The sequence below is a fragment of the Streptomyces sp. NPDC050423 genome (assembly GCF_040655445.1).
In the GTDB taxonomy this organism is placed as follows: domain Bacteria; phylum Actinomycetota; class Actinomycetes; order Streptomycetales; family Streptomycetaceae; genus Streptomyces.
Window position 1 is genome coordinate 1 of the sequence record NZ_JBFAJY010000032.1, and the last position, 56658, is coordinate 56658.

A 56658-nucleotide genomic window follows, 5' to 3' on the forward strand; every position below is an offset into this window, starting at 1 on the left:
TTGTTGTGTGTTTTTGTGGTGTTTGTATTCGGCGTCTGCTAGGCCCAGACAGACTATTTGTCGTCGGTCGCGCGCGTGGGAGTCGGTGGACCGTCACGAAACTTCGAGGTTAAGGATCGTGGCCAAGTAAATCCAGATCACCTTCGCGGTGGAGTCCCCTACACGGGACAACAACTCCGCCTTGAAGGTGTGTAGCACCGAGGCGTCGATGTCTCGAAGTGCCATGTCTCCCATGAGAGGAACGATGTGGTTCCAGATTCGGCTGCGCATTGGAGCCGCCGTGGACGGTTCATCCATTCGGCTGGGCCACCAGTGACATTCGATGTAGTCGCCCAGGGTGATCTCGCCGGCGCGCGGATCGACGAACTCTCCGCGACTCGTGTCGGTCTTGGCGGAGGAAAGCCACTGCTTAGCATCCTCGCTCGTCCCGAAGGGGCGGTCCTGGACGCCAGGTATCCCCTTGACTCGGTAGCGCTGGCCCTTCCCCCGGAGATTTGTCCGTTCACGCTTGCCGGTCTGCTTGTTCGGTCGCTTCTTGAGCCATCGGTCCTCTATATAGCCAGCCATGTGGTGGTCCTCTCGGAGGATGCTTTGGTGGTGGTGCTCGAGTTGGTTATGAGAACGCCGCTCGGATCGGGTTCTTGTCCCGGATCGAGCTGCTTCTCTGCTCGAATTCCCCTCAAACCCGGGGAACCGCCTACCTGGAGCCCCTCACCCGGCGCTGAGGCTTTTGTGCCAGGGGGTTCAGGGCGGCGTTGGACCGCGAGTCGGACACCTCTTGGTCGCGCACCCACTTGTCCAGGGCCGAGACGCGGTACATGACTCGCCGCCCATACGGAAGCTTGGGCGGCCTTGGCGGCGGTGTCGCCAGACGTAGAGGGTGTTCGGAGAGAGCCCCAGCTACATGGCGGCCTTTTGGAGATCGAGGAAGGAGGCCGCCTCCTGCCGAGGCGGGTGGTAGTGCTGGGGAATACTGATAGGGCGTCCGGCGGAGCGCATGCTCACCGTTGGGATCGGTGGGGCCCGGTGAAGTTCCCCCAAGGTCGGGTAGTTAACGTTTTCGCAGGTCAAGCAAGGGAGTTGAAGAATTCCCGACGGAGAGCAACGAAGCTCGTTGGTACAGGCAGTCGACCAAGACAGCTTGTCCCGAAGGAGTTCCGTTGCCCCGTTATGTGTTATGCCACCTGCGCTGACCGCCATCACCCGTGCGGTCACCGTGGTCACGGGCCGGTTTGCTCCCGGGCATCTGGGGGAGCTGACCGCCGTCGTGCCGTTCGAGCTCGTGGATGCGGTCCTGGCAGAGACAAGGTCGGTGCAGCGGCGGCTGCGTGATCTTCCGTCTCGGGTGGGGGTCTACTTCGTGCTGGCGATGTGCCTGTTCCCTGACCGACGGTCAGCCCGGTCGCCTTCGGCGAGCCGGGTCGCGGAAGTCGGACAGGACGCTGTGCTGGAAGCCGGGGTCTTCCAGCTCCAGCCCGAGGGCGTATTTGAAGTCGAGGCGGTCGCGGATCCACATCGCGGTGGTGCCGTGGGGGTTGCTGGCCCGGGCGACCCTCGTGGTCAGCGGCGGGATCTCGGCTCCGGAGTGAGGACGCAGGGACATGTCAGGCTCGTTGGAACGTGGGTGGAACGTTCCAACGAGCCTGACGCAACGTCACGATCGTTTACTGCCCTTCCTCAAGATTCCCGACAGAGTCGGTCATAGGACAGGAGGTGACCTGTCGCGCTGAGGCTGTCAGATAGTGAGCCGTTGACCAGCCGGGGTGCCAGGTCATTTGAGATCGAGGACGCTCGGGGTTCTCATACGACCTGGCTTTTGTGAGCGTCTCGCTCGTGGTGGAGACGTCGAGGATCAAGTGCGTCAGCACCACGGCCTCGGGGAATGCCGCGAGGTGGCTGCGGTCCTCGGCCGAGAATTTCTTGCGTGCCGAACTGGGGTGGATCAGCGGCCGGTCGAGCCGTCGATCAGTTCGCGGAGGATGTCCGCGTGCCCCGCGTGCCGGCCGGTCTCCTCGATCATGTGGGTGAGTGCCCAGCGGACGCTGGGAGCGGGGCGGTCCCGCTGTGGCCGAGGGACCGGTGCGCCGAGGTCGGTGCACCGGTCAAGTACTTTGTTCGCGCGCTCGACCGTGTCTCGGTAGCGGGCCACGACATCGGCCACGCTGTCCGTCGGCGCGGCCTGGAAGGTCGCCTTCCAGTTGGTGACATCGTCCCCGAGGAACATCGAGCGCTCGACGAAGGCCAGATGGTTGAGCAGGCCGAGCAGGTTCGTGCCCGACGGCACTGCGGCCGTACGCACCCGCGGTTCGGGAGCGCCGTCGACCTTCGCGGCAATCGAGGTCCGAAGGTAGTCGAGGAATCCGCGCAGGACCTCGGTCTCGCTGTTCGTGGTCCGGGGCGGTGGGGTGTCGCGGCGGCGATTGTGGCGCGTGGTGCTGGGCACGGGGGACTCCTTGCCTTCGGAGGGGCTGGTCGCCCGGTCAGGCAGTGCGGCGGATGAGGAGGACGTGGTCGGTGACCTCGGCGGTCTGCCCGTCCGGGCCAGTCGCGATCCGGTGGGGTGTGTCGGCCCGCTCGACCGTCCATGTGGCCGGGTCCAGATTGATACCTGCGGCGACTTCCCGGGGGCTTGGGTACCGGATGTCGGGATCCTGGTTCCACGACCACGGCGCGGCCGAGCCGTGGTCGACGACCAGTAGCCGCCCGCCTGCGCGCAGTGCGTACGCGGCCGAGCGCAGGACGGTTGCCCGGTCCAGGTCGAAGGGGGTGTGCAGGTAGTGGGCGCAGATCAGGTCGAATCCGCCCGGAGGGAAAGACTTGCGCAAGTCGTGCCGCACGGCGATGACGCGGTCGCCCAGGCCATGTGAGGAAGCGAGGGCGGCCAGCCGTTCGACCGCCACGGCCGAGATGTCGGCGGCGGTGACGTGCCACTCCTGGCCGGCGAGCCACAATGCGTCGCCGCCGTCGCCGCACCCGAGGTCCAGTGCGTCACCGGGCGGCAGGCCCGTCATCGTCTCGGTCAGGCGAGCGTTCGGCTGCGGGTAGTTGGCTTCCGGCCGCGCCGCGTAGACACCGTCCCAGAATTCGACCGCATCGGTGGTGTTCATCAAGACTCCCTTGTCGGTGTGCGCTCAGTCTTGCCGGACGCCCACGAGGTGGCACGGAATCTTGCGGTTACGGCAAGGTGGCCTCATGGATCACCCTCATGACGACGACGTGCTCGATGCGGTGGGGCCGCGGCTTCGTGCACTGCGTCGTGACCGCGGCATCACCCTTGCTCACCTCGCGGCGACGACCGGCGTGTCGGAGAGCACTCTGTCCCGGCTGGAGAGCGGGCAGCGCCGGCCCAGCCTGGAATTGCTGCTGCCGCTGTCCCGTATCTATGACGTTCCGCTGGACGACCTCGTCGGCGCCCCGCGCACCGGCGACCCTCGGATCCACCTCAAGCCGATGAAGCGGTTCGGCATGACCTTCGTGCCCTTGTCCCGGCGGCCGGGCGGGGTGCACGCGTTCAAGATGATCATCCCCGCCCAGCCGGAACGACTCGAACCGACCCTGCAGATACACGAGGGCTTCGAATGGCTCTATGTGCTCAACGGTCGCCTGCGGCTCGTGCTCGGCGAGCGCGATCTGACGTTGCCGCCTGGTGAGGCAGCAGAGTTCGACACGTCCTTGCCGCACTGGCTGGGCAGCGCCGATGGCGGCGTGGTCGAGCTTCTCATCCTGTTCGGCCTGCAAGGGGTACGTACGCACCTGCGCACGACCCCTCAGCAATCGTCGCAGGCCGGGAACCAGCGGTGAACCAGAGGATTGTTTGTTCGCGTCGGCAGCGAGCCTCCAACGCGCAATAGCTGCGGTCACAACGTCACGCCCACAACAGAAACCCACCAAGGCCGAACGCTGTTGGAGGCTGCCACCGGCGTCCCACCGGCATCGGCCTGCGCCAGCTCACCTGGTTCACGGGGACTTCCGCAGCCCACCACCGTCCTCGTCAGCCTCGGCCTCAACCAGGTCCAGGTCCATCGCCACCCCCAGCACTCACGTACATGCCGGAGGTGACCGTGACAGGTGCAGTGAGACGGAGACCACCGGAGTGAGATCAAGCCCCACGAACGAAGCAAACGCCGCCGCTCCGAGCGCACCGCAATGAGTATCTGCCAGCACGAACGAGAACGAGTGAGAATCCGACAGGTTTGATGCGACAGGACAGGAGTCCGTCTCACCGCCCTGTCCTTTGGGCCGGACAGAGGCCACGGCGAACGAGAAGGGGCCACTTGAAGTGCGAACCTCCCTCCTCCAGCATCCTTCCCATTGGCTCCTCCCTGCAGCCCGGTATGAGCGCACCGTCCCGGAAGCGCCCAGCAGACGTACTCCCGCACGGATACGGTCCCGGCCCCTTCTCGCCGCCGTCCAGGATGGCCTTCACCTGAGCGGTAACGGCTGCGGCATTTACAGACTGTGCACCGTCGGTCGAGCAGGTGGCTGAAGCGGTCCCGGCGCCGATGGCGAGGAACGGAACAGCCAGCAGCAAGGGAGCGCAGGCGGCAAGACCGACCACGGCTCCGGTGGTCGCCTTCATCGACGCCGCCGCTCACCGTGGCGGCGAATCGCGGATCTGGCCGTACTACGGGACCAGACAAGGGTGTTCGGTCCGGTTGCCGCGACACCGACGGCCTGGCGACTGCTCGCCGACACTGACGACAGGATACTGGCTGCTCTGCACTCCGCGCGTGCCCGAGCCCGGGCAGTCGCCTGGCTGCAGGCCGCCGAGCAAGGCGAGGGCATACCCGCAGTCCCAGCTGTCCCTGTTCGACCAGGACGAGGGCCTACGGCAGCAGGTCTTCCTCACCGACACCCCGTACTCCAGTGGCGGCTCCGCCCAGTTCCTGGAGGCCCGCCACCATCCTGCCCACCCTCCTCGGCAAGAGGCATCCACCAGCGGACAAATGACAGATGGCACTCTGTCCATAATCTTGGTTCGCACACGAGACCTGGCGCGGTAGGCGGGGTGTCCATGGCGCTCTACCCATTCTTGAAGCTGCCCCGGTCCCCGTCCCGATGCGCGGCAGCACGTCGGCGGCCCGCCGGACAGACGAGGTCCGAGCCTGCCTCTTCTCCGTCGTGAGCGCGCGGGAGGCTCCGGAATCCGAGGTATCGCGGCACCCGGAAGCAGGCTGAGCCAGGGACTTTGCAGGGACTTTCAGCTCTGTCAGAGGGGCTTTCGCGGGACGATCCGGCGTGCAAACGGGTAAGCCCGTGACAGAACTGAAAGAAGAATGACTCCTGGTCAGAGGTGCCGTAGCTGACGCTGGGCCGCGGTCACCCCGCCCCCGGCCCCCGCCGCCCCTTGTAGTTGATCTTCATGGTGTCCATGTCCGTCGCGGTGGAACGCAGTTCACCGTGTCCGTAGCCGGACTTCCGCAGGGCCGTCTCCGCACGGTCCTCGGCGATCGCGGACGCCATCTCCTCGCCGTCCTCGGCGTCCGACACCACCACGTACCGGAAGCTGAAGTGCTTGAGCACGCGGTCGTAGGTGAGCGACCCCTCCTCGGTGAACTGCATGGCCGCCAGACCGTGCTGCTCCACCTCCGTCAGCAGCCTCTCGCGCGCCCCGTCCGTCAGCCCCTCCCAGGTGCCGCGCACGATCACTCGGTAGGTGTGCTGCGTGGTCATCGTGTTCCACCGTCTCTGTCGCATACCGCAAACCTTCCGAGGGGCAAGCCTACGGTCGCGAGGGCGTAACGCACGCGGACTATTCGGCGGGCTCCCCGCTCACCGACCCGGTGGCCGGTGCTTTTACCGAAGACGGACGGCCGAGCCCCTGGTCCGTGCGGCGTTCAGCGTGTTCCATGGTCATCGGGGGGCGCCCGGACCTGCGGCGGCCCGCGCGAGGGAGCGAGGTTGCCTTGGCCACCACCGTACGACGTGCCGTACTGACCCTGCCCGCAGCGGCGACGGGACCGGAGAATCCGTTGCCCGCGCTGCGGCCCCTCGACGAGATGCATGTCGTCGACGACCGCGACCGGGCCGATATGCCCCGAGACATGGCCCGCCAGATCGGCCACGAGCCCCTTGCCACCGTCCTGCCCGTGGCCGTCCTCGACGGATACGGACGCGAGCGCACCCCCACCGGCCTCGATGTGATCGTGATCGAGAACGACCGGCTGCGGGCCACCGTGCTGCCCGGGTTCGGCGGCCGCATCCACTCCCTCTTCCACAAGCCCACGGGCCGGGATCTCGTCTACGTCAACCCCGTGCTCCAGCCCGCCGACTTCGCGCTCAACGGCGCCTGGTTCTCCGGCGGCATCGAGTGGAACATCGGTGCGACCGGCCACACCACCTTGTCCTGCGCACCTGTGCACGCCGCCCGGGTCCCGGCGCCCGACGGTGGCGAGATGGTCCGGCTCTGGGAATGGGAGAGGCTGCGCGACCTGCCGTTCCAGGTGGATCTGTGGCTGCCCGACGACTCCGACTTCCTCCATGTCGGCGTACGGATACGCAATCCGCACGAGCACCCCGCACCGGTCTACTGGTGGTCCAACATCGCCGTGGCGGAGGGCGAGCGCACCCGGGTGGTGGCCCCGGCCGATGAGGCCTGGCACTTCGGCTACGAGCGGACGCTGACCCGGGTTCCGGTCCCCGGGAGCGGCTCGGTCGACCGGACGTACCCGCTGCGCAGCGACTTCCCCGCCGACTACTTCTACGAGGTGCCCGACGGCGCCCGCCGCTGGATCGCCTCCCTCGACGAGGACGGCCACGGGCTCGTCCAGACCTCCACCGACCTGCTGCGCGGCCGCAAGCTCTTCCTCTGGGGCAGCGGTCCCGGCGGACGCCGCTGGCAGGAGTGGCTCACCGAGCCCGGCACCGCCGGCTACGCGGAGATCCAGGCCGGACTCGCCCGTACCCAGCTGGAACACGTGCCACTCGAACCCGGCAGCGAGTTCAGCTGGCTGGAGTCGTACGGACCCCTGTCGGCGGACGCCGCGGCCGTGCACGGGGACGACTGGGCCGCGGCCCGCGCGGAGACCGAACAGCGGCTCGCCGCCGCCCTGCCGCGCGCCGATGTGGACGCCGCGTACGAGGCCTGGCGCCGCTGCGCCGACACCGAACCGGGCGAGATCCTCGCCACCGGGTCCGGCTGGGGCGCGCTCGAAGTGCGGCGCGCCGGGTACAAGCTGCCCGGCACCCCCTTCGCCGCGTCCACGCTCGGCGAACAGCAGGCACCCTGGCTGGAGTTGCTGGAGCAGGGGACCTTCCCCGAACCGCGCGTGGTGGCGCCGCCCGGCCCCTCCCTGGTCTCCTCGCACTGGCGCGACATGCTGGAGACGGCCTCCGCCGAACCGCTCACCGAATACCACCTGGGCATCGCCCAGTGGCACGCGGACGACCGCGCGCAGGCGGTCCGCAGCTGGGAACGCGGACTGGCGCTGGCCCCGTCCCGCTGGCCGCTGCTGCGCTGCCTCGCGGTCGCCGCCCAGGAGAGCCGCCAGTGGGAGCGGGCGGCCGACCACTACACGGAGGCGTTCGACGACCTGTGCGCCGAACGCCGGGACGACGGCGGCACCTGGACGGCGGCCACCGCCGCCCTCGGCCGGGAGGCGATCGAGGCGCTGTTGACGGCGGGCCGGCCAGGACCGGCCCGCACTGTCTGGGACGGGCTGCTCCCGGAGATCCGGTGCCGCGGCCGCTTCCGGCTGTTGGAGGCCAGGCTGCTGATCGCGGAGGGTGACCGCGCGGCCGCCCGCGTCCTGTTCGACGAGGGCTTCGAGGTCGCCGATCTCCGCGAGGGCGCGGAGATCCTGGACGAGGTGTGGGCCGAGCTGACGGACGACGAGCCGCTGCCGGACGCGTACAACTACCGGATGCGGCCACGTACCTGACGGGCCGTTGACGGACAGGTGGAACCACCCTCGCTCCAGCTTTGCCTGACGGCTGCTCAGGCCGTCAGGTTCCGGTCGACGTACTCGAAGACCGAACCGTCCGGGTGGACGGCGATCAGATTGCGGCCGGCGGGCGTGTGGACGGGGCCGGCGATGACCCGGGCGCCCACCCGGGCCAGGGCGGCGTTGGCCTCGTCCACGTCCTTGACCGCGATCGTCGCCGTCACCTTGCGCAGGATCTCCAGCTCCGCCTCGGGGCCGCTCATCAGCAGGAAGCAGCTGATGGCGGCCACGGATACCCCGCCGCGCTCGAAACGCAGCGCCGAACTGCCCGTGAGGTTCTCGTAGAAGACCACCGCGGCCTCCAGGTCGTCGACGCAGATACGCAGCGTGGTTCCCAGGATTTCCATGCGGAACAGGGTAGTTGGCCGGTCAGCGGTGTGTGATCGATTCGGCCGAGGGGGCGGCCCCCCGGTCACCTGCCCCGGGGGTGGCGCGCTCACGCGCGGCAGAGCACCTCGCCGTGCGGGACCATGAACCACCCGTCGTCCTGCGCACCCCAGTTGCGCCACGCCTCGGCGATCGCGGTCAGCTGCTCGGCGGACGCGTGCCCGCCGTCGACCGCCAGCTCCGCGTAGACCGAGCCGACGGTGCGGTCCGCCCACAGGCCGCTCCACCAGTCCCGGCTCTCCGGAGTACCGAAACACCAGGCGGCGGCCGTCGGGGCGATGTCGGTGAAGCCCGCCTGCCGGGCCCAGGAGAGCAGCCGGCGGCCCGCGTCCGGTTCGCCCCCGTTGGCGCGGGCCACCCGGCGGTACAGTCCCAGCCAGTCGTCCATGACCGGCACCTCGGGGAACCAGGTCATCGCCGCGTAGTCGCTGTCGCGGGCCGCGACGACACCGCCGGGGCGGCAGACGCGCCGCATCTCGCGCAGCGCCTGTACCGGGTCCCCGACATGCTGGAGCACCTGATGGGCGTGGACCACGTCGAAGGTGTCGTCGGGGAAGTCCAGGGCGTGCACATCAGCGGTGGTGAACTCCAGGTTCTCCAGGCCGCGTTCCGCTGCCACCGCGGCCGCCTGGTCCAGGATCTCGCGGGTGGTGTCGACGGCGGTGACCCGGCCGGGAGCGACCAGTGCGGCGAGGTCCGCGGTGATGGTGCCGGGCCCGCAGCCCACGTCCAGCACGTTCATGCCGGGGCGAAGTTCACCGACGAGGTATTCCGCGGAATTGGCGGCGGTGCGCCAGCGGTGCGAGCGCAGCACCGACTCGTGGTGGCCGTGGGTGTAGACGGCGGTCTCCTTCGGCATGACCGTGGATCCTCTCTCGAAACGCGAACCGCGAGGCGCTGATCGGTACGGCCACGGTACGCCCGGATGACGAATGATGAGACGGCCATCTTACGATATGGGACAACTCTGCTCGGTGGTGCGGGGCATGCGAAGGGGCGGCCGACGTGGCGTCGGCCGCCCCTTGTTCACCCGGTCCTGGCCGGTCTCACACCTGCATGGGGCAGTACACCGTCAGTGCCTCCGGCAGCTTGTCGATCATCAACTCACGCTGGCTGTGGGCTACTTCACCGTCGTACGCATACGGTGTCCCGGGCTTCAGCCCCGAGATCCGCACCCGGTGACGGCGGACGGCGGCATGCATGGGGGAGCGGGTCAGCGGGCCGGCGACCGCCGCTGCCAGCAGCCGGAGCCCCGGGGTCCGCCCGCCGTGCACCACCCGTACGTCCAGCAGCCCGTCCGCGAGGTTGTGCCGGCGGCCGGGCGCCGGGCCCACCCGCTGGAACAGGCCGTTGCCGACGAACAGCAGCCACAGCGGCCGTCGCCGCCCCTGGAGTTCGGCCTCCAGGGGGCGCTCGCCGCGCAGCACCTGGAGCGCGGCCAGCACTCCGGCCGGCCAGCCGCCGATCCGGGGGGACCAGCGCTCGCGCGTCCGGACCAGCTCCGGATAGACGCCCATGCTGAAGGCGTTGAGGAAGTAGCCGTGGGCGCCGCCGGGTCCGTCGGGGCCCGGCCGGAAGCGGCCCAGGTCCACCCGGACCGCATCGCCCGCGCCGATCGCGGCGCAGGCGTCGGCGACGGTCTCGATGCCCAGGTCGTACGCGAAGTGGTTCAGCGTCCCGCCGGGGAACACGGCCAGCGGCAGACCGTGCACGGAGGCCACCGCCGCCGCCTGGTTGACCGTGCCGTCACCGCCGCAGACACCCAGCGCCCGGCCCCGCCCCGCGGCCTTCTCCAGCTCGGCCGAGAGCTCCTCGGGGGCACACTCGACCACCTCGGCGTTCGGCAGCGCGTCCCGGACCAGCGCGGCCGTGGCCGTGGCCGTCCCGGACGCCTCGTTCACCACGACGACCAGGTCCTGGCCGTCGGGCAGCGAGGGGGCGTGGGCGGGAGGCCTGCCAGGTGCGGGCAACTGCCCCCGGGTCGGTACGACGCCGCGCAGGGCGAACGCGGCGCCTATGCCCAGCGCCGCACCGGCCAGCACATCGCTCGGGTAGTGGACGCCGGTGTAGATACGGGAGGCGGCCACGGACAGCGCGACGGGCGCGACGACCGCTCCCCAGCCCTTCGACTCCAGGGCCACCCCGGTGGCGAAGGCGGCGGCCGACGCGGCGTGCCCGGACGGGAACGACGTGGTGAACGGCTGGCGCTTGAGCTGTCGTATCACCGGCACGGCGTCCAGTATCGGCCGCTCCCTGCGGACCGCTCCCTTGCCGATCGTGTTGATCGCGGCCGAGGCCACCGCCATCGAGGCGATCCCGCGCACTGCGGCCCGCCGGGCCCTGGCGCTGCCCCCGAACGCGGCCATGCCCGCCGCGGCGCCGGCCCACAGCAGCCCGTGATTGGCGCTGCGGCTGAGCCGGGGCAGTACGGGTGCGGCGGCAGGCCAGTGCCGTCGGGCCAGCTCCTGGAACACGGCGAGATCGCATCGGTGCAGCAGGCTCCGCAGTCCGGCGGAGCTCGGCAGGTGTGAAGGGTTGCTCGGTGACGACATGGGACACCGAATACCCTGCCCGGCCTCCCCGAATCAACAGGCGCGCCCGGACCGTATGGCCCGGACGGCACCGCCCGCCCCACACCCAGTGACATAACGGGGGAATCGTCGTGAAACCGCCCATGGTTCGAGTGCCGGACGTCACGTCGTCATTGCCCGGACAAGTGCGCCACCCTTAGCCTGTGTTCGTGATGCCGGTCACTGGCCGGAATGCCGAACGCGAGAGGGTGGTGCACGACCATGGGGCGACTTGTCCCAGCGGTGACCAGGGCGCTGGACGTACTCGAACTCTTCCTCGACGGCGACGGTACGCTCTCCGCGCCCGAGGTCACCCGCAAGCTCCAGCTCCCCCGCACCACCGTCCATGAGCTGCTCACCACGCTGGCCGCCCGCTCCTACCTGGTCACCACCCCCGACCAGCCCGGCCGCTACCGCCTCGGCGTCCGCACCTACCAGCTCGGCAGCCGGTACGCCGAGCAGCTCGACCTCGCCGCCGAGGGCCGGCAGGTGGCCCGGCAGGTCGCCGAGACGTGCGGGGAGACCGTCCATGTGGCGATCCTGGAGGAGACCGACGTCATCTACATCGCCAAGGTGGACTCCACCCACGCGGTCCGGATGGTCTCGGCGGCCGGCCGCAAGCTGCCCGCCCACTGCACGTCCGTCGGCAAGATGCTGCTCGCGGCCCTGCCCGAACGGGAACTCGACGCCCGCCTCGACGGCCTCGAACTCACCGGCATGACCCCGGACAGCATCACCGACGAAGGGGAGCTGCGTACCGCGCTCGCCGCTGTCCGGGAGCGGGGCATCGCCGTGGAGCACCGGGAGTCCAACCCCGACGTGAGCTGTGTGGCCGCGCCCGTACGGGACCGGGCGGGCCGGGTCGTCGCCGCGCTCTCCATCTCCGTCCCCATGATCCGCTGGAGCGACGAGCGCGAACAGGAGCTGGCCTCTCTCGCCGCCGACGGCGCGGAGGCGCTCTCCGGCCGGCTCGGACACCACGGGGGGCGGAAGTGAGCCGCCCGCGCCCCGACGTCGCCGTCCATGCGCACGCCGCCCTCGGCGAGGGCCCGACCTGGGACCCGGCCACCGGCCGGCTGATCTGGGTCGACATCCTCTCCGCCCGGATCCACACCTACGACCCGGCCACCGGCCGGCGTACGGTCATGGCCACCGAACAGCACGTCGGAGCGGCCAAGCCACGGGCGGGCGGCGGACTGGTCGTCAATCTGCGCGACGGCATCGGGCTGTACGACGCGGACGGCGCCTTCCGATGGCTGGTCCACGACGCCGAACCGGGACGGCGCGGCAACGACGCGGCGGTGGCGCCGGACGGGTCGCTGTGGGCGGGCACCATGCGCTACGACGACACGGAGGTGGGCGGGAGCCTCACCCGCGTCGCACCCGACGGCGCGGCCACCCGGGTGCTGCCCCTGGTGGCGTGCAGCAACGGCACCGGGTGGAGCCCGGACGGCCGGCTGATGTACTACATCGACACGCCGACCCGCCGGATCGACGTCTTCGACGTGGACGGTGAACAGGTCGTCGACCGCCGCCCGTTCGCCACCGTGGAGGAGGGGGCCGGCTTCCCCGACGGGCTGACGGTGGACGCGGAGGGCGCCGTCTGGGTCGCCCTGTGGGACGGGGCCGCGCTGCGCCGCTACACGGCGGACGGCATGCTGGAGCGCACCGTCGAACTGCCGGTACGGCGGCCGACGGCCTGCGCCTTCGGCGGCCGGGAGCTGCGCGACCTGTACATCTCCACGGCCCGTGCGGGCCTCGACGCCCCGCACCCGCTCTCCGGCTCGTTGCTGGTCCTGCCGGACGCGGGCCAGGGAATGCCCGGCACGGCGTTCGCGGGCTGAGGAACCCGGGTCGCCGGGCGGGCCCTGACACGGCCCCGCCCGGCGGCGGCTCACGGCGTCGGGAAGCGGCGCAGCGTGCCGGGCAGCCGGGAGCCCAGCGGCGACATGTTCCCGTCGGCGCCGTGCCGGGCCAGCAGGTCCAGGACCAGCCGGCCGCGCCGGACCCGCTCACGGGCCGTGTCCAGGGCGGCATCGCGCAGATGGGCGCCGTACGGATAGAGGCCGGGGGCCCTGGACAGGCCGAACTTCAGATAGAGCGGGGCGCCGCGCCGGATCAGCTCGGCCGCCTCGTACATCCGCACATAGCCGCCGAGGTCGTCCGGAGCCTCGATGTACAGATCCATCGGCGCGGCCGACACCCGCCTGATCTCGCTGAAGTGAGCGAGTGTCAGATCGGAAGGGATGTTGACCGAGTCCGCGCCGAGCTGTTCGTGGACGGCGTAGGAGGCCGGGTTCACCGGACCGATCAGGGCCGACACCTTGAATGTCGTGTCGGCGGGCAACGCCCCCTGGGCGCGCAGCCGGTGCAAGGTCCAGAGCACCCCTTCGTCGGCCACGAGCAGGCACTTCACGCCCAGCTCCGATGCCCGCAGGGCGTCTTCGACGCAGCCGGCCAGGGCGTCATGGCCGCGGGCGCGCAGCCCGGCCCCGCCCGAGTCGGTGCGGAACGAGGCGCCGGTGTCCCAGCTGCCGCGCGGACCGGTGAACAGGCAGAGTTCGATGCCGCGTTCGGCGCAGCCCCCGGCCATCTCGGTGATCTCGGCGTCGCTGAGCATCCAGATCCCGCTGCCCTGGCTGACCCGGTGGACGGGGACATCGAGCCGCGCGCTCTCCTTCAGTACGACGGAGAGCGCCTCGGGCCCCTCCACCGACGGGATCTCGGTCCGCCAGGTGCCGCCGTCGGGGAAGGTGTGCGGGGAGGCGTCGGCCGGGTCCGCGGCCGGGGCGCCGAGCCCGAGCGCGGTGAGCGCGGGCTCGCCCGGACGCCGGACGCCGGGGCGGGATCCGGACGGGGCGGGGGATGCGGAGGTCATGAGCGACCTTTCGTGTTCGGTGGGTCGGGCGAGGTTCGGGACATGGGGGATGCGGGGGCCGGCCGCCCGCCGGGGATCACGCGACAGCCCTCAGGGACGCATCAGCACCTTGCCCGTCCCCGGGGCGCCGCCCCCGACCAGCGCGACGGCGTCCGCGAACCGCTCCAGCGGGAACTCGTGCGTGATCAGCGCGGCCGGATCGAGCAGCCCCGCGGTGAACGCCCGTACCGCGTAGGACCAGGACGCCGAGGACGCGCCGAACACGCTGCGCACGGTGAGCTGGCTCAGCGACAGATGCACCGGGTCGATGCCGGTGGCCCCGGCGGCGAACATCCCGGTGAGCACCACCCGGCCGCCGCGCCGCGCGAGGAGGCAGGCGTCGGCGGCGGTGGTCGGGGCCCCCGCCGTCTCCACGACCAGGTCGTAGCGGCCGCGCCTCTCCGCGGCCTCCCCGGGGCCCAGGGCCTCGCTTGCCCCGAACTCCAGTGCCTGGCCCGCCCGTTCTTCCCTCGGGTCGATCACCGTCAGCTCACCGGGCGACACCGCGGCCAGCAGCTGCACCGCGAGCAGCCCGAGCGTCCCGGCGCCCACCACCGCGATCCGTTCGCCCGGTTCGGGCGTGCCCGCCCGCACCGCCGCCGCGACCACGGCCGCGGGCTCCAGCAGCGCGGCCGCCCGCAGGTCGGCGTCCTTGGCCAGCGGGTGGAGGAGCCGCGCGGGCACCACGACATGATCGGCGAACGCTCCGGGCCGGGTGAACCCCGTCTCGTCGTACCCGGCCGTGCACAGCGAGGTCTCGCCGCCGCGGCACCGCTCGCAGCCTCCGCAGGAGCGGAACCCCTCGGCGACCGTGCCGCGGCCGGTCAGGGCCGGATCGACGCCCGCGCCCACGGCCTCGACCACTCCGGACCACTCGTGTCCCGGCACCACCGGGTAGCGCACGTAGCGGGGGTCGCGGTGACCGTCGTACACCTCCCGGTCGCTCATGCAGATCCCGGCCGCGGCGACCCGTACCCGGACCTCGCCCCGGCCGGGCTCCGGAACCGGGCCGTCGGTCAGCCGGTGTTCGCCCGGCCGGTCGACCGTGATCGCCCGCGAGCGGGCGGGTTCGCCGCTCACTTGGGCTGCCTCTTCTCCCAGCCGTCGGCCCAGAGGTCGAACCGTGCCCGCTGCTGCGGGAATTCGGCGGCGGCGTCCACATCGAGCTCCACCCCGAGTCCGGGGGCGTCGGAGAGTTCGAAGCAGCCGGTCGCGGGGTCGACCTGCGGGGCGCCCCGCACGACACTCTTGATGTCGGCGTCGGCGAAGTCATTGAAGTGCTCAAGGATCTTGAAGTTGGGGGTGCAGCCCGCGACCTGGAGGCTGGCCGCCGTCAGCACCGAGCCGCCCACGTTGTGCGGGGCGATCAGCGTGTAGTGGGTCTCGGCGGTCGCGGCGAGCTTCCGCGTCTCCAGGATGCCGCCGATGTGACCGACGTCCGGCTGGATGATGTCGGCGGCCTGCGACTCGAACAGCTCACGGAACTCGACGCGGTCGTGGATGCGCTCACCCGTCGCGATCGGCACATCGACCCGGCCGGCCACCTTGGCGAGCGCCTTGAGGTTCTCCGGCGGTACCGGCTCCTCCAGCCAGGCCGGTCGGAACGGCGCCATCTCGTGCGCGATCCGCACCGCAGTCGAGGGGCTGAACCGGCCGTGCATCTCCAGCATCAGCTCGGTGTCGGGGCCGATCGCGTCCCGGACCGCCTCGATCAGCGACACCGCGTACCGGGTCTCCTCCTGGCCCAGCTCGAAGTGGCCGGTGCCGAACGGGTCGATCTTCAGCGCCCGGTAGCCGCGTGCGACGACCGCGGACGCCGCCTCGTGGTACGCCTGAGGGGTGCGTTCGGTGGTGTACCAGCCGTTGGCGTACGCCTTGACCCGGTCGGTGACCTTTCCGCCGAGCAGCTGCCACACCGGGACGCCGAGCGCCTTGCCCTTGATGTCCCAGCAGGCCATCTCGACGACCGCGATGCCCGACATCACGATCTCGCCGGCCCGTCCGTAGTCGCCGTACTTCATCCGGCGCACCAGGTCCTCCACGGCGAACGGGTCCGAACCGGCGATGTGGTTGGCCTCCGCCTCGCGCAGATAGCCGATCAGCGCATCGGTGCGGCCGAGCATCCGCGTCTCGCCCACACCGGTGAGCCCCTCATCGGTGTGCACCTGCACATAGGTGAGGTTGCGCCAGGGCGTTCCGACCACGTGTGTACTGATTCCGGTGATGCGCAAGGAAGTTGCCCCTCGACGTGTTCGATATTTCGTCACTCGTTCGAAATCCTGGCGCGACGGTAATGACGCGGTGGGGCGGGTGTCAATGGGGCCGTCACGGCCGGTACGGTTCCCGGCCCGCCGGGCGCCGCGCTCCATTCCCTCGTATAAAGGGGCGGACACGGCCGGTCGACGGGCCGGGTGACCGAGCGGCGGCGAAGGAGGCCCGGATGGGCCGGGAGCGGACCGGGCGTCAGGGACGCGGGCGGGCCGGGCACGGCGCACCCGGAGTCCGGGAGGACCGCGGGCCCGTACGGTACGGACCGCCCGCGCCCGGTCCCGGCCTGCCGGTCCTGCCCGAACTGGCCGAGGTGCTGGCGGCGGCGGCCCGCAGCGGCCTGCCCGAGCCCGCCGGCGGTTCGGCGGACCTGCGCGAGGCGGCCCTCGCCTACTGGGACCGGCGCGGACTGCGCGGCGGCCCCGAACACATCGCCGCCGCGCCCGGCACCTCCGCGCTGCTGCTCGCCCTGATCGCCGCGCACGGCGGCGACGTGCTGATGCCGCGCCCCTGCCCAGCCGCCTGGATCCCGCAGGCCCGGCTGCTGGGCAGACCCGCCTACCACGTGCCGACGCCCGCCGAGTGCGGCGGCGTGCCCGACCCGTACGCGCTGCTGGAGACCGTGCGCAGGGTGCGGGCCGAGGGCGGCCGTCCCCGGCTGCTGCTGATCTCCGTCGTCGACGACCCCACCGCCACCGTCGCCCCGCCGGAACTCGTGCGCGAGGCCTGCGAGGCCGCCGTCGCCGAAGGGCTGCACATCGTCAGCGACGAGACCTGGCGCGACACCCTGCACCGGCCTCACGACACGGTGCTGCTGAGCCCGGCCGAGATGTGCCCCGACGACGTGACGGTGATCTCCGACCTGGCCGGTGCGCTGACCCCGTCCGCCTGGCCGGTCGCGGTCGCCCGGTTCCCGGACACGGGCCGGGCAGCGGTCCGCCACGCCCGTACCCTCGACATCCTCACCGCGCTCGGCGCCTTCGTCGCCGGACCGGTGGCGGCCGCCGCCGCGCACGCGCTGCGCGAACCGGACGCCGTCACCGAGCGGGTCCGCCGGGCCGCCGCCATGCAGGCCCGGATCGCCGCCGCGGCTCACCGGGCGGTACTCGCCACGGGCGCACTGGCCCGGCCCCCGCAGGCCGGCCGCCACCTGTACGCGGACCTCGGCCCCCTCAGGCCGCGGCTCGCCGCCCGCGGCGTCACGGACTCGCTGGAGCTGGAGGAGTACCTGTCCGAGCGGCTCGGCGCGCCGGTCCCCGGCGGCCACCGGTTCGGCGACGAACTCGGGGCGCTGCGGGTGAGGCTGGGCACCGGGCCACTGCTCGGATCGACCCCGGAACAGCAGATGGAGTCCCTCAGCGCGGCGGAGCCCCTCGAACTGCCCCACGTCGCGGCAGCCCTGAGCATCTTCCGGGCCGCACTCGACGAACTGCGCTGACGTACTCCGGCTGAACCGCCGGGGCAACGGGCCGGCCACCCGTCAGTGGCTGAACCACGCCCGCAGCCGGCGCCACACCGCGGGCGCCCCGCTGATCAGCAGCGTCAGACCGACCGCCGCCACCACGCCCTGCCACGGCTCGGGGAACAGTGAGCCGCCCAGGATGCCGATGAGCTGATACGTGGCGGCCCACGCCAGACAGGCCGGCACGTCCCCACGGGCGAACCGCCGCATCGGCATCCGGCCCAGCAGACACGCCAGCATCACCGGGATCCGCCCGGCCGGCACCAGCCGGGACAGCACCAGCACCATCGCGCCGTGCTCGTCCAGCTTCCGCTGCGCCTGCGCGAGCCGCTCCGGAGCGGCCCGCTCGCTGATCACCCGCAGCCACTTGGAACCGTTCTTCGACCCCACCCCGCGCTGACCCAGCCAGTACAGGCAGATGTCGCCGAGGAACGCGGCCGCCGAGGCGGCCGCGAAGACGTACAGCAGCGCGAACGGCGACGACTGGTGGAACGCCACCACCGCCGCCGAGCTGACCAGCGCACCTGTCGGCACCACCGGCACCAGGGCGCCCAGCGCCACCAGCAGGAACAGCGAGGGATAGCCGACCGCCTGCTGCGTCGACTCCGGCGGCAGCCGGCTCACGACCTCGTGGATCACCCGTCGGCCTCCGGCCGGACATGTTCGCCGTGCTCCAGCCGGTGCACCGCCACCTGCGGTGCCAGCAGCGCCGCCCGGCGGACGAACTCGTCACCCGGCGAATGGAACTCGTGCGGCCGGATCCCGTCCATCCCGATCGGCCAGTACGTCCCGTAGTGCACCGGCACGGCCGAGCGCGGCGACAGCAGGGCCAGCGCCTCGGCGGCGCGCCCCGCGTCGAGATGGCTGTGGCCGAGGTACGGCCCCCAGCCGCCGACCGGCAGCAGCGCCACGTCCACCGGGCCGACCGCCCGCGCCATGTCGTCGAACAGGCCGGTGTCGCCGGCGAAGTAGGTGCGCGACGCGCCCTCGACGACGTAACCCAGCGCGGGGGAGCGGTGCGGCCCCACCGGCAGGCGCCGCCCGTCGTGCAGTGCCGGAACCGCCCGGATCCGCACCTCACCGACCCGCACCTCGTCACCGGCCGCCACCTCGGTGATCCGCAGCCCGCGCACCCTGCGCAGCAGCCGCAGCCCGGGGACCGCCCGGACCGCCCCCAGCGGCACGATCACCCGGCCGCCCGGGGCGATACGGGCCAGCGACGGCAGATGCAGATGGTCGGAGTGCAGATGCGAGATGAGGACGACATCGGCGACGGCGGCCGCCGGGCCGGGCAGCTCGCCGCGCCGGCGGCGCAGATGCGCGATGCGCCGTACGAAGAGGGGGTCGGTCAGGACCCGGACCCCGGAGTCCTCGATCGTGCAGGTGGCATGACCCCACCAGGTGACTTCCACCGGCACGCGCCGCCTCCTGTTCCCCGGACCCGCTGTCGAGCCTACGGGCAGTCATCGCGCTCAGTCCGTGAGGCCCAGCGTGCCCGCCGCCTGGATGGCGAGCCAGACCTCGGCCAGGGCCCCCGTCGACGCCAGATCCCGGTCCGCCAGCGTACCGAAGCGCCGCAGCCGGTACGCCAGGGTGTTCGGGTGGATATGGAGGGCGGCCGCCGCCGTCTCCGTACGGCGGTCGCGCTCCATCCAGGTGCGGACCGAGACCAGCAGCTGCGAGTCATGGGCGGCGTCGTAGCGCAGCACCTCACCGAGCACGTGCTCGACCAGCGCCGTCAGCACCGCCGGATCGTCGGGCAGCCAGCGGCCCGTCGAGTCGTCGCCGTAGCGGACCACGGGCCGGCCGGACTCGACGGCCTTCGACACCGCCCAGAGCGCCTCCCGCTGCGCCACCCGCAGCGCTGCGCCCGGCAGGAACGGGCGGCTCATCCCGGCCGCCACATCGGGCAGCGCGCCGACCTCCTCGGCCAGCTCCCCGGAGCCCAGCACATAACGGTCCTCGCCCCAGCTCAGCAGCAGATGCGGCTGGTCCTGCAGACAGCGCAGCAGCGCCTCGTCCGTGGCGCCGCGCACCACGATCAGCACCGTGTCGCCCTCGATCGCGTGCCGCGCCAGCCGGCGCCGCGCCGTCTCGGGGTCCAGTACCTCCTGCAACAGCTCGGCCAGCGTCTCCGCGCCCTCACGCCGCAGCGTCTCGCGCTCGGTGCGCACCATCGCGACCCGCAGCGCGGCCACCGTGGCGATGTGCTGGACCACGGCGAGCCCAGCGGGCTGGGCGCCCTCCCGCTCGTACGCCACCAGGAAGCCCGCCGGACCGCCCGGCGCGGGCACCGGCAGCACGAAACCGCCCGGAACGGTCGGCGGCGCGTCCGCCGAGGCGGGCAGCACCCCCGGATCGGGCACCGGCACCCCCGGCAGCAGCGGGCGTCCCTGCGGAGTGCAGAGATAGACGTCGTACCCCGACAGCCGCTCCAGACGGCGCAGCAGCGTGGGGGTGTCCAGATCCTCGGCGACCAGCCAGCGCAGCGAACCGAACACCTGCAACTGGGCGCCCAGCCGGTGCCGGGCGTCCTCCTGAACCGAGGCGGCCACCTCCTGGGACACGGCGATGAAGGGCACGGCGAGCGGCACCTCGAGGACCGGGAAGCCGCGCTCCTCGGCCGCCCGGAAGAAGGCGTCGTGCAGCGGCGGCATGTGCAGCTGCGCCGAGAGCGCCAGCGCGGAGACACCGGCGTCGTCCAGCCGCTCCAGATAGGCACGCTGACCCGCGGCGGTACGGGGGACCGCGAGCCCCGTCGTCATGATCACCTCGGCGCCGAGCAGCCACGGTGTCGGATCGGCGAGCTCGCTCGCGTGGGCCCAGGAGACGGACCGGCCGAGACCGCCGCTGCCGGCCCGCACGGTGAGCTGGAGTGCCGGGAACGAGAGCAGATCCTCGACCGTCAGTTTGTTGGTGGACACAGAAACCAGGGTATCCCTCTGTGACTTTCACAATTGCCCACTGTGGCCGGGACCCACACACTGAGGGGCCAGTCCCGCGCATGAACAGCACGAACAGCAGGTGGAGCGTCCGTGACTACCTCGATCATCGAAGTCGAGACCAATGGAGTGGAGCGGATCCCCGACGCGGACCGCACCGCCCGCCCCGTCGACCTCTTCAGACTCGCCTTCGGCGGCGCCAACACTTTCGCGACCTGTGTACTGGGCGCCTTCCCCATCCTGTTCGGCCTCTCCTTCTGGCAGGGCCTCGCCGCGACCGTCCTCGGCCTCCTCGTCGGTGCGCTGCTGCTCGCCCCCATGTCGCTCTTCGGCCCGCGCAACGGCACCAACAACGCCGTCTCCTCCTCCGCCCACCTCGGTGTGCACGGCCGGGTCGTCGGTTCGTTCCTCTCGCTGCTCACCGCGGTCGCGTTCTTCTCGATCTCGGTCTGGTCGTCGGGCGACGCGCTCGTCGGCGGCGCGCACCGGCTCGTGAACGTCCCCGAGTCCGACATCACGTACGGCATCGCCTACGCGATCTTCGCCGGGCTCGTCCTGGTGGTCTGCGTCTACGGCTTCCGCTTCATGCTGCTGGTCAACAAGATCGCGGTGGTGGCGGCCTCGGCCCTGTTCATCCTCGGGGCCTTCGCCTTCGCCGGGGACTTCGACGCCGGGTACGCGGGCTCCTTCGCCTCCACTGCCGACCCGCTGTTCTGGCCGTCCTTCGTGGGCGCCGCGCTGATCGTGCTGTCCAACCCCGTCTCGTTCGGCGCCTTCCTCGGTGACTGGTCGCGCTACATCCCGGCCGACACCCCGCGCCGCCGGATCCTGGGCGCGGCGTTCCTCGCCCAGCTCGCCACGCTGCTGCCCTTCGTCTTCGGCCTCGCCACCGCGTCGATCATCGCCACGAAGGCCGCGAGGTACATCGACCCGGACGCCCCCAACTACGTCGGCGGACTGCTCGCCATCTCGCCCGGCTGGTACTTCCTGCCGCTCTGCCTGATCGCCCTGATCGGCGGCCTCTCCACCGGCACGACCGCGCTGTACGGCACCGGCCTCGACGTCTCCAGCGTGTTCACCCGCTTCAGCCGTGTGCAGTCGACGTTCTTCATCGGCGCCCTGTCGATCGCCTTCATCTTCTTCGGCCGGTTCGCGCTCAACCTCGCGCAGTCCATCTCCACGTTCGCGACCCTGATCATCACCTGCACCGCCCCGTGGATGATCGTGATGGCCCTGGGCTACGTCACCCGGCGCGGCTGGTACGACACCGACGCGCTCCAGGTCTTCAACCGCAGGCAGACCGGTGGCCGCTACTGGTTCAACCACGGCTGGAACTGGCGCGGCCTCGCCACCTGGCTGCTCTCCGCCTCGGTGGCGCTCCTCTTCACCAACCTGCCCGGCCAGTTCGTCGGCCCGCTCGGCAACCTCGCGAACGGCACGGACATCTCGCTGCCGGTCGGCCTGATCCTCGCGGCGGTGCTCTACCTCGGCCTGCTGACCGTGTTCCCCGAGCCGCGTGCGGTGTACGGGCCGGACGGGCCCCGCTTCGTCCGGGCCTCGGACACCCCGGTCCCGCCGATCACCAGCACCGACGAGGAACCCGCCCCCGAACCGGCCGCGGCGCTCTGACCCCGGCCTCCTTCCCCGCCCCTCCGTATCCAGGAGCCGTCCATGAGTACGCCCGTCCGGGACACCGAGCAGATCCGCGCCGCCACCGACGCGCTCGTCGCCGCCTTCGCCGAGGGCCGCCTCGACGACTACTTCGGCGCCTTCGCCCCCGACGCGACCTTCGTCTTCCACTCCACCCCGCAGCGGCTCGGCTCCACCGCCGAGTACCGCGCGCTCTGGCAGGAGTGGGTGGACCAGGACGACTTCCGCGTCCTGGACTGCGTCTCGACCGGACAGCTGATCCAGCACTTCGGCTCCACCGCCGTCCTCAGCCATGACGTGGAGACGACGATCTCCACCAAGGACGGCCGGGAGACGGTCCACGAGCGCGAGACGATCGTCTTCGCCCGCGCCGACGACGGCAGCTGGCCCGCCGTCCACGAGCACCTGTCCGCCCGCACGGCCGGCTGACCCGCGCGGCACCGCCGCCCGGCTCCCGGCCCGCAACGCCGCCCGACCACGAGAGAAACCGGTTTACCCCGTATGCCCCTCACGTTCCGCAACTTCATCGACGGTGTCCCCGCGGACGCCTCGGACGGCCGCACACTCGATGTCGTGGACCCGGCGACCGGCGAGGTCTACGCGACCTCCCCGCTCTCCGGAGCGGCCGACGTCGACGCGGCGATGGCCGCCGCCGCTGCCGCCTTCCCCGTCTGGCGCGACACCACCCCCGCCGTGCGCCAGCTGGCCCTCCTGAGGATCGCGGACGCCATGGAGGCGCGGGCCGACGAGCTGGTGGCCGCCGAGAGCCGGGACACCGGCAAGCCGCTGCACCTCACCCGCAGCGAGGAACTGGCGCCCGCCATCGACCAGGTCCGCTTCTTCGCGGGCGCCGCCCGGCTGCTGGAGGGCCGCTCGGCCGGCGAGTACATGGACGGCATGACCTCGATCATCCGCCGCGAGCCGGTCGGCGTCTGCGCCCAGGTCGCCCCGTGGAACTACCCCCTCCTGATGGCCGTCTGGAAGTTCGCCCCGGCGCTCGCCGCGGGCAACGCGGTGGTCCTCAAGCCGTCCGACACCACCCCCGCGTCGACCGCCCTGATCGCGGAGATCATCGGCGGGGTCCTGGAGTCGCTGGAGCTGCCGCGCGGGATCTTCAACGTGGTCTGCGGCGACCGCGAGACCGGCCGGCTGATGGTCGAGCACCCGACCCCGGCGATGGCCTCCATCACCGGTTCGGTACGGGCCGGCATCCAGGTCGCCCAGAGCGCGGCCATCGACGTCAAGCGGGTCCACCTGGAGCTCGGCGGCAAGGCTCCCGCCGTCGTCTTCGAGGACGCGGACCTGGCGAAGGCGGTCGAGGCCCTGATCGTCGGCGGCTTCTTCAACGCCGGGCAGGACTGCACCGCCGCCACCCGGATCCTGGTCCACGAGTCCGTCCACGACGAGTTCGTCACCGCGCTGGCCGAGGCGGCGGCCGGCACGAGGACCGGGCAGCCGGACGACGAGGACGTGCTCTACGGCCCGCTCAACAACGCCGGACAGCTCGCCCAGGTCAGCGGCTTCATCGAGCGGCTCCCCGAGCACGCCAGGGTCGAGGCGGGCGGCCACCGGGTCGGCGTGAAGGGCTACTTCTACGCCCCCACCGTCGTCTCCGGCCTCAAGCAGGACGACGAGATCATCCAGAACGAGGTCTTCGGGCCCGTGATGACCGTCCAGTCGTTCACGGACGAGGCCCAGGCCGTCGCCCACGCCAACGGCGTCGACTACGCCCTGGCCTCCTCGGTGTGGACCAGGGACCACGCCCGCGCGATGCGGATGTCCAGGAACCTCGACTTCGGCTGTGTGTGGATCAACACACACATGGCGCTGGTCGCGGAGATGCCGCACGGCGGATTCAAGAAGTCCGGCTACGGCAAGGACCTCTCCGCCTACGGCTTCGAGGACTACACCCGGATCAAGCACGTCATGACCTCGCTCGACGGCTGACCGCCCACCGGCAGGTGCGCCCCCGCCCCGGCGGGGGCGCACCTGCTTCCGTGCGCCCCCTCCCGTCCTGACATGCGCCTTCTTGTACGGGAACCGGGGGCGTAGGGTCGGACAACGCCTAGCACGGGGGGAACGGCCATGGGGGACGTACGGGTGGCGGCCATCGCCAGTCTCACGCCGCTGGAGGAACTCGACAGCGACCCGTTCCTCGTGGACACCCGCAGCCAGCACGACATGTGCGCCCGCTGGGCCGCCGGCAAGGGCTACGTCGTCACCCGGCAGCTGCGCCTGTACGGACTGCGCCCCGATCACCGGGCGCTCTGGGCCGATGTCGAGGGCGGGGAGGTCGAACTCTTCGTCGCGCCCAACGACCGGGTGCTCGCACGGGCCGTCGCGTCGGTGCCGCGCTTCACGGAGGAGTGTGAGCGGCGCGGCGTACGCCTGGAGATCGCCGGGCTCGACGAGCCGCTCTACAGCTCCCGGACCAAGGCCGGTGTGCACCGCAGGCTCTCCATGCCGACCGCCGGTTACGACGGCTGCTGACCTGCCCGGCCGGAGCTCGCCGGCGGAGCCCGCCGCCCCGTTGTGAAAAGCTGGGGCAGGGCCCGGAACAGCGGGGCCCGGACGTGAGGTGGCAGCGGCGTGGGTGACGGGCGATGGCGAACAGCCGGCAGCGCCCTGATGCGAGTGATTGTGGTGTGGGCGGTCTCGACGCTCACGATGCTTGTGCTCGCCGGGATTCTGCCGGACTTCCAGCTCCAGTCGGACGACGGCGACAGCATCACCAAGACCGCGTTCACCGCGGCCTGGGGCGCGGGCGCGTTCGGTCTGCTCTCCGCACTGGTCTGGCCGGTGCTGGTGAGGGCCCTGCTCATCGTGCCGGCCCTGGTCCTCGGGATGCTGGTCTTCTTCCTCAACGGCTCGCTGCTGCTGATAGCGCTGCGGCTCATACCGGACGGGCGCGGCGCGGCCGACCCGCAGATGGCGGTCGTCGTCGCGGCCGTGATGTCCGCCGTCGCCTCCGCGACCTCCACCGCGCTCGCCGTCCGTGACGACAACGCCTACCGCCGCCGGCTGTCGCGCCTCGCGGACCGGCGCCGCCGCCGCAGCGGCAGGGGCGACGACGCGGACGGGGGGCCGCCCGGCACGGTATTCATCCAGCTCGACGGAGTCGGCCACGACGTCCTCGCACAGGCCGCCGCCGACGGCCTGATGCCGACCGTCGCACACTGGCTGGCCGACGGGGCCGGCCACCGGCTCACCCCGTGGCGCACCGACTGGTCCAGCCAGACCGGCGCCAGCCAGCTCGGCATCCTGCACGGCACCAACTTCGACGTCCCGGCCTTCCGCTGGTACGAGAAGGAGACCGGCGAGGTCATGGTCTCCAGCAGACCGGCGAGCGCCCTCGAAATGCAGCGCCGGGCCGTTGTGCGCACCCGCGACGGCGGACTGCTCACCCTCGACGGGGCCGGCCGCGGCAACCTCTTCAGCGGCGGCGCCGACCAGCTCGCGCTCGTCCTGTCGATGGCCGCCAGACGCGGCAAGGGACGCCGCTCCCGGGCCGGGTACTTCGCCTACTTCTCCGACCCGGCCAACGCCGTCCGTACCGCACTGTCGTTCGTCGCCGAGGTCGGCAGGGAGATCGGCCAGTCGACCCGGGCCCGTATCCGCAAGGAGACGCCCCGGATCAAGCGCGGCGGGCTCTACCCCTTCATCCGGGCCTTCGCGACCATCGTCGAACGCGATGTGGTGGTCGCCGCCGTGATGGGTGACATGTTCGCCGGACGGACCGCGGTCTACGCCGACCTGGTCGCGTACGACGAGGTGGCCCACCACTCCGGGCCGCGGAGCCGGGACGCGGAGAAGGTCCTCGCCCGGCTGGACCGCTCACTCGCCCTGATCGTCAAGGTCGCCGAGCACACCCCGCGCACGTACCGCATCGTGCTCCTGTCGGACCACGGCCAGAGCCCGGGGGAGACCTTCGCGGGGGTGTACGGGCTGACGCTGAAGGACCTGGTGCGGGCGGGCAGCGGGCTGCCGGTGCCCCGCCGGGCGCAGCGCACCCGCAGCGGTTCCGAGGCGCGTGACGCGGTACGGATCGCGCTCCACCGGCCGGTCGACGGGGACCGGCAGGAGAATCCGGCGAACCCCTCGGACCCGGTCGTTCTCGCCTCCGGCAACCTCGGTCTGATCTCCTTCCCCGACATCGCGGGACGCGCCTCCATGGAGCAGCTCGACCGCCGCCACCCCGCGCTGCTCAGCACGCTCGCCAACCACCCCGGCATCGGCTTCCTGCTGGTGCGCAGCGAGGCCCACGGATCGGTGGTGCTGGGGCACGGCGGCGCCCGGATCCCGGTGGCGGAACTGCGGGACGGGGACGGGCCGCTGGCCCCGTTCGGCGCGGGCGCGGCGGCCGCGGTCCGGCGCACCGACACCTTCCCGCACGTCGCCGATGTGATGGTCAACTCGATGCACGACCCGGAAACGGGCACCGTGCACGCCTTCGAGGAACAGATCGGTTCGCACGGGGGCCTGGGCGGCGAGCAGTCCCGGCCCTTCCTGCTCTGGCCGAGCGGGATGACGGACCCGCTCGACGCGGCAGCCGCCGAGGGGGAGGAGCCGCCGGCCGAACTGGTCGGCGCGGAGACCGTGCACCGGGTCCTGAGACGGTGGCTGAACGACGTCTCGGGGCCGCAGGTGCCCGTCGGACAGCGAGACAGGGCGGGCGGCGCCGACGCGCGGGGCTGACCGCCCGCGACAACGCCGGCGGCGTCAGGCCGACCGCCGCCGCACCAGCGTCGGATGGAAGATCACCGACGGCACCGGTTCACCGGGCCTGCCGATCTGCTTCAGCAGCAGCCGGGCCATCTCCGCGGACATCTCCTCCACCGGCTGCCGGACCGTCGTCAGCGGCGGATCACAGGCCGTGGCCGCGCTGCTGTCGTCGAACCCGACGAGGGCGACGTCCTCGGGAATCTCCTTGCCGGCCCGCAGCAGCACCGGAACCGCGCCCAGCGCCATCAGGTCCGAGGCGATGAACACCGCGTCCATATCCGGCCGCTCACCGAGCAGCCGCTTCATCGCCGCCGCGCCGCCCGCATGCGTGAAGTCGCCCTCCGCGGTCGCCACGTCGCCGATGCCGTGCACCGCGAGCGCGTCCAGGAATCCCGCCAGCCGCGCCTGTCCGGCCGGCATGTCCTGCGGGCCGGACACCGTGCCGATCCGGTGGCGGCCCAGCGAGGCGAGGTGGTCGGCGGCCAGCTGCGCCCCCGCCCGCTGGTCGGCCTCGACATAGGTGAGCGGGGTGGGCCGGCGGGGCTCTCCCGCGAGCACGGCGGGCAGTCGGGTGTCGTGCAGCAGCCCCGGCAGCGGGTCGTCCGCGTGCGAGGAGATGAGCACCACCCCGTCGACGTGGCCGTGGCGCAGGTACGACAGCAACTGGTCGCGGGACGGCCGGTCGTCGGCCAGCATCAGCACCAGCTGGATGCCGGCCGGGCGCAGGACTTCGAGCAGTCCGCTGACCACCCGCCCGAAGTACGGATCGGAGAACATCCGGCCGACGAAGGGTTCGGAGACCGGGCGGCGTTCCTTTTCGGAGACGACGAGCGCGACCGAGTCGGTGCGCCGGGTCACCAGCGAACGGGCCGCGCGGTTGGGCACGTACCCGGTGGCGTCCACGGCCTCCTCGACCATCCGGCGCAGCGCGGGGTCCACGGTCGTCGCACCGTTGATCACCCGGGAGACCGTGGCCCGGGACACTCCCGCCACACCGGCCACGTCCTCCAGGGTGGCGGGGCGGGCGGGCAGCGGTGCGTCGGCAGTCATGCAGCCTTTATACCGGGGGGTACGACCGGTCCGGAAACGCGTACGGAGCCCTGGGGCCGTGCGGGGCGGGGTGTCAGCCGGCGCTCCCGGGCGGGTCCGGAAGCCGGTCGAGTTCGGCGAGTTCAGCCTTGCGCGCCGACACCAGGGCGGTGGCGAGCCGCTTGGCGTCGGGCCTGGTCCCGGACTCCGTCTCGGAGCGCGACACCTGGGCGGACTGGCGCAGATGGTCACGGATCCGGGCCGTGAGGAGGTGGTCGAACGCGCGGCCCTCGACGGCGCGGGCCTGTTCGAGGATGCGCTCCGTCACCATTCCCGGCATGTCGTGTCCCTCGTGCACATTGGTGTCCGGCAGCCCCATCCGGGCCAGCAGCGGTCGCAGCCGGGCGAGTTCGCCGTTCTGCGCGGTACGGAGTCCGGCCGCCCAGCTCCGCACCCGCGGATCGCCGGCGCGCTGCCCGGCGAGCGACAGCAGCGCCACGGCCTGCTCGTTCATCGGGGTCATCAGCTGGGCCCAGGCGGCATCGGTCGGATCGGCCGGGCCCGCGGCGGTGGGGGGTGCGACGGCGGAGACCGAGGGGACCGGCGTGGCCGGGCGCTCCGCGTCCGCCGGGGCCGCGCATCCGGCCAGGAGGAGGAGCAGGGACAGCGCTGCGGTGCTGCGGGCCGCCTTCATGACGAGATCCTCGGGGAAGGCCCGCCCGGGGCGTGGGGCCCCGGACAGGCATCGGACGGACAACGGCCGTTCTCCGGTGGGCGGTGGCCGGTCAGGGGGTGCCGTCGGCCCCGCACTTCACGATGGCGTTGATGCAGTCGCGGACCCGCTGAGCCATCTCGGCCTCGGGCCACACGTTGAAGAAGTCACCGTGCATGGTGTAGCCGGGGCCTGACGCCAGACGGAACCGGGCCGGGTCGCCGTTGACCGGGTAGCGGAGCACCTGACGGAGCTTGGGCACCGGGACCGGGTGGGTCGAGGGGCATTCGCCGTTGACCGGATACGCCATGTGGCTCTTGTGGTCGGCGGAGTCGAGATCCGTCCCGTTCCAGCACTGCGGGAAGTCCAGGTACGACTCCAGCATCGCGTCCGCCGGGCAGTTCACGAAGTCGTGCGACGGGTTGACCTCGCCGTGGTGAAGACACGACCAGCGCGAGATCGTGTTGTCGTCGGGACCGGTCGCCTTCGCGTTCCCCGCGACGATGCGCAGCCCGCGGGGGAGGGGCTGGATCCGCTGGATGACGTCGTCCCGGACCCCCTCGCCCAGGTAGTAGAACGTGGTGCCGGTGGGTTCGACCTCCTTGTCGCCGTCGTACAGCGTGGGCACCCAGTACGACGACAGGTCCGTGTCCGGCGAGCAGCTGCTCCTGGCCCGCTCCAGCGAGGCCAGGTCGGAGTTGCCGTTGGTCGAGTCGTTGCCGAAGAAGCTGTGCATGTGCGAGGCGCCGGGCAGGCCCGGGAAGACGATCGGGTCGTCGGGTGCCCGGTGGGTGTACGGGCACTCGGCGAGGAATTCGGCCACCCGGACGACGTCCGCGGCGGCCCTGGGGGCCGTAGAGGCGTTCGTGACCGCGTCCGGCGCGGCGGACGCGTTGCCGGTGGTGGACTGGAGGAAGGACAGCGCGAGCGCGGCGGCGACGAGCCCCGCGATGCGGTACCGCCGGGGCGGCAGGGTTCTGCGGTGGCTTTGTTCGCCGGTGCGTCGATGACGGAGGAAGAGCACGGCACTCCTGTTCGGAGGAAGTGGGGGTTCCTTGATCGTGCGAGAGAGCGCTCTCTCGTAGGAACGTAAAAGGGTGTTCCGGGCATGTCAATAGAGCGCACAGAGATGCAACTCACTGCTATTTGAAGCTAGTTGAGACGCCTTCCGATTGAGAGAGCGCTCTCCTGTGTGTGGTTTCCACGGAAGCCGTCACATACGGGGGCGGCCGGCGGTCCGAGGGGTTCGCGGGGCGGTGGCCGCACCCCGCTGCCGGCGACCGTTGATGCCCCTATTGGTGGTCAAGCGGTCTGGAGTCGGTCGCGGTATGCGTGGGCGAGGTTGTCGAGTCGGCGGATTCCGCGTTGCACGTCGGAGATTCTGGTCGGTCGCACGCCGAGGTGTCGTGCGGCGGCGGTGAGCGTGATGTTCTTGGACTGCCGCGGGGGACGTAGGTCCGCGATCCCGGGAGCGTTGACCGTGGTGGTCGGGCAGCGGATGGTCTCGCGGGCCATGGCTCGTTTCAGGAGGCGGGTGATCTCCTTCTTCGTCCGTCCGGCGGCAGTCTGACGTGCGGTGTACTCGCGGGTGCGGGCGTCACTGGCCATGTGGACCGGGGCGATGCGGTAGAGGGCGGCGTTGGCTGCCCTGTCGCCTCCGCGGGACTGGCGGTGGCGGTTGGTCCTGCCGCTGGAGGCAGGCACCGGCGCGGCCCCGCAGAGGGCGGCGAATGAAGCCTCGGTCCGCATGCGTTGGGCGTTGCCGCCTGCTGTGATCAGCAGGTGCGCGGCGGTGTCGGGGCCGGCCCCGTAGGAGGAGGTGTCTTCCACACCGATCGCCATCACGTGGCCGTGGGCGTGGATGAACGCCAGTGCGGCGGCGTATCCGGCGGTGGTGGTGAACTCGGCGTCGGCGAGGTGGCCGCCGTTGTCGCTGATGACAGCGATGTGGAGGGTGTCGGTATGGGAGTCGACGCCGGCGAACACGTTCTGGGTGGTGCCTCCGATGCGTTCCCGGGCCGCTGCTGCCGTGCTGGTGAACGCCTTCCTGGCTGGAGGTGGCGTCGGCCGGGTGGCTCGGACAGGACATTGAAGGGGCTTCTGACCGAGCTCCTGTCAGGTCATGATCTGCCCGGCCGAAGCCTTGGGAAGCAGCTCCCGGCGGTCGGGCAGAACAACGCGAAGACAGCCCAGCAGGGCGTCAGTCAGTGGCTGAGCCACGACCACCGGAAGCTGCTTACGAGCATCAATGTCAGTGGTGGGCGGCAGGATGGAGGGCATGACGAACTCAGCTGTTGTGCTCGCCGATACCGCGGCCTACACCGTCGCGGTCGAAGAGGCGTCGCAGGCCGCCGCCGCGTACTACGCCACGGGCGAGAGCACGCTCGACGACGATGCGTACGACCGGCTGGCGCGCGGGATCGCCGTGTACGAGCAGGCCCACCCGCAGGAGGTGCTGGCCGACTCGCCGACCGGCAAGGTGGCGGGCGGCGCCGCGGTCGGGGATGTGCCGCACACGGTGCCGATGCTCTCCCTGGACAACGTCTTCTCGGCGGAGCAGTTCGTGACCTGGACCGCGTCGCTGGAGCGCCGGATAGGCAGGCCGGTCGCGGCCTGGAGCGTCGAGCCGAAGCTCGACGGGCTGGCGGTCGCTGCCCGTTACCGCGAGGGCCGGCTGGAGCAGCTGATCACCCGCGGCGACGGCACGGCGGGTGAGGACGTCTCGCACGCGATCGGCACCGTCGTCGGACTTCCCGGGCAGCTCGCCGAGCCGGTCACGATCGAGGTGCGCGGCGAGATCCTCATGACGGCCGAGCAGTTCGCACAGGCCAATACGGTCCGCACCGAACACGGCGGCGCCCCCTTCGCCAACGCGCGCAACGGCGCGGCGGGCACCCTGCGCGCCAAGGACCGCCCCTACACCGTGGAGATGACGTTCTTCGCGTACGGCGCCCTGCCGCTGCCCGGCTCCGGTGAGCCGGCCGGCGCACTGGAGGAGCTGCCCCACAGCGAAGTCCTCGGCCGTGCGGCGGAGCTCGGCGTGCACACCGCCGCGGACACGGACGTGGCGCCGCGCACCGTCACCACCGTCGAGGACGTCCAGCTGCGGGTCGAGGAGATCGCTGCGCTGCGCGCCTCGTTGCCCTTCGGGATCGACGGCATCGTGATCAAGGCCGACCTCGCCGTCGACCGGCAGGACGCCGGCTCGGGCACCCGGGCACCGCGCTGGGCCATCGCGTACAAGCTGCCGGCCGTCGAGAAGGTCACCCGGCTCCTCGGCGTCGAGTGGAACGTGGGCCGCACCGGCATCATCGCGCCGCGTGCGGTGCTGGAGCCGGTCGAGATCGACGGATCGACCGTCGGCTACGCCACCCTGCACAACCCGGCCGACATCACCCGCCGCGATCTGCGTCTGGGTGACCACGTGATGGTCTACAAGGCGGGCGACATCATTCCCCGCGTCGAGGCCCCCGTCGCCCATCTGCGGACCGGCGAGGAGCAGCCGGTCGTCTTCCCCGAGGCCTGCCCGCAGTGCGGCTCCGAGATCGACACGAGCGAGCAGCGCTGGCGCTGCGTCCGTGGCCGGAACTGCCACCTCGTCGCCTCCGTCTCGTACGCGGCGGGGCGCGACCAGCTCGATATCGAGGGCCTCGGCGCGACCCGGGTCGTCCAGCTCGTCGATGCCGGTCTGGTCAGCGACTTCGCCGATCTGTTCGCACTGGAACGCGGGCAGCTGCTCGGACTGGAGCGGATGGGCGACACCAGTACCGACAATCTGCTGGCCGCGATCGACACGGCACGCGCCCAGCCGCTCTCGCGGGTGTTCTGCGCCCTGGGGGTGCGCGGCACCGGACGTTCCATGTCGCGGCGGATCGCCCGGTATTTCGCGGACATGGACCGCATCAGGGCCGCCGACGCCGAGACGCTCCAGCTCGTCGACGGCATCGGCAAGGAGAAGGCCGCGGGTGTCGTCGCGGAGCTGGTGGAGCTGGCCCCGCTGATCGAGAAGCTGGTCGCCGCCGGGGTCAACATGACGGAGCCGGGCGCGACCCCGCCCCCGGAGCCGGGCGAGGAGGCCGACACGGACGGCGAGGGCGGGGACGGGCGGCCGCTGGCCGGGATGACCGTGGTGGTCACCGGGGCGATGACGGGCGCGCTGGAGAAGCTCTCGCGCAATGAGATGAACGAGCTGATCGAGCGGGCGGGCGGGAAGGCCTCCTCCAGCGTCTCCAAGCGCACCGCGCTGCTGGTGGCCGGCGAGAAGGCCGGTTCCAAGCGCACCAAGGCGCAGGACCTGGGCATCCGGATCGCCGCCCCCGAGGAGTTCGCCGAGCTGATCGAGCAGTTCCTGCAGTCCGAGGAGTTCCTGCCGTCCGAGGAGTGAGGTCGGGCCCTTGGATTTTGCGTGGGAGTGGCTTTCTTTGCCTACCTATTGCATAGTGAGGGATCGGTCATGCCTCGCTATCAGCGGGTCAATGGGTGTGTGCACGGCTGCGACAGCAGACCGGGGGTGAGGGGCGATGCGTTCTTTGCGCGACGGACAGCGACACGTTCGCTCCGTCCACCGGCAGCACCGGGGAGTGACCCGGGGGCTCGCGCTCGACCTCGGCAGCTCCCGGACCCGCGCCTGGGTCCCCGGGCAGGGCGTCGTCGTCGACACCGGAGACGGCCCCGGCGGTGAGTACGGCCAGGGCGGCCCGGTACGGCGCGGACGCATCGTCGACACCGAGTCCTGCGGGCGGATGCTCGGCCGCATCACCGACACGGCCCTGGGCGCCGACCGCAGCGACACCGTGATCGTCCTCAGCCACCCCGTGCTCGCGGGCGCCGAACACCGCGCCGCCGCACGGGAGATCCTTGCCACGCTCGGCCCTTCGAGCGTCATCGTCCTGGACAGCGCCAGGGCCGCCGCCGCGTACGCCGGCCCGCAGGACGGCGGCCCGCTGCTGGTCGTCGACATCGGCGCCGAACTGACCGAGGCGACGCTCCTGGTGGACGGGCTGGTCCGCGACGCGCGGCTGGCCGAGACCGGGCTCAGCGATCTGGAACCCGGCGATCCGCCCACCGCCGTCGTCCGGGCCGTCCTGGACATGATCATGACGATGTGGCAGCAGGACCGCCACGGCGCGGTGCTCGGCGCCCTGCGCAAGGGCCCGCTGCTCGCCGGAGGCGGTGCGCTGCGCCCGGACGTCACCAATCGGATCGCGCTCCGCCTCGGCGTTCCGGTCCGCCTCCCGGACGACCCGGCGACCACGGTCGTGCGCGGGGCCGGGCTGGTCCTCAGCTCCGTGCTCCGCCACGCCGCGGTCGCACCGGCCCTGCCCGGCCGAGCCGGGTGACCCCCCTCCCGGGGGAGTCCCGGGGCGGCGCGCACCCGCGGGACCGGCCGGACGCCGCGGCGCGCCGCCGTCGCGCGGTTTCGGCACGGCAGTTCCTCGCCGCGCTGCTCCTCGCCGTCCTCACCGTCGCCGGCGGCGCGCCCGCGGCCGCCGGAGCCGGGCTCCCCGCCCGGCCCGCGGCCGGTCCGGCGTCCCTCGGCGCCCACGACATCCAGGGTGCCCACGACGTCCCCCGCGGCCGTACCCGGGCCGCCGCCGGGAGCCTGCGGCCGGGACCGGAGACCGTGCCCCAGCCGTGGGTCGCCGCCGAACACCCCCGTCCCCCTCAGCACCTCCCGCCGCCCGGTCCCGGGTCCCCGCTCCCCAGCCCGCCCGGCCTCCCGCTGCCGCACCCCGTCCCCGGATGCACCCTCACCGGACCCCCGGCCGCCGCCGACCGCTTCCGCACCGCGCTCCCCGGTGTGCGCGGGCCTCCGGGTACGGCTTTTAACCGGCCGTGGGACCCGTCACCGGTCCCGTCCCGCACCCCTGCCGCGGCGCCCTGACCGAGGGGCCCGGCGCCCCTCGGAGGAAACCCATGACTCGCGCCACCATGGTGCGGGCGGTTCTGGCTCTGGCCGTATCGCTCGTCGCCGTGCTCATCACGCTGACCATGTCCCCCAGACTCGGCCTCGACCTCCAGGGCGGCACCAGGATGGTGCTCCAGGCCAAGGACTCCGACACCGCGAAGGCGGACCGCGACAGCACCGACCGCACCCTGGAGGTGCTGCGCAAACGCATCGACTCACTCGGTGTCGCGGAACCGACCCTGACCCGCTCCGGCGAGGACCGGATCATCGTCGAACTCCCGGACGTCCAGGACCCGCGCAAGGCCGCCGAGGTCATCGGCAAGACCGCGCAGCTGACGTTCCACGCCGTGCAGGGCCCCGGAGCGCCGGACGGCTCCGGGACCGCGGACGGGCTGACGCTCCCCGACGAGCAGGGCAGCCGCCTCGCCCTGGGCCCTGCCGCGCTCTCCGGCGCGGGCGTCAAGGACGCCTCCGCCTCGTTCGACGCCCAGCAGGGAGCCGGCTGGTCCGTCTCCCTGGACTTCCACAAGGACGCCGGACGGGACTGGACCCGGCTGACCGGGGAGGCCGCCTGCCACCCGGTCCAGGACGAGCGGCGCCGCGTCGCCATCGTCCTGGACAAGCAGGTGATCTCCTCGCCGCAGGTCTCCCCGACCGTCGGCTGCAACACCGGCCTGCCCTCCGGCTCCACCCAGATCACCGGCTCCTTCAGCGCCGACGAGGCCCGTGAGCTCGCCCTGCTGATCCAGGGCGGGGCGCTGCCGGTGCCCGTCGAGATCGTTGAGCAGCGGACCGTCGGCCCGACGCTCGGGGCCGCCGCCATCGACGCCAGCGCCCGCGCCGCCCTCATCGGCGCCGCGGCCACGGCACTGTTCATCACCGTCGTCTACCGGCTCTTCGGCGCGCTCGCCGCCGTAGCCCTCGGCGCCTACGGAGTGATCTCGTACGCAGCGCTCGTCGCGCTCGGCGTCACCCTCACCCTGCCCGGACTCGCCGGATTCGTCCTGGCCATCGGTATGGCGGTCGATGCCAACGTGCTGGTCTTCGAACGGGCCAGAGAGGAACACGCCCAGTATCCGGGCCGGTCCCTGCGCACCTCGCTGACCGCCGGGTTCCGGCATGCCTGGAGCGCCGTCGCCGACTCCAACGTGACGACACTGATCGCGGCGGGACTGCTCTTCTTCCTCGGCTCGGGCCCGGTCAAGGGCTTCGGTCTCACGCTCGGCATCGGTGTCCTCGCGTCGATGTTCTCCGCACTGGTCATCGCCCGCGCCCTCACCGAGACCGCCGCGGGCTCGAAGTTCGTCGGCGACTACCGGGGCATCAACGGCATCGCCAGCCCCGGCCGGGTACGGACCTGGCTGAACCGCCGCGATCCGCAGCTGATGCGGTTCCCGCGCCGCTGGCTCATGGTCTCCGCGGTGCTGATCGCCGTGGCGGTGACCGGCATCCTGGTGCGCGGGGTCAACCTCGGCGTCGAATTCACCGGGGGCCGCCTCGTCGAGTACGCGACCAGCCGCCCCGTCGACGTCGAGACCGCCCGTTCCGCGCTGGCCGGCGCCGGCTTCGCCGACGCCGAGGTCACCACGGCGGGTGCGGGCGACATCTCGGTGAGGACCGGGGAGCTCGACAACGCCGGCGAACACGCGGTGCGCGCCGCCCTGGCCGAGGAGGGCGGTGAGACCACCAAGGTGCGGGACGAGCTCATCGGCCCCAGCCTGGGCGACGAACTGCGGCGCAACGCCCTGATCGCGCTGGCCATCGCCGTCCTCGTCCAGCTGGTCTATCTGGCCGCCCGGTTCCGCTGGACGTTCGCGGTGGCCTCGGTCGGGGCGCTGGTCCACGACGTGATCATTCTGGTGGGTGCCTTCGCCTGGCTGGGACGCACCGTGGACGGCATCTTCCTGGCGGCGCTCCTCACCGTCATCGGGTACTCCGTCAACGACTCGGTGGTGGTCTTCGACCGGGTCCGGGAGCTGTGGGCCAAGGCCCGCCGGGAGCCGCTCTCGGCAGTGGCGAACCGGGCCGTGCTGCAGACGGTTCCCAGAACCGTCAACACCGGGATGGGCGCCCTGTTCATCCTCGTAGCGCTGGCCGTCCTGGGTGGTGACTCGCTCGCGGACTTCGCCCTCGCCCTGCTGATCGGCATCGTCGTGGGGACGTACTCCTCGGTCATGACCGCCGTGCCGGCCGCACTTCTCCTGGAGCGCGGCAGCAAGGCCCCGCCGCCCGTCCGCAAGAGCACCCGGCGCGGCAAATCCGGTGCCGGGCGCCGCGACCCGCTCGACAACGGGGCGCGCGTGTAACCCGGTCGCCACGCCGTCGCCCCCGCGCCGCCGAGCGGCGCGGGGGCGACGCGCGTCGGTCGTGGCATTCGCACCGGGCACAGGCACAATCCTGATCAACCACCCCGTGATCGGAGCGTGCCTGTGCCCGTCGTGCTGCGTGAGGCATGGACCACCCTCGTACCGGACATGAACGACCGGCACGGGCCGCTGCCGCCGCTGATGCTCGCCCTGACCGTCGTCACCGGACTGGTCGACGCCGTCAGCTATCTGCAACTGGGCCGGGTCTTCGTCGCGAACATGACCGGAAATGTGGTCTTCTCCGGCTTCGCGTTCGCCGGAGCCCCCGGCTTCTCCCTGGCCGCCTCGCTCGTCGCGCTGGGCGCGTTCGTGGCCGGGGCGCTGGCGGGCGGCCTGATCGTCCACCGCTCCCACGCCCACCGCGGCCGCATGCTGCTGCACGCGCTGTGCGTCGAGACCCTGTGCGTACTGGCCGCCCTGGTCGTCACGCTGACCTCCGGCAGCCCGTACGACGGCGGCGTGCGGTTCGCCCTCATCGTGCTGCTCGCCCTGGGCCTCGGCGTGCAGAACGCCGTCTCGCGGGCGCTCGCCGTACCCGACCTCACCACCACCGTGCTGACCCTGACCATCACCGGCATCGCCTCCGACGGACGGCTCGCGGGGGGCGGCGGCAGCAGGGCCGGCCGCCGGATCCTCTCGGCCGCCGCCATGCTGGCCGGTGCCCTGGTCGGAGCCGTGGCCGTGCTGCACGGACATCCGACGCTGCCGCTGGTCCTGGCCGCGGCGATCCTCGCGGTGGTGTGCCTGGCCGCGCAGGTCCTGGCGCGGGCGGAGGGCCCGTGGACCCTGCCCGTCGTCAAGAAGTAGCGGACGGCGGGGCCGAGCGGCCGCGGACGGACGTCCTCAGGGCACGAGCGAGCGCAGATACGCCGCGGTCTCCGGGTCGGCGGGCAGGAACGTCTCGATGGCCAGCTCCGCGACCGTCACGTCCATCGGAGTGTTGAACGTGGCGATGGACGAGATGAAGGAGAGCAGCCGCCCGTCCTGCTCGATCAGCAGCGGCAGCGCGAACGGCACCGACGAGGAGGGATCGTCCCACTCCTGACCGCCGGCCCCGGGCCCCACCGGATAGCCCGCGACCTCCTCGTACAGCTCACGCAGCTCCGCCGAACGGACCAGCGCGATCTGACGCTCCATCTGCGCCAGCAGATCGGCCCGCCACTCGCGCAGATTGTGGATCCGGGGGGCCAGCCCCTCCGGGTGCAGGGTGAGCCGCATCGCGTTCAGCGGCGGGGCGAGCAGATGCTCCGCCACCCCGTCCGTCAGCCGGGCGATCCCCTGATTGGCCGCAACCACGTTGTACATGCCGTCCACGACGAGCGCCGGATACGGGTCGTACCCCTGAAGCAGCCGGTCCATCCCCTCGCGCAGCGCGCCCATCGCGGGATCGTCGAGAGCGGTCTCGGTGTAGCGAGGGGCGTAACCGGCGACCACCAGCAGGGCGTTGCGTTCCCGTACGGGCACGTCCAGGTGTTCCGCCAGCCGCAGGACCATCTCCTCGCTGGGGCGGGCCCGGCCCGTTTCGATGAACGAGATGTGCCGGGCCGAGGAGTCGGCCCGCAGCGCGAGTTCCAGCTGGCTGATCCGGCTCCGCTCCCGCCAGCTGCGCAGCAGCGGCCCTACCCCCGTGTCAAGCGCGACAGTTGTCATACGGAGACCGTAACGTCACCGGCACCGCCGACCGGTACCGACCACGAGTGAGGGAGTCACCGTATGCCCGCCGCACCGCTGCCGCAGAACGAGATCGAGAACCAGCTGCGCGAACTGCCCGGCTGGACGCTGGAGGGGGACCGGATCACCCGCACCTACCGGCTCCCGTCACACTTCGCTGCCGCCGCGCTCACCGTCCACGTCGCCCGGATCCAGGACGAGCTGAACCACCACTCCGATCTGACGCTCGGGTACGACACCGTCGCGCTCTCGGTGAACTCCCACGACGCGGGCGGGAAGGTCACCGAGAAGGATCTGGACCTCGCCGCCAGGGTGGCGGCCGTCGCCCCGGGCCACGGGGCGCGGTAGACGCGGCCGGCGGACCGTCAGGGCGTCGCGCCGAAGCGGGGATGCGCGGCCAGCCAGCGCGTGCAGCTGTCGCTGCGCTCCACCGCCTCGGAGTACGCCGTCCGGGTGTGTCCGCTCACCGCTGCGGCCGCCGTCGACGCGGCCGCCGAGCGCGGATGCCAGCCCAGCAGATGGCGCCAGCTCAGCGGCGACCCGGTGATCGGACGGGTCACCACGCCCGGCGTCGGCGGGAACGTCGCCCGGCACAGCCCGACGGCACGCCCCACCTGCACCAGATGGACGACCGACGCGGTGTCCGTCTCGTACACCGACGCCGGGCTGAAGCCCGCCCGCGCGCAGGCGCCCACGAAGCAGTCCGCGAAGCAGCCCTCGCCGGGCACGTCGGCCCAGCACTCGTCCGCCAGCGCGGCGAGCTCCAGCTCGGGTTCCCCGGCCAGGGGGTGGCTCTCCGGCAGCATCACGAAGACCGGATCGATGCCGACGACCTGCCACATCAGCCGGTCCGCGAGCGGCGGCGGGCTTTCGCCGCAGGCACCGATGAGTGCGAAGTCCAGTCGTCCGTCGAACAGCTGGGCAGCCAGCTCGGCCACCGACCAGGAGGTGTACGTGGACACCAGCGCGTCCGGGTGCGCCGCGGCCAGCCGGTCGACGAGACCACCGAGCAGCGGTCCGTGCGTGCCGCCCAGCCGGAACCGTTCCATGGCCTCCCGCGCGTTGGCGAACCGCACCGCCTCCTCCTGGAGCTCGCTGACCGCGGGCAGCACCACCCGGGCCCGCTCCAGCACTAGTTCGCCCAGGGGCGTCGGCCGCGCGCCCGTGTGGTCCCGGTCGAACAACGGGCCCCCGAGCGCCTTCTCGATCCGCCGCAACTGCGCGCTCAGGGCGGGCTGTGCGAGCCCGAGCGCGGCGGCGGCCTTGGTGAGGCTTCCGGTGTCGGCGATGGCACGTACGGTTCGCAGATGGCGCAACTCCAGCTCCATAAGCGCAAGTTATGGCCCAGGTGGCTCGCTGGCAATTGTGACCGGGTGGACCCGGCCTCGGGCGCTGCCGGGGACGGGCCCCGTCAGAGCGCGGAGGTGTGCGACAGGAACAGGACGGCTGTCGACAACACGAGCATGCCCAGGCAGTTCAGCCAGAACTCCTGCTTGAGGAACCGCGCCCGGTAGTGGGCGTAGGCGGCGCACAGGAAGTAGGCGATCACCGCGACGTTGGTCGTCACGCCGACACCCTCGTACCGCAGTCCGGCGACAAGCCCTGCCGCCGCCAGGAGCTTGACGACCACAAGCGCCCACCACCAGTCGCGGGGGAAGCGCACCCCGTCCAGGCACTGCTGAACGAACATCGGGGGGCGCACCGACATGATCGCGTCGCAGAACAGCACCACGGCGAGCAGTGCGGTCGGCCACCACGGATCGGGAGTGCTGATCATCGTTGACTTCCTTCGTGGTGGACGACGAAATGGATGACTTCCTGGAACTGGGCGATCGCCGCCCGCTGGTCGAGGGCGCCGTTGCCGACGGTCATGAGGATGCCCAGGTAGGCGAAGTAGAGGGCGCGCGCGCCGGCGCCCGCCTCGGTGGCCGTGAGCGGCGTACGGGCCAGCAGGGCCTCAAGTTCGGTGAGCAGGGCCTGGGCGAGGCCTTGGAAGACCTCTGACTGATGGGAGCCGCGGACGATGACCGCGGCGTACTCCCGGGACAGTTCGAGATCGAGGGCGAAGTAGGTGATGAAGGGTTCGACGAGATCCAGCACCTGCCGGGCCGCCGCCTCGGCGGGCAGCGGGGTCGCGTCGTTCTGCTCGTGCGGGCCCTCCCGGCCGTGGTGCACGGCGGCGATCCAGGTGTCGAAGATGGCGACGAGCAGCGCGTCCTTGTCGCCGACCGACATGACGGTGCCCGTGCTCACCTCGGCGTCGGTGGCGATCCGGCGGATCGTGCTGGAGCCGAATCCCTGCTCGCGGAAGAGCCGTTCGGCCGATGACAGCACCTTGCTCCGCGTCGCCCTCCGTTGCGCAGCCCTTGACTGAACGCGTTCGGTGAACATGTTCGGGATATTAGGGTGTGGGTCCTGCCCGCGCAAGGGCACACCGGCGATACGGGCGTAGCCGTCGCACCGCGCTCCTCCTCCCGGCGACGGCCCGAGAAGGCCCGAGGAGGCCCGGGAGGCCCGAGAACGCCGGAGAAGGCCGAGGCTTGCCGGACCGGCAACAAAGTTTGCCTGTGGCTTGATGTGTGGTGAGGCTGTCCCCATGAGCAACGACACCGGTCACGGCCATCACCACGACAGCAGCCACGGTCACCGGCACGACAGCGGCCACGCCCACCATCACGACCCCGCCGATCTCGACTGGGACGTCATGGGCCCACTGCTGGAGCAGAACGCCGAGCTCAGCGCCGGGCAGTACACGGAGGCGGCCCGCTGGATCGCCGGTCTGCCCGACGCCCCGGACGTCCGCCGGGTCCTGGACATCGGCAGCGGACCTGGCGTCATCGCCTGCCTGCTCGCCGAGGTGTTCCCGGAGGCCGAGGTCGTCGCCGTCGACGGCACCCCGGCCCTGCTGGAACGCACCCGCGACCGTGCGGAGCGGCTCGGGCTCGCCGACCGCGTCACCACCCTGCACGCCGACCTGCCCGGCGAGCTGGGACGCGCGGGCGAGGCGGACCTGATCTGGGCGGGCAACGCCCTGCACCACATGGGCGACCAGCGCGCCGCGCTGGCCGGCTTCGCCGGGCTGCTGCGTCCCGGCGGCACCGTCGCACTCGTCGAGGGCGGGCTCCAGCCGCGCCATCTCCCGCGCGACATCGGCTTCGGCCGGTCCGGTCTGGAGGAGCGGCTCGACGTGATCCAGGCCGAGGTCTTCGAGCAGATGCGGGCTGACCTGCCCGACACCAAGCGGGAGACCGAGAACTGGGCCGCCCTGTTCACCGCGGTGGGCCTCGCCCCGCAGGGCACCCGCAGTTTCCTGCTCGACCTGCCCGCACCCCTCACCGACGTGGCACGGGACCATGTCATCGCCGATTTCGCCCGCCGCCGCGCGGGCCTCGGCGAGCGGCTCGACGCCGAGGACAACGCGGTGCTGGACCGGCTGACCGACCCCGAGGACCCGGCCGGGCTGCACCGGCGCACCGACACGTTCCTGCTGATGGCCCGGACGTTCCACCTCGGCCGGAAGGCCTGAGCGCGGCCCGGGTCCGCCGCCGAAACGGCCAACCGCCGCCCGGCCAGGGGCCGGACGGCGGTTGCGGGTGGATCGGCGACGGAACGCCGCGGCTTCAGGCGCCGATGTTCATCTGACCCGGGTGCGAGCCCAGACGCTTGCCCTCGTCCAGCGCCGCGAACGCGGCCAGGTCGTCGTCGTCCAGCTCGAAGCCGAACACGTCGATGTTCTCCGCGATCCGCGACGGGGTCACGGACTTGGGGATCACCACGTGGCCGGTCTGGACGTGCCAGCGGAGCACCGTCTGAGCCGGGGTGCGGCCGTGCTTCTGGGCGACCGCGACAACCGTCGGGACCTCCAGGAGGCCCTTGCCCGAACCCAGCGGCGACCAGGCCTCGGTCACGATGCCGTGCTTGGCGTGCAGTGCGCGGGACTCGGCCTGCTGGAGCTGCGGGTGCAGCTCGATCTGGTTGACCGCCGGTACGACGGAGGTCTCGCCGAGCAGCCGCTCCAGGTGCTCGGGGAGGAAGTTCGAGACACCGATGGCCTTCGCGCGGCCGTCCGCGTGGATCTTCTCCAACGCACGGTAGGAGTCCACGTACGCGTCCTTGGCCGGGACAGGCCAGTGGATCAGGTACAGGTCGACATAGTCGAGACCGAGCTTGTCCAGCGAGGCGTCGAAGGCGCGCAGCGTCGAGTCGTAACCCTGCTCGCTGTTCCACACCTTCGTGGTCACGAAGAGCTCTTCGCGGGCGACACCGGAGGCGGTCACGCCCTTGCCGGTGCCACTCTCGTTGCCGTAGACCGCGGCGGTGTCGATGCTCCGGTACCCGGACTCGATGGCTGTGGCGACCGCCTTCGCGGCCTCGTCGTCCGGCACCTGCCAGACTCCGAAACCGAGCTGGGGCATCTCGACGCCGTTGTTGAGGGTGAGGGAGGGGACCTGGCTCACGAGCGGTCGATCCTTACGTCGGTGGGTGGGACTCCACACTTCAACGATCAAGCCGGCCCGCACATTCCCGTCTCCGGGCCGATTCTCCCGGAACGGTACTCCCCGCGGGATCCCGTTGGCGGGGCGCTCCCCGCGAGTTGTACGCGCGGCCGCCGGCTCAGCGGTACAGCGCGTCCACCTCGGCCGCGTACGCGGTCTCGATCGCCTTGCGCTTCAGCTTCAGCGACGGTGTCAGCAGTCCGTGCTCCTCGGTGAACTGATGCGCCAGGATCCGGAACGTCCGGATCGACTCGGCCTGCGACACAGCCGTGTTCGCGGCCACCACCGCCCGCCGGACCTCCATCTCCAGATCCGGGTCCCGCACCAGTTCACCGGGTGTCATCCGCTGCCGTCCCCGCATGGCGAGCCAGTGCTCCACGGACTCCTGGTCCACGGTGACCAGGGCCGCGATGTACGGCCGGTCGTTGCCGACCACGATGCACTGCGCCACCAGCGGATGCGCCCGCACCCGCTCCTCCAGACCGGCCGGTGAGACGCTCTTGCCGCCGGACGTCACCAGGATCTCCTTCTTGCGCCCGGTGATCGTCAGATAGCCGTCGTCGTCCAGCGCACCCAGGTCCCCGGTGGCCAGCCAGCCGTCGTTCAGCACCGCGTCGGTGGACTTCGGGTCGCCCAGGTACCCGGAGAACACATTGCGGCCGTACACCCAGATCTCGCCGTCCAGGGCGATGTGCACCGTGGTGCCGGGGATCGGCTGCCCGACCGTGCCGTACCGGGTGCGCTCCGGCGGATTGGCGGTGGCCGCGGCCGTCGACTCGGTCAGCCCGTACCCCTCGTACACCGTGACGCCGGCCCCCGCGAAGAACAGTCCGAGCCGGCGCTCCATCCCCGAGCCGCCGGACATGGCGTGCCGGATCCGGCCGCCCATCGCCTCGCGCACCTTCCTGTACACGGCCTTCTCGAAGAACTGGTGCTGCATCCGCAGCCCGGCGGACGGGCCGGGACCGGTCCCGAACGCCCGCGCCTCCATCGCCTCGGCGTACTTCACCGCGATGTCCACGGCCTTTTCGAAGGGCCCGGCCCGGCCCTCCGTCTCGGCCTTGCGGCGGGCCCCGTTGACGACCTTCTCGAAGATGTACGGCACCGCCAGGATGAACGTGGGACGGAACGTCACCAGGTCCGGCATCAGCGCCTTCGCGGACAGCTCCGGCTGGTGGCCCAGCTTCACCCGGCCGCGGATCGCCGCGACCTCCACCATCCGCCCGAAGACGTGCGCCAGCGGCAGGAAGAGCAGGGTCGAGGCCTCGTCGCCCCGCCGGGAGTGGAAGACCGACTCCCAGCGCGAAGCCATCGTGTCCGTCTCGAACATGAAGTTGGCGTGCGTGATCACACAGCCCTTGGGCCGTCCCGTCGTGCCCGACGTGTAGATGACCGTCGCCACCGAGTCGGGCGTCACGGCCCGCCGGTGCCGGTGCACCACCTCGTCCCCGACGTGGACGCCCGCGGAGAACAGCTCGGACACCGCGTCGGCGTCCAGCTGCCACAGCCGCTTCAGCCGGGGCAGCTGGTCGATGACCGAGGCGATCGTCATCGCGTGGTCCTCGTGCTCGACCATCACCGCCGAGACCTCGGCGTCGTGGAGCATCCACAGGACCTGCTCGGCCGAGGACGTCGGATAGACCGGCACGGACTGCGCGCCGACTGCCCACAGGGCGAAGTCGAAGAGCGTCCACTCGTAGCGGGTGCGCGACATCAGGGCGACCCGGTCGCCGAACCGCACGCCGTGTGCGATCAGCCCCTTGGCCAGTGCGAGCACCTCGTCGCGGAACGTCACAGAGGTGACATCAAGCCAGCGTCCGGACGTGTCCTTGCGACCGAGTGCGACCCGGTGCGGATCCTCCTCGGCATAGTCGAAAACCACATCAGCGAGCCCGCCCACGTGGGGCGCGGCCGCCATGGGTGGGACAGTGAACTCGCGCAATGACCTGCTCCTTGTGGCGCTCCGCACAGCGCCGTGACGCTACCCCACCGGGCGCGGCGGGGGGAGAGCCCGAAGCGGCCCGTAAAACATGGCGTCTGCACTGGTCAGGGGCTGAAATCCGGCCAGATGGGCAAGGCTCGGGCGCGCTTCCGACCAAGGAGTAAGTGGCTCGCGCGGGAATCTCCACCGAATCTGTACGCCGCGATCACTGCCGTGCCGTGCGGCTACGGGGGGTTGCTCCGCAGCTGCCGGGCCCGACCGGATCGGGCCGCCCCCGGCGGCGACCGCCGCGTAGCGATCATTCTCCCCCTCAGAGCTGTCCCGCAACCCCCGGCGGCCGGATCAGCCGGTCGCCGCCCGCCAGGATCGCCGCCGCGAGCGCGTCCGCGGCCTGCTGCGCACCGTCCCGGCGGCGGCCGTGCAGCAGGACGAAATCCACCTCGCCGAGCTCCGGCAGCCCCGCCCTGGCCGGCACCGGGACCAGTCCGGGCGGTACCAGCCCCCGGCTGTGCGCCATCACGCCGAGCCCCGCGTGGGCGGCCGCGATCAGTCCGCTCAGGCTGCCGCTGGTGCACGCCACCCGCCAGGAGCGGCCCTGGCCCTCCAGCACCTCCAGCGCGCGGGCCCGGGTGATGCCCGGCGGCGGGAAGAGGATCAGCGGCACCGGCCGGTCCGGGTCGATCCGCAGCCGCGGCGCCCCGATCCAGGTCAGCGCGTCCTGCCAGACCAGCTCCCCATGGGTGTCACCGGTCCGCCGTTTCGCCAGCACCAGATCGAGCCGGCCCGCCGCGAGCTGCTGGTGCAGCGTGCCCGACAGCTCCACGGTCAGCTCCAGCTCGACCTCCGGATGGTCGCGGCGGAACGACTGGAGGATCTCCGGCAGCCGCGTCAGCACGAAGTCCTCCGAGGCCCCGAACCGCAGCCGCCCGCGCAGCCGGGTGCCGGTGAAGAACGCCGACGCCCGCTCGTGGGCCGCCAGGATCGTCCGGGCGAAGCCGAGCATCGCCTCGCCGTCCACGGTGAGATCGACCCGGTGCGTGTCACGGGTGAACAACTGCCGCCCGGTCGCCTCCTCCAGCCGCCGCACGTGCTGGCTCACGGTGGACTGGCGCACCCCGAGCCGGTGGGCGGCCCGGGTGAAGCTCAGTGTCTGGGCGACGGCGAGGAAGGTGCGCAGCTGTGCGGGGTCGTACATGGCGACACGTTATCGCGAACCGTGATCACAGTAAGATCGGTATACCGGATTCCCGATGCCGGTGATCACGAGCAGGATGGGGAGGGCACGACCATGAACGAGAGAACACGTGGAGCACATGAGCCGCCGCACCCCGCAGTTGCCGTCCTGGCTGCCGATCGACCCGTACATCCTGGCGTTGATCGGCACCGTCGTACTAGCGGCGCTGCTGCCGGCCTCCGGCGCGGCCGCCGAGGTGGCGGGCGACGCCTCCACCGGTGCGGTCGCGTTCCTCTTCTTCCTCTACGGCGCGCGGCTCTCCACCGCCGAGGCACTCGAAGGACTGCGGCACTGGCGGCTCCACCTCACCGTCCTGGCCTGCACGTTCGTCGCGTTCCCGCTGCTGGGGCTGGCGAGCTGGGGACTGGTGCCGTACGTACTGACACCGCAGCTCCAGAGCGGCTTCCTCTTCCTCTGCCTGGTCCCCTCGACCATCCAGTCGTCGATCGCCTTCACCTCGATCGCCCGCGGCAACGTCCCCGCAGCGATCTGCGCGGGCTCCTTCTCCTCGATCGCCGGAATCTTCATCACCCCGCTGCTCGCGGCCGCACTCCTCGGCAACAGCGGCGGCGGGTTCTCCGGGGACGCGCTGCTGAGGATCGGCGTCCAGCTACTGCTGCCGTTCGTCGCGGGACAGCTGCTGCGCCGCTGGATCGCCGGCTTCATCGCCCGGCACAAGAAGATCCTCGGCTATGTCGACCGGGGCTCGATCCTGCTGGTCGTCTACACCGCGTTCAGCGAGGGCATGGTGGCCGGCATCTGGCACCAGGTCACTCCGGCCCGGCTCGGGGCGCTGCTCGGTGCCGAGGCGGTGCTGCTGGCCCTGATGCTCGCGCTGAGCTGGTACGGGGCGAAGCGGCTCGGCTTCGGCCGGGAGGACCGCATCGCCATCCAGTTCGCCGGTTCGAAGAAGAGCCTGGCCTCCGGCCTGCCGATGGCCAGCGTCCTGTTCGGCGCGCAGGCGAGCCTCGCCGTACTGCCGCTGATGCTCTTCCACCAGATGCAGCTCATGGTGTGCGCGGTGATCGCGAAGCGGCGCGCCCGGGATCCGCAGGAGGCGGGTACGGGCGGTGCGGGAGCCCGTCACGGTGACCTGACGGGAACCGTCGTGGCGGGCTGAGGCCGGCCGGCGCAGGGGGCGCTCCCCGCCGGCCGGACCTCGCACCCGTGCAGCGGGCGGGACACCCGGGGCCTGTGACCCCAGGGCCTCTCGTTTGGATCATGCTGGGCTCGCGGGGGCCGGCACCGCACCTCGCGGCGTTGCCGTCGGTCGCCATGTTCCCGAAGCTCTCGGCCCCGCTCGAGCAGGGGAGGCCTCATTCGCCATGACTCCCTCCTCCGCCTTGCGATGCACGGCACCGGCCCCCGCTCCCTGATCCAGCCTGATCCAAACGAAAGACCCTAGCCCCGGACGGCCGTCGCCTCCAGGGCGATGCGGTGCTCACCCGCGTACACGTTCATGGAAGGGCCCCGCAGGAAGCCGACCAGGGTCAGACCGGTCTCGGCCGCCAGATCGACCGCGAGGGACGACGGCGCCGAGACGGCCGCCAGCATCGGGATGCCGGCCATCACCGCCTTCTGCGCCAGTTCGAAGGAGGCCCGCCCCGAGACCAGCAGGATCGACCGGGACAGCGGCAGCCGGTTGTCGGTGAGGGCCCGGCCGACCAGCTTGTCGACCGCGTTGTGCCGGCCCACGTCCTCCCGGATGTCCACCAGCTCGCCCGTCTCGGAGAACAGCGCCGCCGCGTGCAGACCCCCGGTCCGGTCGAACACCTGCTGCGAGGCGCGCAGCCGGTCGGGGAGGGCGGCCAGCAGCGCCGGCTCGACCCGGACCGGGGGAGTGTCGGCGACGGGGTGCCGGGTCGTGGTGCGGACCGCGTCCAGACTGGCCTTGCCGCACAGCCCGCAGGAGGACGTCGTGTAGACGTTGCGCTCCAGCGTGATGTCGGGGACCACGACGCCGGGTGCGAGCCGCACGTCCACCACGTTGTACGAGTTGGCACCGTCGGCCGTCGCCCCGGCGCAGTACACGATCGACTGCACCTCGTGACCCTCGCCGAGCACGCCCTCACTCACCAGGAAGCCCGCCGCCAGCGCGAAGTCGTCGCCCGGGGTACGCATCGTGATGGCGAGCGGCTTGCCGTTCAGCCGGATCTCCAGGGGTTCCTCGGCGACGAGGGTGTCGGGGCGGGTGGAGACGACCCCGTCCCGGATGCGGATGGTGCGGCGGCGCTCGGTGACCCGTCCCATGACCGTTAGACCCGATTCTGTACGTGTTGGAAGCCGAAGCGGCCCTTGATGCAGAGGTTGCCGTGGGTCACCGGGTTGTCGTGCGGCGAGGTGACCTTGACGATCTCATTGTCCTGCACATGGAGCGTGACATTGCAGCCGACACCGCAGTAGGCGCAGACGGTGGTGGTCTCGGTCTGCGCGGGTTCGTCCCAGGTCCCGGCCTCCCGCATGTCGAACTCGGTCTTGAAGGAGAGCGCCCCGGTCGGGCAGACCTCGATGCAGTTGCCGCAGTAGACACACGCCGAATCGGTGAGCGGCACCTCGTGCTCGGTGGAGATGCGGGCGTCGAAGCCGCGGCCCGCGACCGCGATCGCGAACGTGTTCTGCCACTGCTCCCCGCAGGCGTCGACGCACTTGTAGCAGAGGATGCACTTGTCGTAGTCACGGACGTACAGCTCGTTGTCGACCTTCGGTTCCTCGTTGACGCGGGCCGCGTCGGCGCCGAAGCGGCCGGGCTCCGCCCCGTACTCCTTGATCCACTCGGCGGTCCGGGGCGTCGTCGACAGATCGGTGGACGAGGCGAGCAGTTCGAGCACGACCTTGCGGCTGTGCCGGGCCCGTTCACTGTCGGTGCGCACCGCCATCCCCGCCTCGGCCAGGCGCGAGCATGCGGGGGTGAGGGTTCGGGCCCCCTCCACCTCGACGACACAGACCCGGCAGGCGTTCTTCGGGGTGAGCGTGTCGCCCTGGCACAGGGTCGGGATGTCCGTGCCGGCGGCCCGGCACGCCTCCAGGATCGTCGATCCCTCGGGGACCCGGGCCTCCCGGCCGTCGAGGGTGAACTCGATCAGCCGGCGCGGCAGTCGCAACGGAACAGCGGTCACTTGTAGACCCCCAGACGGTCGATGGCGGACTCGACGGCATTCCACGCGGTCTGTCCCAGACCGCAGATCGAGGCGTCGCGCATGGCCCGCCCCACCTCTCTCATCAGGGCGATGTCATCGGCGGCCGCGGCGCCCGTACGGTCCTTGATCCGGCGCAGCGCTTCCTCCTGGCGCACGGTGCCGACCCGGCAGGGCACGCACTGCCCGCACGATTCGTCGCGGAAGAACTCCGAGATCCGGAGCAGGACGCGCGGTAGGTCCACCGAACCGTCCAGGACCAGTACGACGCCCGAGCCGAGCGTCGTGCCGGCGGCCCGCGTCCCCTCGAAGGTCAGCGGGATGTCCAGTTCGTCGGGGCGTACGAAGCCGCCCGCGGCGCCGCCGAGGAGCACCGCGCGCAGGTCCCGCGGCGGGCCGGCGAGCTCCAGCAGCTCCCGCAGGCTCGCGCCGAACGGCAGCTCGTGGATCCCGGGCCTCGCCACCTGCCCCGATACGCAGAACAGCTTGGTGCCGGTGGACGAGCCGGTGCCGGTGGCCGCGTACGCGGCGGCACCGTGTTCCAGGATCGGCAGCACGTTGACCAGGGTCTCGACGTTGTTCACGGCCGTCGGTTTCCCGAAGAGGCCCTTCTCGACCGGGAACGGCGGCTTGGAACGCGGCTCCCCGCGCTGCCCCTCGATCGAGTTGAAGATCGCGGTCTCCTCGCCGCAGATGTACGCCCCGGCACCCCGCCGGATCTCGATGTCGAAGGCGTACCCCTGGCCGAGGATGTCCGGGCCGAGCAGCCCCCGCGTGCGGGCACAGTCCAGGGCGTGGCTCAGCCGTTCGTACGCCCGGGGGTACTCGCCGCGCAGATAGACGAACCCCTGCCGGGCGCCGGTCGCGTATCCGGCCACGGTCATCGCCTCGACGAGGGCGTACGGGTCACCCTCCATCAGCACCCGGTCCTTGAAGGTGCCCGGCTCGCTCTCGTCCGCGTTGCAGACGAGGTAGTGCGGGGTGTCGGGCTGCCGGGCGGTGGCCTCCCACTTGCGCCCGGTGGGGAACGCGGCACCGCCCCGGCCGACGAGCCCGGCGTCCAGCACCTCCCGGATGACGCCGGCGGGGCCGAGGGCGAAGGCGCGGCGCAGCGCGGCGTAGCCGCCGTTCGCGCGGTAGTCGTCGAGGGAGGCGGGGTCCGTGGTGCCGATGCGTTTGAGGAGGACGAGATCGGGGTGGCCGGCCTGGGGGACGGCGGATTCCGCGGCGGGCTCGGCGGGGGCGGATGCCGGGGAGCGGGCTGCTGCGGCGAGGGCCTCGGTGGTGGCGGGGGCGATGACCGCTGTGTGGTGGGGGGTGGCGCCTGCGGCGGGCTCCAAACCGGGGGATCCGCCCCCGGACCCCCGGTCCTCGAACGCCGGACGGGCCGGGGGCGCCGGGCGGGCGGCCTCGGGCTGTTCGCCCGCCTGGATCAGCAGCGCCGCCGGGGCCCGTTCGCACAGGCCCAGGCAGGGGCTCTCCTGCCAGACCACGCCCTGCGCCGCCGTACCCGCCGGGGCGAAGTCGTCGCTCAGGTCCGCGCACAGCGCCGCCGAGCCGCGGGCCGCGCAGACCAGGTCCGTGCAGACGTGGAGGACCTTCGCCGGGCGGGGGCGTACCGAGAACATCGCGTAGAACGTCGCGACGCCGTACGCCTCGGCCGGGGCCACCGTCAGCCGCCGGCAGATGTAGTCGAGGGCGCCCTCGCTGATCCAGCCCACGCGGTCGTTCACCGCGTGCAGGGCGGGCAGCAACTGGTCGCGCCGGTCCTTGGCGGCTGCCGCGCCGCCCCTCGCCCAGCGCAGGTCCTCGTCGCTGCGGGCGGCCGCGCCCTCCCAGCCGGACGGCGGCGGACCCAGCAGGGCGTCCACCGCCTGCCGTTCGGCGTCCGTGGGAGCGGCCCCGGTGTATTTCAGGTCCATGCGGGCACCAGCTTCTCGATCCGTATCGCGGAGGCCTTGAACTCGGCGGTGCCGGCGATCGGGCAGTTCGCCTCGATCGTCAGCAGGTTGGTGTCGACCTCGTCCGGGAAGTGCATCGTCATGAAGGCGAGACCTGGCCGCAGCCCGGCCTCGATCCACACCGGCGCGGTGACGCTGCCCCGCCGGGACGACACCCGGACCTCCTCGCCGCTCGCGACACCGTAGGCGGCCGCGTCCTCCGGGCAGAGCTCGATGTACTCGCCGCGCCGCAGCGGTGAGGCGTAACCGCCGCTCTGCACACCCGTGTTGTACGAGTCGAGGCGTCGCCCCGTCGTCAGCCGCAGCGGGTACTCCTCATCGATGAGGTCGACCGGCGGATCGTGCTGGACGAGACCGAAGGGCGCGGCCGGGCCGCGCCGCACCGGATCGGTCTCCCAGAGCCGGGCGTGCAGGAAGCTCGACGGCAGCTTCTCCGTGTCGGGGCAGGGCCACTGGAGCCCCTGGTGTTCTGCCAGCCGTTCATACGTCATCCCGAAGTGGTCGGGGGAGAGCGAGCGAAGCTCGTTCCAGACCGTCTCGGCGTCGGTGAACTCCCAGTCGTGGCCCAGGAGTCCTGCCAGTGCGCAGAGGATGTCGATGTCCTCGCGGGCCTCGCCCGGCGGGGTCAGTGCCGCGCGCACCCGCTGCACCCGGCGCTCGCTGTTGGTCGTGGTCCCGTCGGTCTCCGCCCAGGCGGCCGTCGCGGGCAGCACCACGTCCGCCAGTTCCGCGGTCCTCGTCAGGAAGATGTCCTGTACCACCAGATGGTCCAGGGCCTTCAGCCGCCGTACGGCCTGCTCGCTGTCGGCCTCCGACTGGGCCGGGTTCTCGCCGATGCAGTACACCGCGCGCAGTTCGCCGCTCTCCATCGACTCGAACATCTCGGTGAGCGTCTTGCCGTACCGCGGCTGGATGACCGTGTCCCAGCTCCGCTCGAACTTCTGCCGGGAGTGCGGGTCCAGGATGTCCTGGAAGCCGGGCAGTCTGTTGGGGATGGCGCCCATGTCGCCGCCGCCCTGCACGTTGTTCTGCCCGCGCAGGGGCTGGACGCCGGAGCCGTACCTGCCGACGTGGCCGGTGAGCATCGACAGGTTGATCAGGGCGCGGACGTTGTCGGTGCCGTTGTGGTGCTCGGTGATGCCCAGCGTCCAGCACAGCTGGGCCCGTTCGGCGGTGGCGTAGGCGTGGGCGAGATCGCGGACGGCCTCGGCCGGGACTCCGGTGACCTGTTCGGCCGCTGAGAGCGTCCACGGCTCGACGAGTGCCGCGTACTCCTCGAAGCCGGTGGTCGCGCGGGACACGAAGGCCCGGTTGACCAGCCCGGCGTGGATGATCTCGCGGCCGATCGCGTGGGCCAGCGCGATGTCCGTGCCGACGTTCAGCCCGAGCCAGCTCTCCGCCCACTGGGCCGTGGACGTGCGGCGCGGGTCGACGGTGTGCATGCGCGCGCCGTTGCGGATGCCCTTCAGTACGTGCTGGAAGAAGATCGGGTGTGCGAAACGGGCGTTGGAGCCCCACATCACGATGAGATCGGTGTGCTCGACCTCCTCGTACGAGGAGGTGCCGCCGCCCGAACCGAAGGCCGCGGAGAGACCGGCGACGCTGGGGGCGTGACAGGTCCGGTTGCAGGAGTCCACGTTGTTGGTGCCCATCACCACCCGGGTGAACTTCTGCGCCACGTAGTTCATCTCGTTCGTGGCGCGGGCGCAGGACAGCATCGCGAAGGCGTCGGGGCCGTGCGCCTGCCGGGTCTGCCGGAACCCGGCTGCCGCGCGGGCCAGCGCCTCGTCCCAGCTCGCCCGGCGCAGGGTGCCGTCCGGGTCCCGGACCAGCGGATGCGTCAGCCGCTCGTACTTCTTGCTCCGACGGCGCTTGTGGTTGTTGTTCACGGCGTGCTCCCTGCTGGGGCCGAGGCGGGCGAGGAGGTGGTGGCGAGGAGATCGGCGAGCGCGTGCACGGCGCGCAGCGTCGGTACGGGGACCCCGGCCAGCGCGGCCAGTTCGACGACGGCCGCGAGCAGCACGTCGAGTTCGAGGGGCTTGCCCTTCTCCAGGTCCTGGAGGGTGGAGGTCTTGTGGTCACCGACGCGCTCGGCGCCCGCGATGCGCCGCTCCACCGAGATCTCGGGCCGGCAGCCGACCGCGGCCGCGACATCGAGGGTCTCGCGCATCATCGACCCGACGAGTGCGCGGGTGTCCCCGTGGCGGCAGATCTGGCCCATGGTGGCCCTGGCCAGCGCGCTGATCGGGTTGAACGAGATGTTGCCGAGCAGCTTGATCCAGATGTCCTGGCGCAGATCCGGTTCCACCGGGCACTTGAGACCGCCCGCGACCATGGCCTCGCTGAACGCGCGGCAGCGCCGCGACAGGGTCCGGTCGGGCTCCCCGATGGAGAACCTGGTCCCTTCGAGATGGCGGACGACGCCGGGTGCCTCGATCGCCGTCGCGGCGTAGACGACGCATCCGATGGCCCGCTCCGGCGGCAGCGTGGCGCTGACCGTGCCGGCCGGGTCGACGCTGTTGATGCGGCGCCCGGCGTGCGGGCCCGCGAGCCCGTGGAAGTACCACCACGGGATGCCGTTCTGTGCGGCGACGACCGCTGTCCGCTCGTGCAGCAGCGGATGGACCAGGGGGCCCGATGCCGCGTACGAGTTGGCCTTCAGCCCGAGGAACACGAAGTCGACGGGTCCGACCTCCGAAGGGTCGTCGGTGGCCGAGGGGCGTGCGGTGAAGTCGCCGCGCGGGCTGAGGACGCGTACGCCGTCACGGCGCATCGCGGCCAGATGCGGCCCGCGGGCGATGAGATGGACCTCGGCGCCGGCGCGGTGGAGCGCGGCCCCGACATAGGCGCCGATCGCGCCGGCACCGACAACTGCGACTTTCACGGGGCTCTCCGTTCGGTTGTGACCGAGCGAGGCGGGAGCGGGGAAGCGGTAGGAGGAGCGCGGGGGAGGGAACAGGAGACGCTGTCAGGTCGACAGAATATTGTCTACAGTATGCTGTCTGGGCGGTCAAGACTGTTGTCAAGCCTCCAATCGTCGGCCGGGAATCCTGTGGGATCACGTGTCTCTGTACCGGTCGGTAGCGACCAAGACTGAATGGTTCCTGCCATATGTAGCGAGGGGAACCTGAATATGACCGGCTCACGTGTCGTGGCGCTCGGCCACTATCAGCCCGCCAGGGTGCTCACCAACCATGACCTGGCGGCCATGGTCGACACCAGTGACGAGTGGATCACCAGCCGCGTCGGCATCAAGACCCGCCACCTCGGCGGCCCCGACGAGCCGGTGGACGAGCTTGCCGCGCACGCGGCGGCCAAGGCCCTCGCTGCCGCCGGGCTCCAGCCCGCGGACATCGACATGGTCCTGGTCGCCACCTCCACGGCGATCGACCGGTCACCGAGCATGTCGGCCAGGGTCGCCGCCCGCCTCGGCATGACCTCGCCCGCGGTGATGGACATCAACGTGGTCTGTTCCGGTTTCACCCACGCTCTCGCCACCGCCGACCACGCCGTGCGGGCGGGCGCCGCCACCCGTGCGCTGGTGATCGGCGCCGACAAGATGGGCGACATCGTCGACTGGACCGACCGCTCCAGCTGTGTGCTGATGGGTGACGGCGCCGGTGCGGCGGTCGTCGTCGCCGACTCCGGCGCGGCCGGCCGGCCCGGGATCGGGCCGGTGCTGTGGGGTTCCGTGCCCGGGATGGGGGACGCGGTACGGATCGAGGGGACGCCGCCGCGCTTCGCCCAGGAAGGGCAGTCGGTCTACCGCTGGGCGACCACCCAGCTGCCGCCCATCGCGCGCAAGGTGTGCGAGAAGGCCGGTATCACCCCCGAGGATCTCGCCGCGGTGGTGCTGCATCAGGCCAATCTGAGGATCATCGAACCGGTCGCCAGGAAGATCGGCGCGGTCAACGCCGTCATCGCCCGGGATGTCGTGGATTCCGGCAACACCTCTGCCGCCTCGATCCCGATGGCCCTGTCCAAGCTGGTGGAGCGGGGCGAAATCGCCACCGGGGCTCCGGCGCTGCTTTTCGGCTTCGGCGGGAACCTCAGTTACGCGGGTCAGGTGATCCGCTGTCCCTGAGGGGTCCTGCGCTCGGTAGACTGTAGACGATAAGCAATTGCTCGTCGTTCGGAGGGGGACCGCGATGTTGTCCACAGGACTGCCGCAGGGGGCCGTGCCGAAGCTGGAGCGGCCCGGTCCGCTGCGCGAGCGGGTCTACGAGGCGCTGCTGGAACTCATCACCACCCGTGCGCTCCGTCCCGGCCAGCACCTGGTCGAGAGCGAGCTGGCCGGCCACCTCGGGGTGTCCCGGCAGCCGGTGCGCGAGGCGTTGCAGCGGCTCAACACCGAGGGCTGGGTGGATCTGCGGCCCGCCCAGGGCGCCTTCGTCCATGAACCCACTCAGGACGAGGCGGACCAACTGCTCTCGGTCCGTACGCTCCTGGAGGCGGAGGCGGCCCGCCTCGCCGCCGCCAACTCCGGTACGGCGGGCATCGCCGCGCTGGAGGAGCTGTGCGCCAAGGGTGAGCAGGCCGTCGCCGACGACGACGTGGACCTGGCCGTCGCGACCAACGCCGCCTTCCACGCCAAAGTCATGGAACTGGCGGGCAACGTCGTACTCGCCGAACTCGCCGGCCAGGTGGACCGCCGGGTCCGCTGGTACTACACCCCGGTCGCCCGCCAACGCGGCACCCGGTCCTGGATCGAGCACCGCGCCCTGATCGCCGCGATCTCCTCGCGCGACGAGCAGCAGGCCACGGCGATCATGCGGTCGCACACGGAGCACACCCGCCGGACCTACCGCGAGCGCGAAGAGAGCTGATCCCGCCGCTTCCCCCGCCCTCGAACGCCGGCTGAGAAGTATCGCCCTGATCCGCTCCCCAGCGCGCACCAGGTCGTGAGCCCGTCCGGCGATCGGGGGCATTGTCGTGTCCGCCGCCGGCGGTGCCCGGAGCCGTCCTCCGGCGCCACCCTCCACACCCCTTTGTCCTCAGGGTGGAGAAAGTTGTGGTGGATTCCTGCGCAACTTCTTCCCACTCCGGGCGAGCGCTGCTACGTTCCCCTCCAAAGCCCGACGGACAGGCCGATGTGGCGGGGAGGGGCGCGTGAGACGTATGACGGCACGACCCGCGAATGCGCATCAGGCGCGACTGCTCCGGCTGTTGCGCGACGGCGGGCCCAACTCACGGGCACAGCTGGGGGATCAGGTCGATCTCTCCCGCTCCAAGCTCGCCGTCGAGGTGGACAGACTGCTGGAGACCGGCCTTGTGGTGGCCGACGGACTCGCCGCATCCCGCGGCGGGCGTCGCTCGCACAACATCCGGCTCGCCCCGGCACTGC

At 71.6% G+C, this 56658-nt stretch carries 50 protein-coding genes and 4 pseudogenes (1 of these 54 only partly in view); 23 read left to right on the forward strand and 31 right to left on the reverse strand.

All coding sequences use genetic code 11. The features are described 5' to 3' along the window. Positions 1–93: 93 nt before the first annotated feature. Positions 94–567, reverse strand: a complete 474-nt coding sequence (locus AB0I52_RS22775; protein ID WP_363075315.1) for a hypothetical protein — start codon at positions 565–567, stop codon at positions 94–96. Positions 568–1177: 610 nt separating this feature from the next. Between AB0I52_RS22775 and AB0I52_RS22780 the strand changes: the two are divergent. Next, a pseudogene (locus tag AB0I52_RS22780) lies at positions 1178–1387 on the forward strand (transposase domain-containing protein); the annotation flags it as partial. 23 nt (positions 1388–1410) lie between these two features. Here the strand turns inward: AB0I52_RS22780 and AB0I52_RS22785 are convergent. From AB0I52_RS22785 to AB0I52_RS22795, 3 genes and pseudogenes are all read right to left on the reverse strand, one after another. Next, a pseudogene (locus AB0I52_RS22785) lies at positions 1411–1603 on the reverse strand (transposase); the annotation flags it as partial. Between the two features lie 339 nt (positions 1604–1942). After that, on the reverse strand, positions 1943–2443 hold the full coding sequence (locus AB0I52_RS22790; RefSeq protein WP_363075317.1) for a DinB family protein: 501 nt from the start codon (positions 2441–2443) through the stop codon (positions 1943–1945). 37 nt (positions 2444–2480) lie between these two features. Continuing rightward, a complete protein-coding gene (locus tag AB0I52_RS22795; protein ID WP_363075319.1) occupies positions 2481–3107 on the reverse strand; it encodes a class I SAM-dependent methyltransferase in 627 nt (208 codons plus the stop codon). An 85-nt stretch (positions 3108–3192) separates the two neighbouring features. On the opposite strand from AB0I52_RS22795, the gene AB0I52_RS22800 reads away from it, so the two are divergent. Both AB0I52_RS22800 and AB0I52_RS22805 read left to right on the forward strand, forming a co-directional pair. Beyond that, on the forward strand, positions 3193–3801 hold the full coding sequence (locus AB0I52_RS22800; protein ID WP_363075321.1) for an XRE family transcriptional regulator: 609 nt from the start codon (positions 3193–3195) through the stop codon (positions 3799–3801). Between the two features lie 805 nt (positions 3802–4606). Next, positions 4607–4771, forward strand: a pseudogene (locus AB0I52_RS22805) (IS1380 family transposase); the annotation flags it as partial. Positions 4772–5319: 548 nt separating this feature from the next. Here the strand turns inward: AB0I52_RS22805 and AB0I52_RS22810 are convergent. Continuing rightward, a complete protein-coding gene (locus AB0I52_RS22810; RefSeq protein ID WP_363075323.1) occupies positions 5320–5673 on the reverse strand; it encodes a DUF6204 family protein in 354 nt (117 codons plus the stop codon). 233 nt (positions 5674–5906) lie between these two features. Here AB0I52_RS22810 and AB0I52_RS22815 point away from each other — a divergent pair, with 233 nt between their 5' ends. Further along, positions 5907–7880 (forward strand): DUF5107 domain-containing protein, encoded by a 1974-nt coding sequence (locus tag AB0I52_RS22815; RefSeq protein WP_363075325.1) that lies wholly within the window; start codon positions 5907–5909, stop codon positions 7878–7880. A 56-nt stretch (positions 7881–7936) separates the two neighbouring features. On the opposite strand, the gene AB0I52_RS22820 is transcribed toward AB0I52_RS22815, so the two are convergent. From AB0I52_RS22820 to AB0I52_RS22830, 3 genes are all read right to left on the reverse strand, one after another. Next, positions 7937–8290 carry a VOC family protein gene (locus AB0I52_RS22820; RefSeq protein WP_363075327.1) on the reverse strand — a complete coding sequence of 118 codons (354 nt, stop codon included), beginning with the start codon at positions 8288–8290 and terminating at the stop codon, positions 7937–7939. An 89-nt stretch (positions 8291–8379) separates the two neighbouring features. Next, positions 8380–9189: a methyltransferase domain-containing protein gene (locus tag AB0I52_RS22825; RefSeq protein ID WP_363075329.1), complete on the reverse strand. Its 810-nt coding sequence runs from the start codon at positions 9187–9189 to the stop codon at positions 8380–8382. 187 nt (positions 9190–9376) lie between these two features. Further along, positions 9377–10882 (reverse strand): phosphatase PAP2 family protein, encoded by a 1506-nt coding sequence (locus tag AB0I52_RS22830; RefSeq protein ID WP_363075331.1) that lies wholly within the window; start codon positions 10880–10882, stop codon positions 9377–9379. Between the two features lie 240 nt (positions 10883–11122). Between AB0I52_RS22830 and AB0I52_RS22835 the strand changes: the two genes are divergently transcribed. Both AB0I52_RS22835 and AB0I52_RS22840 read left to right on the forward strand, forming a co-directional pair. Next, entirely contained in the window at positions 11123–11896 is a 774-nt protein-coding gene (locus AB0I52_RS22835) for an IclR family transcriptional regulator (protein ID WP_363075333.1), read from the forward strand. Further along, positions 11893–12744, forward strand: a complete 852-nt coding sequence (locus AB0I52_RS22840) for an SMP-30/gluconolactonase/LRE family protein (RefSeq protein ID WP_363075335.1) — start codon at positions 11893–11895, stop codon at positions 12742–12744. The genes AB0I52_RS22835 and AB0I52_RS22840 overlap by 4 nt, the downstream gene beginning before the upstream one ends. A 50-nt stretch (positions 12745–12794) precedes the next feature. Here AB0I52_RS22840 and AB0I52_RS22845 read toward each other — a convergent pair whose 3' ends face one another. The 3 genes from AB0I52_RS22845 to AB0I52_RS22855 form a co-directional block, all read right to left on the reverse strand. Then, positions 12795–13778 (reverse strand): hypothetical protein, encoded by a 984-nt coding sequence (locus AB0I52_RS22845; protein ID WP_363075337.1) that lies wholly within the window; start codon positions 13776–13778, stop codon positions 12795–12797. Between the two features lie 90 nt (positions 13779–13868). Continuing rightward, the gene (locus AB0I52_RS22850) at positions 13869–14897 is read right to left on the reverse strand and encodes an alcohol dehydrogenase catalytic domain-containing protein (protein WP_363075339.1); all 1029 of its coding nucleotides are present in this window, start codon (positions 14895–14897) and stop codon (positions 13869–13871) included. After that, a complete protein-coding gene (locus AB0I52_RS22855) occupies positions 14894–16048 on the reverse strand; it encodes a mandelate racemase/muconate lactonizing enzyme family protein (RefSeq protein ID WP_363075341.1) in 1155 nt (384 codons plus the stop codon). The genes AB0I52_RS22850 and AB0I52_RS22855 overlap by 4 nt, the downstream gene beginning before the upstream one ends. Positions 16049–16257: 209 nt before the next feature. Between AB0I52_RS22855 and AB0I52_RS22860 the strand changes: the two genes are divergently transcribed. Then, entirely contained in the window at positions 16258–17523 is a 1266-nt protein-coding gene (locus tag AB0I52_RS22860; RefSeq protein ID WP_363075343.1) for an aminotransferase class I/II-fold pyridoxal phosphate-dependent enzyme, read from the forward strand. A 42-nt stretch (positions 17524–17565) separates the two neighbouring features. Here AB0I52_RS22860 and AB0I52_RS22865 read toward each other — a convergent pair whose 3' ends face one another. Genes AB0I52_RS22865 through AB0I52_RS22875 form a run of 3 tightly spaced genes read right to left on the reverse strand, consistent with a single transcriptional unit; the run spans position 17566 to position 20471 of the window. Further along, a complete protein-coding gene (locus tag AB0I52_RS22865) occupies positions 17566–18186 on the reverse strand; it encodes a VTT domain-containing protein (RefSeq protein WP_363075345.1) in 621 nt (206 codons plus the stop codon). After that, a complete protein-coding gene (locus AB0I52_RS22870) occupies positions 18183–18965 on the reverse strand; it encodes an MBL fold metallo-hydrolase (RefSeq protein WP_363075347.1) in 783 nt (260 codons plus the stop codon). The genes AB0I52_RS22865 and AB0I52_RS22870 overlap by 4 nt, the downstream gene beginning before the upstream one ends. A 54-nt stretch (positions 18966–19019) precedes the next feature. Continuing rightward, positions 19020–20471 carry a PucR family transcriptional regulator gene (locus AB0I52_RS22875; RefSeq protein ID WP_363075349.1) on the reverse strand — a complete coding sequence of 484 codons (1452 nt, stop codon included), beginning with the start codon at positions 20469–20471 and terminating at the stop codon, positions 19020–19022. A 111-nt stretch (positions 20472–20582) separates the two neighbouring features. On the opposite strand from AB0I52_RS22875, the gene AB0I52_RS22880 reads away from it, so the two are divergent. The 5 genes from AB0I52_RS22880 (at position 20583) to AB0I52_RS22900 (ending at position 26834) form a co-directional block, all read left to right on the forward strand. Next, positions 20583–22118: a cytosine permease gene (locus AB0I52_RS22880; protein ID WP_363075351.1), complete on the forward strand. Its 1536-nt coding sequence runs from the start codon at positions 20583–20585 to the stop codon at positions 22116–22118. Between the two features lie 42 nt (positions 22119–22160). After that, the gene (locus tag AB0I52_RS22885; RefSeq protein ID WP_363075353.1) at positions 22161–22568 is read left to right on the forward strand and encodes a nuclear transport factor 2 family protein; all 408 of its coding nucleotides are present in this window, start codon (positions 22161–22163) and stop codon (positions 22566–22568) included. Between the two features lie 72 nt (positions 22569–22640). Beyond that, complete coding sequence (locus AB0I52_RS22890) at positions 22641–24086, forward strand: gamma-aminobutyraldehyde dehydrogenase (protein ID WP_363075355.1); 1446 nt, start codon at positions 22641–22643, stop codon at positions 24084–24086. A 138-nt stretch (positions 24087–24224) separates the two neighbouring features. Then, complete coding sequence (locus tag AB0I52_RS22895; protein WP_363075357.1) at positions 24225–24629, forward strand: hypothetical protein; 405 nt, start codon at positions 24225–24227, stop codon at positions 24627–24629. A gap of 138 nt (positions 24630–24767) precedes the next feature. Next, positions 24768–26834: a phage holin family protein gene (locus AB0I52_RS22900; RefSeq protein ID WP_363075359.1), complete on the forward strand. Its 2067-nt coding sequence runs from the start codon at positions 24768–24770 to the stop codon at positions 26832–26834. Between the two features lie 24 nt (positions 26835–26858). Here AB0I52_RS22900 and AB0I52_RS22905 read toward each other — a convergent pair whose 3' ends face one another. From AB0I52_RS22905 to AB0I52_RS22925, 5 genes and pseudogenes are all read right to left on the reverse strand, one after another. Further along, entirely contained in the window at positions 26859–27911 is a 1053-nt protein-coding gene (locus AB0I52_RS22905; protein ID WP_363075361.1) for a LacI family DNA-binding transcriptional regulator, read from the reverse strand. A 73-nt stretch (positions 27912–27984) separates the two neighbouring features. Further along, complete coding sequence (locus AB0I52_RS22910; RefSeq protein WP_363075363.1) at positions 27985–28584, reverse strand: DUF305 domain-containing protein; 600 nt, start codon at positions 28582–28584, stop codon at positions 27985–27987. A 91-nt stretch (positions 28585–28675) separates the two neighbouring features. Beyond that, the gene (locus AB0I52_RS22915) at positions 28676–29626 is read right to left on the reverse strand and encodes a DUF1996 domain-containing protein (RefSeq protein ID WP_363075365.1); all 951 of its coding nucleotides are present in this window, start codon (positions 29624–29626) and stop codon (positions 28676–28678) included. 479 nt (positions 29627–30105) lie between these two features. Further along, a pseudogene (locus AB0I52_RS22920) lies at positions 30106–30405 on the reverse strand (transposase); the annotation flags it as partial. Between the two features lie 312 nt (positions 30406–30717). After that, entirely contained in the window at positions 30718–30882 is a 165-nt protein-coding gene (locus AB0I52_RS22925; protein WP_363075468.1) for a hypothetical protein, read from the reverse strand. Between AB0I52_RS22925 and ligA the strand changes: the two genes are divergently transcribed. From ligA to AB0I52_RS22950, 5 genes are all read left to right on the forward strand, one after another. Continuing rightward, entirely contained in the window at positions 30872–32986 is a 2115-nt protein-coding gene (gene ligA / locus AB0I52_RS22930) for an NAD-dependent DNA ligase LigA (RefSeq protein ID WP_363075367.1), read from the forward strand. The genes AB0I52_RS22925 and ligA overlap by 11 nt on opposite strands. A gap of 136 nt (positions 32987–33122) precedes the next feature. Continuing rightward, a complete protein-coding gene (locus AB0I52_RS22935) occupies positions 33123–33941 on the forward strand; it encodes a rod shape-determining protein MreC (RefSeq protein WP_363075369.1) in 819 nt (272 codons plus the stop codon). Beyond that, complete coding sequence (locus tag AB0I52_RS22940) at positions 33938–34486, forward strand: hypothetical protein (protein WP_363075371.1); 549 nt, start codon at positions 33938–33940, stop codon at positions 34484–34486. Before AB0I52_RS22935 ends, AB0I52_RS22940 begins: the two co-directional genes overlap by 4 nt. 32 nt (positions 34487–34518) lie before the next feature. Next, positions 34519–36816 carry a protein translocase subunit SecD gene (gene secD / locus AB0I52_RS22945; RefSeq protein WP_363075373.1) on the forward strand — a complete coding sequence of 766 codons (2298 nt, stop codon included), beginning with the start codon at positions 34519–34521 and terminating at the stop codon, positions 36814–36816. Positions 36817–36939: 123 nt separating this feature from the next. Beyond that, on the forward strand, positions 36940–37683 hold the full coding sequence (locus AB0I52_RS22950) for a YoaK family protein (RefSeq protein ID WP_363075460.1): 744 nt from the start codon (positions 36940–36942) through the stop codon (positions 37681–37683). A gap of 36 nt (positions 37684–37719) precedes the next feature. Here the strand turns inward: AB0I52_RS22950 and AB0I52_RS22955 are convergent, their stop codons facing one another. Continuing rightward, on the reverse strand, positions 37720–38526 hold the full coding sequence (locus AB0I52_RS22955) for a helix-turn-helix transcriptional regulator (protein WP_363075375.1): 807 nt from the start codon (positions 38524–38526) through the stop codon (positions 37720–37722). A gap of 63 nt (positions 38527–38589) precedes the next feature. Between AB0I52_RS22955 and AB0I52_RS22960 the strand changes: the two genes are divergently transcribed. After that, positions 38590–38895: a 4a-hydroxytetrahydrobiopterin dehydratase gene (locus AB0I52_RS22960; RefSeq protein ID WP_363075377.1), complete on the forward strand. Its 306-nt coding sequence runs from the start codon at positions 38590–38592 to the stop codon at positions 38893–38895. Positions 38896–38912: 17 nt separating this feature from the next. On the opposite strand, the gene AB0I52_RS22965 is transcribed toward AB0I52_RS22960, so the two are convergent. From AB0I52_RS22965 to AB0I52_RS22975, 3 genes are all read right to left on the reverse strand, one after another. Then, entirely contained in the window at positions 38913–39875 is a 963-nt protein-coding gene (locus AB0I52_RS22965; protein WP_363075379.1) for a LysR family transcriptional regulator, read from the reverse strand. Between the two features lie 83 nt (positions 39876–39958). Beyond that, a complete protein-coding gene (locus tag AB0I52_RS22970) occupies positions 39959–40324 on the reverse strand; it encodes a DoxX family protein (RefSeq protein WP_363075381.1) in 366 nt (121 codons plus the stop codon). Continuing rightward, positions 40321–40881: a TetR/AcrR family transcriptional regulator gene (locus AB0I52_RS22975; RefSeq protein ID WP_363075383.1), complete on the reverse strand. Its 561-nt coding sequence runs from the start codon at positions 40879–40881 to the stop codon at positions 40321–40323. The genes AB0I52_RS22970 and AB0I52_RS22975 overlap by 4 nt, the downstream gene beginning before the upstream one ends. Positions 40882–41143: 262 nt before the next feature. On the opposite strand from AB0I52_RS22975, the gene AB0I52_RS22980 reads away from it, so the two are divergent. After that, positions 41144–42073, forward strand: coding sequence for a class I SAM-dependent methyltransferase (locus AB0I52_RS22980; protein ID WP_363075385.1), 930 nt, complete (start codon positions 41144–41146; stop codon positions 42071–42073). Between the two features lie 94 nt (positions 42074–42167). Here AB0I52_RS22980 and AB0I52_RS22985 read toward each other — a convergent pair whose 3' ends face one another. The 3 genes from AB0I52_RS22985 to AB0I52_RS22995 all read right to left on the reverse strand — a co-directional run bounded on the left by AB0I52_RS22985 (position 42168) and on the right by AB0I52_RS22995 (position 46180). Further along, positions 42168–43004 (reverse strand): aldo/keto reductase, encoded by an 837-nt coding sequence (locus AB0I52_RS22985; protein ID WP_363075387.1) that lies wholly within the window; start codon positions 43002–43004, stop codon positions 42168–42170. Positions 43005–43161: 157 nt separating this feature from the next. Next, complete coding sequence (locus AB0I52_RS22990; RefSeq protein ID WP_363075389.1) at positions 43162–44961, reverse strand: long-chain fatty acid--CoA ligase; 1800 nt, start codon at positions 44959–44961, stop codon at positions 43162–43164. 334 nt (positions 44962–45295) lie between these two features. Further along, entirely contained in the window at positions 45296–46180 is an 885-nt protein-coding gene (locus AB0I52_RS22995; RefSeq protein WP_363075391.1) for a LysR substrate-binding domain-containing protein, read from the reverse strand. A gap of 118 nt (positions 46181–46298) precedes the next feature. On the opposite strand from AB0I52_RS22995, the gene AB0I52_RS23000 reads away from it, so the two are divergent. Continuing rightward, complete coding sequence (locus AB0I52_RS23000) at positions 46299–47339, forward strand: bile acid:sodium symporter family protein (RefSeq protein ID WP_363075393.1); 1041 nt, start codon at positions 46299–46301, stop codon at positions 47337–47339. Between the two features lie 281 nt (positions 47340–47620). Here the strand turns inward: AB0I52_RS23000 and fdhD are convergent, their stop codons facing one another. From fdhD to AB0I52_RS23025, 5 genes are read right to left on the reverse strand one after another with little or no spacing between them, the layout of a single operon-like run. Next, on the reverse strand, positions 47621–48469 hold the full coding sequence (gene fdhD, locus AB0I52_RS23005; RefSeq protein ID WP_363075395.1) for a formate dehydrogenase accessory sulfurtransferase FdhD: 849 nt from the start codon (positions 48467–48469) through the stop codon (positions 47621–47623). Between the two features lie 5 nt (positions 48470–48474). After that, positions 48475–49335, reverse strand: a complete 861-nt coding sequence (locus tag AB0I52_RS23010; RefSeq protein WP_363075397.1) for a 2Fe-2S iron-sulfur cluster-binding protein — start codon at positions 49333–49335, stop codon at positions 48475–48477. Further along, positions 49332–51275, reverse strand: a complete 1944-nt coding sequence (locus AB0I52_RS23015) for an NAD(P)H-dependent oxidoreductase subunit E (RefSeq protein WP_363075399.1) — start codon at positions 51273–51275, stop codon at positions 49332–49334. The genes AB0I52_RS23010 and AB0I52_RS23015 overlap by 4 nt, the downstream gene beginning before the upstream one ends. Next, positions 51266–53203, reverse strand: a complete 1938-nt coding sequence (locus tag AB0I52_RS23020) for a molybdopterin-dependent oxidoreductase (protein ID WP_363075401.1) — start codon at positions 53201–53203, stop codon at positions 51266–51268. The genes AB0I52_RS23015 and AB0I52_RS23020 overlap by 10 nt, the downstream gene beginning before the upstream one ends. Continuing rightward, positions 53200–54273, reverse strand: a complete 1074-nt coding sequence (locus tag AB0I52_RS23025) for a 2-dehydropantoate 2-reductase (protein WP_363075462.1) — start codon at positions 54271–54273, stop codon at positions 53200–53202. Before AB0I52_RS23025 ends, AB0I52_RS23020 begins: the two co-directional genes overlap by 4 nt. A 174-nt stretch (positions 54274–54447) precedes the next feature. On the opposite strand from AB0I52_RS23025, the gene AB0I52_RS23030 reads away from it, so the two are divergent. The 3 genes from AB0I52_RS23030 to AB0I52_RS23040 form a co-directional block, all read left to right on the forward strand. Then, the gene (locus tag AB0I52_RS23030; protein WP_363075403.1) at positions 54448–55398 is read left to right on the forward strand and encodes a beta-ketoacyl-ACP synthase III; all 951 of its coding nucleotides are present in this window, start codon (positions 54448–54450) and stop codon (positions 55396–55398) included. Between the two features lie 64 nt (positions 55399–55462). Next, positions 55463–56140: a GntR family transcriptional regulator gene (locus tag AB0I52_RS23035; protein ID WP_363075405.1), complete on the forward strand. Its 678-nt coding sequence runs from the start codon at positions 55463–55465 to the stop codon at positions 56138–56140. Positions 56141–56432: 292 nt separating this feature from the next. Then, on the forward strand, positions 56433–56658 hold the start of the coding sequence (locus tag AB0I52_RS23040) for an ROK family transcriptional regulator (protein WP_363075407.1). 956 nt of this gene lie beyond the right edge of the window; the window shows 226 of its 1182 coding nt (coding positions 1–226); it begins with the start codon at positions 56433–56435; its stop codon lies beyond the right edge, outside the window.

Bases quoted from the DNA above. Each gene is read 5' to 3' on its own strand.
- AB0I52_RS22825 (WP_363075329.1), bottom strand. From the start codon at position 9,189: ATGCCGAAGGAGACCGCCGTCTACACCCACGGCCACCACGAGTCGGTG.
- AB0I52_RS22935 (WP_363075369.1), top strand. From the start codon at position 33,123: ATGCGTTCTTTGCGCGACGGACAGCGACACGTTCGCTCCGTCCACCGG.
- AB0I52_RS22830 (WP_363075331.1), bottom strand. From the start codon at position 10,882: ATGTCGTCACCGAGCAACCCTTCACACCTGCCGAGCTCCGCCGGACTG.
- AB0I52_RS22995 (WP_363075391.1), bottom strand. From the start codon at position 46,180: ATGTACGACCCCGCACAGCTGCGCACCTTCCTCGCCGTCGCCCAGACA.
- AB0I52_RS22895 (WP_363075357.1), top strand. From the start codon at position 24,225: ATGGGGGACGTACGGGTGGCGGCCATCGCCAGTCTCACGCCGCTGGAG.
- AB0I52_RS22960 (WP_363075377.1), top strand. From the start codon at position 38,590: ATGCCCGCCGCACCGCTGCCGCAGAACGAGATCGAGAACCAGCTGCGC.
- ligA (WP_363075367.1), top strand. From the start codon at position 30,872: ATGGAGGGCATGACGAACTCAGCTGTTGTGCTCGCCGATACCGCGGCC.
- AB0I52_RS22835 (WP_363075333.1), top strand. From the start codon at position 11,123: ATGGGGCGACTTGTCCCAGCGGTGACCAGGGCGCTGGACGTACTCGAA.
- fdhD (WP_363075395.1), bottom strand. From the start codon at position 48,469: ATGGGACGGGTCACCGAGCGCCGCCGCACCATCCGCATCCGGGACGGG.
- AB0I52_RS22905 (WP_363075361.1), bottom strand. From the start codon at position 27,911: ATGACTGCCGACGCACCGCTGCCCGCCCGCCCCGCCACCCTGGAGGAC.
- AB0I52_RS22820 (WP_363075327.1), bottom strand. From the start codon at position 8,290: ATGGAAATCCTGGGAACCACGCTGCGTATCTGCGTCGACGACCTGGAG.
- AB0I52_RS22890 (WP_363075355.1), top strand. From the start codon at position 22,641: ATGCCCCTCACGTTCCGCAACTTCATCGACGGTGTCCCCGCGGACGCC.
- AB0I52_RS22810 (WP_363075323.1), bottom strand. From the start codon at position 5,673: ATGACCACGCAGCACACCTACCGAGTGATCGTGCGCGGCACCTGGGAG.
- AB0I52_RS22965 (WP_363075379.1), bottom strand. From the start codon at position 39,875: ATGGAGCTGGAGTTGCGCCATCTGCGAACCGTACGTGCCATCGCCGAC.
- AB0I52_RS22990 (WP_363075389.1), bottom strand. From the start codon at position 44,961: ATGGCGGCCGCGCCCCACGTGGGCGGGCTCGCTGATGTGGTTTTCGAC.
- AB0I52_RS22860 (WP_363075343.1), top strand. From the start codon at position 16,258: ATGGGCCGGGAGCGGACCGGGCGTCAGGGACGCGGGCGGGCCGGGCAC.
- AB0I52_RS23015 (WP_363075399.1), bottom strand. From the start codon at position 51,275: ATGGACCTGAAATACACCGGGGCCGCTCCCACGGACGCCGAACGGCAG.
- AB0I52_RS22910 (WP_363075363.1), bottom strand. From the start codon at position 28,584: ATGAAGGCGGCCCGCAGCACCGCAGCGCTGTCCCTGCTCCTCCTCCTG.
- AB0I52_RS22925 (WP_363075468.1), bottom strand. From the start codon at position 30,882: ATGCCCTCCATCCTGCCGCCCACCACTGACATTGATGCTCGTAAGCAG.
- secD (WP_363075373.1), top strand. From the start codon at position 34,519: ATGACTCGCGCCACCATGGTGCGGGCGGTTCTGGCTCTGGCCGTATCG.
- AB0I52_RS23035 (WP_363075405.1), top strand. From the start codon at position 55,463: ATGTTGTCCACAGGACTGCCGCAGGGGGCCGTGCCGAAGCTGGAGCGG.
- AB0I52_RS22845 (WP_363075337.1), bottom strand. From the start codon at position 13,778: ATGACCTCCGCATCCCCCGCCCCGTCCGGATCCCGCCCCGGCGTCCGG.
- AB0I52_RS22900 (WP_363075359.1), top strand. From the start codon at position 24,768: ATGCGAGTGATTGTGGTGTGGGCGGTCTCGACGCTCACGATGCTTGTG.
- AB0I52_RS22955 (WP_363075375.1), bottom strand. From the start codon at position 38,526: ATGACAACTGTCGCGCTTGACACGGGGGTAGGGCCGCTGCTGCGCAGC.
- AB0I52_RS23030 (WP_363075403.1), top strand. From the start codon at position 54,448: ATGACCGGCTCACGTGTCGTGGCGCTCGGCCACTATCAGCCCGCCAGG.
- AB0I52_RS23000 (WP_363075393.1), top strand. From the start codon at position 46,299: ATGAGCCGCCGCACCCCGCAGTTGCCGTCCTGGCTGCCGATCGACCCG.
- AB0I52_RS22775 (WP_363075315.1), bottom strand. From the start codon at position 567: ATGGCTGGCTATATAGAGGACCGATGGCTCAAGAAGCGACCGAACAAG.
- AB0I52_RS22885 (WP_363075353.1), top strand. From the start codon at position 22,161: ATGAGTACGCCCGTCCGGGACACCGAGCAGATCCGCGCCGCCACCGAC.
- AB0I52_RS22800 (WP_363075321.1), top strand. From the start codon at position 3,193: ATGGATCACCCTCATGACGACGACGTGCTCGATGCGGTGGGGCCGCGG.
- AB0I52_RS22970 (WP_363075381.1), bottom strand. From the start codon at position 40,324: ATGATCAGCACTCCCGATCCGTGGTGGCCGACCGCACTGCTCGCCGTG.
- AB0I52_RS22980 (WP_363075385.1), top strand. From the start codon at position 41,144: ATGAGCAACGACACCGGTCACGGCCATCACCACGACAGCAGCCACGGT.
- AB0I52_RS22795 (WP_363075319.1), bottom strand. From the start codon at position 3,107: ATGAACACCACCGATGCGGTCGAATTCTGGGACGGTGTCTACGCGGCG.